General features: G+C 70.8%; 52 protein-coding genes and 2 pseudogenes (1 of these 54 cut by a window edge). 24 read left to right on the forward strand and 30 right to left on the reverse strand.

All coding sequences use genetic code 11. From position 1 onward, the window contains the following. The 4 genes from ITP53_RS15605 to ITP53_RS15620 all read right to left on the reverse strand — a co-directional run. A partial coding sequence (locus ITP53_RS15605) for an HAD family hydrolase (RefSeq protein WP_195896108.1) occupies window positions 1-690 on the reverse strand: 690 nt, incomplete at its 3' end. A 99-nt stretch (window positions 691-789) separates the two neighbouring features. Further along, window positions 790-1,797, reverse strand: coding sequence for a hypothetical protein (locus ITP53_RS15610; protein WP_195896109.1), 1,008 nt, complete (start codon window positions 1,795-1,797; stop codon window positions 790-792). A gap of 90 nt (window positions 1,798-1,887) precedes the next feature. Next, entirely contained in the window at window positions 1,888-2,316 is a 429-nt protein-coding gene (locus ITP53_RS15615; protein ID WP_195896110.1) for an anthrone oxygenase family protein, read from the reverse strand. A gap of 74 nt (window positions 2,317-2,390) precedes the next feature. Next, window positions 2,391-2,852 (reverse strand): PPOX class F420-dependent oxidoreductase, encoded by a 462-nt coding sequence (locus ITP53_RS15620; protein WP_195896111.1) that lies wholly within the window; start codon window positions 2,850-2,852, stop codon window positions 2,391-2,393. Window positions 2,853-2,965: 113 nt separating this feature from the next. On the opposite strand from ITP53_RS15620, the gene ITP53_RS15625 reads away from it, so the two are divergent. After that, on the forward strand, window positions 2,966-4,000 hold the full coding sequence (locus ITP53_RS15625; RefSeq protein WP_195896112.1) for an NAD(P)-dependent alcohol dehydrogenase: 1,035 nt from the start codon (window positions 2,966-2,968) through the stop codon (window positions 3,998-4,000). Between the two features lie 36 nt (window positions 4,001-4,036). Here the strand turns inward: ITP53_RS15625 and ITP53_RS15630 are convergent, their stop codons facing one another. From ITP53_RS15630 to ITP53_RS15645, 4 genes are all read right to left on the reverse strand, one after another. Further along, window positions 4,037-4,804: a MauE/DoxX family redox-associated membrane protein gene (locus ITP53_RS15630; protein WP_195896113.1), complete on the reverse strand. Its 768-nt coding sequence runs from the start codon at window positions 4,802-4,804 to the stop codon at window positions 4,037-4,039. 9 nt (window positions 4,805-4,813) lie between these two features. Next, window positions 4,814-5,410 (reverse strand): cell wall protein, encoded by a 597-nt coding sequence (locus ITP53_RS15635; protein ID WP_195896114.1) that lies wholly within the window; start codon window positions 5,408-5,410, stop codon window positions 4,814-4,816. Between the two features lie 10 nt (window positions 5,411-5,420). Then, window positions 5,421-5,870 (reverse strand): RlpA-like double-psi beta-barrel domain-containing protein, encoded by a 450-nt coding sequence (locus ITP53_RS15640; protein ID WP_195896115.1) that lies wholly within the window; start codon window positions 5,868-5,870, stop codon window positions 5,421-5,423. A gap of 145 nt (window positions 5,871-6,015) precedes the next feature. Further along, complete coding sequence (locus tag ITP53_RS15645) at window positions 6,016-6,909, reverse strand: class I SAM-dependent methyltransferase (RefSeq protein WP_195896116.1); 894 nt, start codon at window positions 6,907-6,909, stop codon at window positions 6,016-6,018. A 161-nt stretch (window positions 6,910-7,070) separates the two neighbouring features. Between ITP53_RS15645 and ITP53_RS15650 the strand changes: the two genes are divergently transcribed. From ITP53_RS15650 to ITP53_RS15660, 4 genes are all read left to right on the forward strand, one after another. Continuing rightward, window positions 7,071-7,739: a hypothetical protein gene (locus ITP53_RS15650; protein ID WP_195896117.1), complete on the forward strand. Its 669-nt coding sequence runs from the start codon at window positions 7,071-7,073 to the stop codon at window positions 7,737-7,739. A gap of 27 nt (window positions 7,740-7,766) precedes the next feature. After that, the gene (locus ITP53_RS15655; RefSeq protein ID WP_195896118.1) at window positions 7,767-12,098 is read left to right on the forward strand and encodes a cation-translocating P-type ATPase; all 4,332 of its coding nucleotides are present in this window, start codon (window positions 7,767-7,769) and stop codon (window positions 12,096-12,098) included. A gap of 101 nt (window positions 12,099-12,199) precedes the next feature. After that, window positions 12,200-12,325, forward strand: a complete 126-nt coding sequence (locus ITP53_RS59250) for a hypothetical protein (RefSeq protein WP_268961051.1) — start codon at window positions 12,200-12,202, stop codon at window positions 12,323-12,325. A 78-nt stretch (window positions 12,326-12,403) separates the two neighbouring features. Beyond that, window positions 12,404-13,345, forward strand: a complete 942-nt coding sequence (locus ITP53_RS15660; RefSeq protein ID WP_195896119.1) for a metallophosphoesterase — start codon at window positions 12,404-12,406, stop codon at window positions 13,343-13,345. Window positions 13,346-13,481: 136 nt separating this feature from the next. Here the strand turns inward: ITP53_RS15660 and ITP53_RS15665 are convergent, their stop codons facing one another. Next, the gene (locus ITP53_RS15665) at window positions 13,482-14,468 is read right to left on the reverse strand and encodes a phosphotransferase enzyme family protein (RefSeq protein WP_195896120.1); all 987 of its coding nucleotides are present in this window, start codon (window positions 14,466-14,468) and stop codon (window positions 13,482-13,484) included. A 90-nt stretch (window positions 14,469-14,558) separates the two neighbouring features. Here ITP53_RS15665 and ITP53_RS59255 point away from each other — a divergent pair, with 90 nt between their 5' ends. Beyond that, window positions 14,559-14,687, forward strand: a complete 129-nt coding sequence (locus ITP53_RS59255; protein WP_268961052.1) for a hypothetical protein — start codon at window positions 14,559-14,561, stop codon at window positions 14,685-14,687. A 2-nt stretch (window positions 14,688-14,689) separates the two neighbouring features. Here ITP53_RS59255 and ITP53_RS15670 read toward each other — a convergent pair whose 3' ends face one another. Together ITP53_RS15670 and ITP53_RS15675 are read right to left on the reverse strand one after the other, a co-directional pair. Beyond that, complete coding sequence (locus ITP53_RS15670; protein ID WP_195896121.1) at window positions 14,690-15,340, reverse strand: response regulator; 651 nt, start codon at window positions 15,338-15,340, stop codon at window positions 14,690-14,692. Further along, window positions 15,337-16,446 carry a sensor histidine kinase gene (locus tag ITP53_RS15675; protein WP_195896122.1) on the reverse strand — a complete coding sequence of 370 codons (1,110 nt, stop codon included), beginning with the start codon at window positions 16,444-16,446 and terminating at the stop codon, window positions 15,337-15,339. The genes ITP53_RS15670 and ITP53_RS15675 overlap by 4 nt, the downstream gene beginning before the upstream one ends. 132 nt (window positions 16,447-16,578) lie before the next feature. On the opposite strand from ITP53_RS15675, the gene ITP53_RS15680 reads away from it, so the two are divergent. Genes ITP53_RS15680 through ITP53_RS57460 form a run of 3 tightly spaced genes read left to right on the forward strand, consistent with a single transcriptional unit; the run spans window position 16,579 to window position 19,068 of the window. Then, window positions 16,579-17,175, forward strand: a complete 597-nt coding sequence (locus ITP53_RS15680; protein WP_195896123.1) for a hypothetical protein — start codon at window positions 16,579-16,581, stop codon at window positions 17,173-17,175. 16 nt (window positions 17,176-17,191) lie between these two features. Continuing rightward, window positions 17,192-17,896 (forward strand): ThuA domain-containing protein, encoded by a 705-nt coding sequence (locus ITP53_RS57450; protein ID WP_236050847.1) that lies wholly within the window; start codon window positions 17,192-17,194, stop codon window positions 17,894-17,896. Then, the gene (locus tag ITP53_RS57460) at window positions 17,881-19,068 is read left to right on the forward strand and encodes a Gfo/Idh/MocA family protein (RefSeq protein WP_195896125.1); all 1,188 of its coding nucleotides are present in this window, start codon (window positions 17,881-17,883) and stop codon (window positions 19,066-19,068) included. Before ITP53_RS57450 ends, ITP53_RS57460 begins: the two co-directional genes overlap by 16 nt. Before the next feature lie 102 nt (window positions 19,069-19,170). On the opposite strand, the gene ITP53_RS15695 is transcribed toward ITP53_RS57460, so the two are convergent. Then, on the reverse strand, window positions 19,171-19,377 hold the full coding sequence (locus ITP53_RS15695; protein WP_195896126.1) for a cold-shock protein: 207 nt from the start codon (window positions 19,375-19,377) through the stop codon (window positions 19,171-19,173). 213 nt (window positions 19,378-19,590) lie between these two features. After that, a complete protein-coding gene (locus ITP53_RS15700) occupies window positions 19,591-19,980 on the reverse strand; it encodes a hypothetical protein (RefSeq protein ID WP_195896127.1) in 390 nt (129 codons plus the stop codon). A gap of 182 nt (window positions 19,981-20,162) precedes the next feature. Here ITP53_RS15700 and ITP53_RS15705 point away from each other — a divergent pair, with 182 nt between their 5' ends. Then, entirely contained in the window at window positions 20,163-21,020 is an 858-nt protein-coding gene (locus ITP53_RS15705; protein WP_195896128.1) for an LLM class flavin-dependent oxidoreductase, read from the forward strand. 6 nt (window positions 21,021-21,026) lie between these two features. Here the strand turns inward: ITP53_RS15705 and ITP53_RS15710 are convergent, their stop codons facing one another. Both ITP53_RS15710 and ITP53_RS15715 read right to left on the reverse strand, forming a co-directional pair. Beyond that, entirely contained in the window at window positions 21,027-22,586 is a 1,560-nt protein-coding gene (locus tag ITP53_RS15710; protein ID WP_195896129.1) for a thiamine pyrophosphate-dependent enzyme, read from the reverse strand. Further along, entirely contained in the window at window positions 22,583-22,849 is a 267-nt protein-coding gene (locus ITP53_RS15715; RefSeq protein ID WP_195896130.1) for a hypothetical protein, read from the reverse strand. Before ITP53_RS15715 ends, ITP53_RS15710 begins: the two co-directional genes overlap by 4 nt. 422 nt (window positions 22,850-23,271) lie before the next feature. On the opposite strand from ITP53_RS15715, the gene ITP53_RS60270 reads away from it, so the two are divergent. Next, entirely contained in the window at window positions 23,272-24,894 is a 1,623-nt protein-coding gene (locus tag ITP53_RS60270; RefSeq protein ID WP_328814624.1) for an alpha/beta hydrolase family protein, read from the forward strand. On the opposite strand, the gene ITP53_RS15725 is transcribed toward ITP53_RS60270, so the two are convergent. The 3 genes from ITP53_RS15725 to ITP53_RS56055 form a co-directional block, all read right to left on the reverse strand. Further along, window positions 24,876-26,177: a family 43 glycosylhydrolase gene (locus ITP53_RS15725; RefSeq protein WP_195896131.1), complete on the reverse strand. Its 1,302-nt coding sequence runs from the start codon at window positions 26,175-26,177 to the stop codon at window positions 24,876-24,878. The genes ITP53_RS60270 and ITP53_RS15725 overlap by 19 nt on opposite strands. Before the next feature lie 89 nt (window positions 26,178-26,266). After that, window positions 26,267-27,451, reverse strand: coding sequence for an ABC transporter permease (locus tag ITP53_RS15730; protein ID WP_195896132.1), 1,185 nt, complete (start codon window positions 27,449-27,451; stop codon window positions 26,267-26,269). Further along, window positions 27,448-27,714: a hypothetical protein gene (locus ITP53_RS56055; protein ID WP_207756004.1), complete on the reverse strand. Its 267-nt coding sequence runs from the start codon at window positions 27,712-27,714 to the stop codon at window positions 27,448-27,450. The genes ITP53_RS15730 and ITP53_RS56055 overlap by 4 nt, the downstream gene beginning before the upstream one ends. Before the next feature lie 2 nt (window positions 27,715-27,716). Here ITP53_RS56055 and ITP53_RS15740 point away from each other — a divergent pair, with 2 nt between their 5' ends. Continuing rightward, window positions 27,717-28,040 (forward strand): phosphotransferase, encoded by a 324-nt coding sequence (locus ITP53_RS15740; protein ID WP_328814629.1) that lies wholly within the window; start codon window positions 27,717-27,719, stop codon window positions 28,038-28,040. A gap of 84 nt (window positions 28,041-28,124) precedes the next feature. On the opposite strand, the pseudogene ITP53_RS15745 reads toward ITP53_RS15740, so the two are convergent. Beyond that, window positions 28,125-28,733: pseudogene (locus tag ITP53_RS15745) on the reverse strand (SDR family NAD(P)-dependent oxidoreductase); the annotation flags it as partial. Between the two features lie 73 nt (window positions 28,734-28,806). On the opposite strand from ITP53_RS15745, the gene ITP53_RS15750 reads away from it, so the two are divergent. From ITP53_RS15750 to ITP53_RS15770, 5 genes are all read left to right on the forward strand, one after another. Beyond that, window positions 28,807-29,229: a TetR family transcriptional regulator C-terminal domain-containing protein gene (locus tag ITP53_RS15750; RefSeq protein ID WP_195896134.1), complete on the forward strand. Its 423-nt coding sequence runs from the start codon at window positions 28,807-28,809 to the stop codon at window positions 29,227-29,229. Window positions 29,230-29,369: 140 nt separating this feature from the next. Next, a complete protein-coding gene (locus ITP53_RS15755) occupies window positions 29,370-29,693 on the forward strand; it encodes a hypothetical protein (protein WP_195896135.1) in 324 nt (107 codons plus the stop codon). 196 nt (window positions 29,694-29,889) lie between these two features. Beyond that, the gene (locus ITP53_RS15760) at window positions 29,890-31,398 is read left to right on the forward strand and encodes a CehA/McbA family metallohydrolase domain-containing protein (RefSeq protein ID WP_195896136.1); all 1,509 of its coding nucleotides are present in this window, start codon (window positions 29,890-29,892) and stop codon (window positions 31,396-31,398) included. A 110-nt stretch (window positions 31,399-31,508) separates the two neighbouring features. Further along, complete coding sequence (locus ITP53_RS15765) at window positions 31,509-31,781, forward strand: helix-turn-helix domain-containing protein (protein ID WP_195896157.1); 273 nt, start codon at window positions 31,509-31,511, stop codon at window positions 31,779-31,781. A gap of 463 nt (window positions 31,782-32,244) precedes the next feature. Then, a complete protein-coding gene (locus tag ITP53_RS15770) occupies window positions 32,245-34,686 on the forward strand; it encodes a PEP/pyruvate-binding domain-containing protein (RefSeq protein ID WP_195896137.1) in 2,442 nt (813 codons plus the stop codon). A 106-nt stretch (window positions 34,687-34,792) separates the two neighbouring features. Here the strand turns inward: ITP53_RS15770 and ITP53_RS15775 are convergent, their stop codons facing one another. Next, on the reverse strand, window positions 34,793-36,334 hold the full coding sequence (locus ITP53_RS15775; protein WP_207756005.1) for an FAD-dependent monooxygenase: 1,542 nt from the start codon (window positions 36,332-36,334) through the stop codon (window positions 34,793-34,795). A 111-nt stretch (window positions 36,335-36,445) separates the two neighbouring features. On the opposite strand from ITP53_RS15775, the gene ITP53_RS15780 reads away from it, so the two are divergent. Both ITP53_RS15780 and ITP53_RS15785 read left to right on the forward strand, forming a co-directional pair. Beyond that, window positions 36,446-37,057, forward strand: coding sequence for a TetR/AcrR family transcriptional regulator (locus ITP53_RS15780; RefSeq protein ID WP_195896138.1), 612 nt, complete (start codon window positions 36,446-36,448; stop codon window positions 37,055-37,057). Between the two features lie 199 nt (window positions 37,058-37,256). After that, the gene (locus ITP53_RS15785; protein WP_195896139.1) at window positions 37,257-39,461 is read left to right on the forward strand and encodes an exo-alpha-sialidase; all 2,205 of its coding nucleotides are present in this window, start codon (window positions 37,257-37,259) and stop codon (window positions 39,459-39,461) included. A 105-nt stretch (window positions 39,462-39,566) separates the two neighbouring features. On the opposite strand, the gene ITP53_RS15790 is transcribed toward ITP53_RS15785, so the two are convergent. Both ITP53_RS15790 and ITP53_RS15795 read right to left on the reverse strand, forming a co-directional pair. Continuing rightward, entirely contained in the window at window positions 39,567-40,373 is an 807-nt protein-coding gene (locus ITP53_RS15790) for an endonuclease/exonuclease/phosphatase family protein (protein ID WP_195896140.1), read from the reverse strand. 474 nt (window positions 40,374-40,847) lie between these two features. Next, window positions 40,848-41,435, reverse strand: a complete 588-nt coding sequence (locus ITP53_RS15795; protein WP_195896141.1) for a class I SAM-dependent methyltransferase — start codon at window positions 41,433-41,435, stop codon at window positions 40,848-40,850. A gap of 118 nt (window positions 41,436-41,553) precedes the next feature. Between ITP53_RS15795 and ITP53_RS15800 the strand changes: the two genes are divergently transcribed. Continuing rightward, complete coding sequence (locus ITP53_RS15800; protein ID WP_195896142.1) at window positions 41,554-41,964, forward strand: MarR family winged helix-turn-helix transcriptional regulator; 411 nt, start codon at window positions 41,554-41,556, stop codon at window positions 41,962-41,964. A 272-nt stretch (window positions 41,965-42,236) separates the two neighbouring features. On the opposite strand, the gene ITP53_RS15805 is transcribed toward ITP53_RS15800, so the two are convergent. Both ITP53_RS15805 and ITP53_RS15810 read right to left on the reverse strand, forming a co-directional pair. Continuing rightward, window positions 42,237-44,645, reverse strand: a complete 2,409-nt coding sequence (locus tag ITP53_RS15805) for a glycoside hydrolase family 95 protein (RefSeq protein WP_195896143.1) — start codon at window positions 44,643-44,645, stop codon at window positions 42,237-42,239. A 44-nt stretch (window positions 44,646-44,689) separates the two neighbouring features. Next, window positions 44,690-46,576 carry a glycoside hydrolase family 97 protein gene (locus ITP53_RS15810; RefSeq protein ID WP_195896144.1) on the reverse strand — a complete coding sequence of 629 codons (1,887 nt, stop codon included), beginning with the start codon at window positions 46,574-46,576 and terminating at the stop codon, window positions 44,690-44,692. Window positions 46,577-46,640: 64 nt separating this feature from the next. On the opposite strand from ITP53_RS15810, the gene ITP53_RS15815 reads away from it, so the two are divergent. The 4 genes and pseudogenes from ITP53_RS15815 to ITP53_RS15830 form a co-directional block, all read left to right on the forward strand. After that, on the forward strand, window positions 46,641-46,829 hold the full coding sequence (locus ITP53_RS15815; protein ID WP_195896145.1) for a hypothetical protein: 189 nt from the start codon (window positions 46,641-46,643) through the stop codon (window positions 46,827-46,829). A 215-nt stretch (window positions 46,830-47,044) separates the two neighbouring features. Continuing rightward, window positions 47,045-47,629, forward strand: a complete 585-nt coding sequence (locus ITP53_RS15820) for a hypothetical protein (protein WP_195896146.1) — start codon at window positions 47,045-47,047, stop codon at window positions 47,627-47,629. A 5-nt stretch (window positions 47,630-47,634) separates the two neighbouring features. Further along, a complete protein-coding gene (locus ITP53_RS15825) occupies window positions 47,635-48,312 on the forward strand; it encodes a fibronectin type III domain-containing protein (protein ID WP_195896147.1) in 678 nt (225 codons plus the stop codon). Between the two features lie 186 nt (window positions 48,313-48,498). Then, window positions 48,499-48,730: pseudogene (locus ITP53_RS15830) on the forward strand (IS5/IS1182 family transposase); the annotation flags it as partial. A gap of 317 nt (window positions 48,731-49,047) precedes the next feature. Here the strand turns inward: ITP53_RS15830 and ITP53_RS15835 are convergent. The 6 genes from ITP53_RS15835 to ITP53_RS15860 form a co-directional block, all read right to left on the reverse strand. After that, window positions 49,048-50,991: a carbohydrate-binding protein gene (locus tag ITP53_RS15835; RefSeq protein ID WP_195896149.1), complete on the reverse strand. Its 1,944-nt coding sequence runs from the start codon at window positions 50,989-50,991 to the stop codon at window positions 49,048-49,050. A 70-nt stretch (window positions 50,992-51,061) separates the two neighbouring features. Then, entirely contained in the window at window positions 51,062-52,054 is a 993-nt protein-coding gene (locus ITP53_RS15840; protein WP_195896150.1) for a LacI family DNA-binding transcriptional regulator, read from the reverse strand. Continuing rightward, entirely contained in the window at window positions 52,051-53,787 is a 1,737-nt protein-coding gene (locus ITP53_RS15845) for a glycoside hydrolase family 36 protein (protein WP_195896151.1), read from the reverse strand. Before ITP53_RS15845 ends, ITP53_RS15840 begins: the two co-directional genes overlap by 4 nt. Then, window positions 53,784-54,596, reverse strand: a complete 813-nt coding sequence (locus ITP53_RS15850) for a carbohydrate ABC transporter permease (protein WP_195896152.1) — start codon at window positions 54,594-54,596, stop codon at window positions 53,784-53,786. Before ITP53_RS15850 ends, ITP53_RS15845 begins: the two co-directional genes overlap by 4 nt. Beyond that, on the reverse strand, window positions 54,593-55,513 hold the full coding sequence (locus tag ITP53_RS15855) for a carbohydrate ABC transporter permease (RefSeq protein WP_195896153.1): 921 nt from the start codon (window positions 55,511-55,513) through the stop codon (window positions 54,593-54,595). The genes ITP53_RS15850 and ITP53_RS15855 overlap by 4 nt, the downstream gene beginning before the upstream one ends. Beyond that, window positions 55,510-56,461, reverse strand: partial view of an ABC transporter substrate-binding protein gene (locus ITP53_RS15860; protein WP_207756006.1) — the 3' portion only. It continues 332 nt past the right edge of the window; the window shows 952 of its 1,284 coding nt (coding positions 333-1,284); the start codon falls outside the window, past its right edge; it ends in the stop codon at window positions 55,510-55,512. Before ITP53_RS15860 ends, ITP53_RS15855 begins: the two co-directional genes overlap by 4 nt.

Raw genomic sequence — 56,461 nt, forward strand, 5'->3', positions numbered from 1 at the left:
GGGTTCGGTTTCGTCCGCGGTGGGGGCCGGGGCCAGTGATGTGCTCCTGTCCAGCCCGATGACCAGGCCGAAACCGCCCCGGCGGCCGGCCTCCACGCCCGGGATGGCGTCCTCCACGATCGCCACGTCGGCGGCGGGCGACCCCAGGCGGCGGGCCGCCTCCAGGTACAGTCCGGGATCGGGCTTGCCAGGCAGCCCCAGCTCGGCCGCGTCGTTGCCGTCCACCAGCACGTCGAACAGGCGCATCACACCCGCCGACGACACGACGGCCCGGCAGTGCCTGCTGGCGGAGACGACCGCCGTACGACAACCGCGCCGGCGCAACTCGTGCAGCAGGTCCACCGTGGAGGGAAAGGCGGCCACCCCGTGCGCCTCGATCTGTTTGACGAACAGCGCGTCCTTGGCGAGCCCCAGCCCGTGTACGGTCGCCGCTCCCGGCTCGTCGTCCGGGCCGCCCTCGGGCAGGGTGATGCCGCGCGAGGCCAGGAACGCGCGTACGCCGTCCAGCCGTGGCAGCCCATCCACATAGCGCAGATAGTCGGACCGGATGTCGAACGGCGCAGAGCGCCCGCGCAGGAAACGATCGAACACGTGTTTCCAGGCGGCGGCGTGCACGCGGGCCGTGTCGGTGACCACGCCGTCGGTGTCGAAGACGACCGCTCGCAGCTTGGACAGGTCGAAGGTGGCCATGTCCAGGACGCTACCCGCGCACGCGCCGCCCAGCCCTCCTGACCGGCCTTTCCGGGCCTGTGCCCACGACGAATGCCATGGGCCGGTGGGCCGGGCGGGTCAAGAGCCGGTGATGCTGATGCCGGTGAACCACTCCGTGGGGACGCGGACCAGGCCCGGCGATCGCGGTACGACGGCGAGGTAGATCCCGGCGGTCTTCTGGACGGTTTTCCGCTTGAACCGCTCGCCGTGGCTCAGCGCGGCACCGTTGCGGTCACTGAAGTGCAGTCTGCTGGTGGCGCCTGGACGAGCGGTCATGGTGTTCTGCTGTGTGATGCCGTACCAGACGAGCGCGCCGCCGGCGGCGGTCCTGAGCGCGTAGATCTCCGGCGCCGGCTCGGAGCGGATGGTCAGCGTCCACTCGCCGTTGGCCTGCACCGTCTTGCGCTCGGTGCGGGCGAGCCTGGCCCGCTCCCTCGCGTACGAATCGGCCAGGAAGAGCCGGCCGGCGCCCCGGTTCTCGCCGAAGGTGTTCTGGAGGCGTGCGTGCGCCTGGACGATGCCCTGCGGGGAGGCGATGAGCCCGGTACGGTCGTCGGCCGCCAGCACTGTGGCGAGGCCGTTCTTGTCCCGCGCGGCGGCGGGCGGGCGGGACTTGGCCGGGGTGACGGACATGGCGACCATGCGCCAGCCGGCGGGCGTCTTCTTGAAGATCCCCTGGTGCCAGTTCTTGGTGCCCTTGCGGTTGTACTCGGCCATGAACCACGGTTCTCCGGCGACCTTTCCCGGTATGGCGAAGCGCGGCTTGACGATGGCCTTCGCAGGGGTGTCCACGCTCTCGCCGATCGTCGTGAGCAGTTTGCTCTCGGCCGTGCTGATCTGCGCGGCCAGCCCGGCGTCCGCCGCGCTCCAGTCCGTGCCGCCCTGCCGCCGGGCCTCCTTCGTAGCCTTGTCCCACTGGTCGAGGATCGCCCTGGCCTCGGTCGCCGACACGACGCCACGTGGTTCGGCGGGGGCCGCCGAGGACGGGCCGCCGAAGGCGGAGGAGGTGGCCTGCCCGCCGGTGCTGCAGGCGGTGGCGGACAGGGCGAGCGCGAGGAGCGCGACAGGTAACGGGCGGATGGTCATGGCGGTTCTCCAGAAGGTCGAGTCTCCCGGAGTACGCAGCCGCCGGCCGCCGGGGTTCAGGCCCGCCCGCCGCCATAACCAGAGGGTTGGTCACAGGCCGGTCAGCCCGATCCCGACCAGCACGAGCGAGGCGAACGAGGCGACGGCGCGCAGCGTGTTCCAGCCCGTCCACCTGGGCGAATAGTCCTTCCACGGCATCGTGCCCGCGTTGATCGCGTTGTTCATCGGCACGTTGACGGCCACGGTGACCAGGAACGAACCGGCGAAGTTCACGCCGGCGGCGGCGTAGAACCAGACATTCCCCGTGAGGAGCCCGGCCGCCAGCGCCGCGAGCGGAGCGCCGAGGAAGGCGACGTAGAGCCAGGGGTTGAGGATCTTCCTGTTGACGCTCCGCATCGCCGCCTCGGCCTGGGCGGGCTCGACGGCGTTCAGACCCGGCATCACGGACATGGAGAAGGCGTAGAAGAGGCCCGCGAGGGCGCCGTGCAGCACGAGCGTGACCAGAGGGAGTACCACCATGGGCTCATCCTGACGCCCGCGGGATGAGACGGTCCATCGCTCATACGCTCAATCCCATACGCGTGCCGCCACGGTCAGGCCAGGCGGGCGGGGAAGCCGCCGGTCGCGATCGGGCCCCAGCGGTCGATGTGCAGGCGGATCAGCGACTTGTCCTGGCGGCGCATGGCGGCGCGGTATTCGTCCCAGTCGGGGTGTTCGCCGGCGATGCAACGGTAGTAGTCCACCAGCGCGTCCAGGGCGTCCGGCATGTCGAGCACCTCGGCGTGCCCGTCGATCTGGACGTACGGGCCGTTCCAGTCGTCGGACAACACGCAGATCGACGTACGCTCGTCGCGGCGGGCGTTGCGGGCCTTGGCGCGCTCGGGGTAGGTGGAGACCACGATCCGGCCGCCCTCGTCCAGCCCGCAGGAGACGGGTGACAGTTGCGGCCGCCCGTCCGTACGGGTGGTCGCCAGCAGGCCGTGGTGCCTGGTGCGGACGAAGGCCAGCAGTTCGGGAAGTTCGACGTGGCGTGCGGTCGCGATGTTCGGAGCCATCTCGGAGTGCCTTTCGGTCGTAGTGCGATACTGATCCTTTCACCTTGGAGGTTTCTCCAGGTTTTGGGGTTTCGGGCGTTGACCGCAGCCCGGCGCCGACCAAAGATCGAAAGATGAGAGCAGTACGCGTACACGAGTACAACAAGCCTCCGGTCGTCGAGGACGTGCCGGAGCCGCAGGTCAGCGGGCCGCTGGACGTGCTGGTCGAGGTGGGCGGCGCCGGGTTGTGCCGTACGGACCTGCACATCGTCGAAGGGCAGTGGGCCGAGAAGTCCGGCGTGGCGCTGCCGTACACGATCGGGCACGAGAACGCCGGCTGGGTGCGGGAGGTCGGCTCGGCCGTGACGGACGTCCGGCCGGGGGACGCGGTGATCCTGCATCCGCTGGTCACGTGCGGGCTGTGCCGGGCCTGCCGGGCGGGCGACGATGTGCACTGCGAACGGTCGAGGTTCCCCGGCATCGACACCGACGGCGGCATGGCCGAACTGCTGCTCACCAACGTCAGGTCCGTGGTCAAGCTGGATCCCGCGCTGCGGCCGGTGGACGTCGCCGCGCTCGCCGACGCCGGCTTGACCGCCTACCACGCGGTGCGCAAGGCGGTTCCGCTGCTCTATCCGGGCTCGTACGTCGTCTCGATCGGCGTCGGCGGGCTCGGCCACATCGGCGTGCAGTGTCTGGCCGCCATGACGCCCGCCGAGATCATCGTCGTGGACCGGTCGCCGGCCGCGCTGGAGCTGGCCAGGGGGCTGGGCGCCACGCACACGGTCCTGGCCGACGGCCGGCAGGTCGAGGTGGTCGCCGAGCTCACCGGCGGGCAGGGGGCGCACGTGGTGCTGGACTTCGTCGGCGAAGGCGGCACCGAGGCCCAGGGGGTGGCGATGCTGCGGCGGGCGGGCTCGTACTTCGTGATCGGGTACGGAGGCCGCGTCGACATCCCGACGATCGACATCATCTCCAGCGAGATCAACGTGATCGGGAACCTCGTCGGCTCTTACAACGACCTGGACGAGCTGATGGCCCTCGCCGCGCAGGGCAAGGTCAGCCTGCACACCCGCACGTATCCCCTCGAAGCGGTCAACGACGCCATCGGCGACCTGGAGAGCGGACGCCTCCAGGGCCGCGGAATCCTCGTGCCGGCTTCCCGCTAGATCGGGCCCGCGCCGGTTGAGGCGAGGGTGTCCCGGTCAGGCGAGGGCGGCTTCGTCGACGAGGGCGACTCTGACGGCCGTGGGGTCGTCGGTGGAGAGGGGGATGGCGAAGATCGCCGACTGGTCGCGGGCGCCGTAGACCACGTAACGTGTCCCGTCCTCGTCCCACGTCTCGCGTACGTCCGAGGTGAGCCGGCCGGAGGCCGAGCAGTACGCGGGGCTGCGGCGGAGCAGGTGCAGCGAGGTCTCCAGCGGGACGTCGGCCGGCGTGGGAACGGCGAGGGGGCGGCGCAGGCGTACCAGGAGGCGGCGGGCCGGGGTGAGCCAGTAGCGGTCCAGCTCCGACGACAGGGCCAGCAGGGCCACGACCTCCAGTACGACGAGAGCCGGCAGCGGCGGGTACGCGCCCGCGCCGATCGCCGGCAGCGCGGCGGCGAGCAGGAGGCCCGCGCGGGCGAAGGCGCGCAGGTCCACAGGACGGGAGTGGGTGCCCAGGCAGCCGCACGACGCCGTGGGGGCGGCGACGTGGGCGTAGGCGAGGTAGGCGAGGAAACCGGCCGCGAGCAGCGCGGCGGCCACCCCGTCCAAGGGGTGGGCCGGCGGCAGCAGCAACGCGCCGGCCACCGCGAGTTCGGCCAGGCCGACGAAGCGGAGCGCCGGGACCGCGCGCGCCGGGCCGGTCAGCCGGGCCAGGGCGGTCTGCCCGGCCTGTGCCCGCATCCGCCGGCTGAGCAGCTTCATCAGGCCCGCCCAGAGGAGGAAGAAGGCGATCACGTACGGCTGCGACGCGGCGATCCCGTGCATCTGCGGCTCCTAGTGCGGGGAGAAGACGGTGGCGATGTCGACCTCGTTCGTGTCGGGCCGCCAGGCGCCCAGGATCTGCACGTGCTGGCTCACCTTCAGCAGCGACAGGTCCGAGGTGGGCGGCGACTCGGAGTGGATGGCGACCGACTTGCCGGGCACCACGTGGCACAGCACCTCGTGCCCGTTGTGGTCCAGGTGCAGCGTCTGGTCCTTGATGTTCTTGATGTGGCCCTTGATGTTGACGATGTTCAGCCACACCGACTCGGCGGCGAGCATCCCGTCGGGCATCCGCACGCCCCTGGCGTACAGGCCGTCACCGGGCCTGGCCTGGTCGAAACCGACCGGTCCCAGCTTCCACAGGCTCGTGCCGTCGACGACCCTGATGTTGTGGAACACCATGTTCGAGCCCAGGACGAGCAGCGTGTTGTCCTTGATCGAGCGGATCCGGCCCTCGGCGAAGTTGGGGTCGGGGGCGCCGGGCTCGATCGTGGGGCCCGTGGTGGCGAAGGCCGCCTCCGCGCCGAGCGAGCCCAGCGCGGTCGCGGCGACGACGCCGGCACCCCCGCCGAGCACGGCGGACTTGAGCACATCCCTTCTGCTGCGCATCGTTCGCCTCCTACGGCGTCGAGATCTCGCACGGCCGCAGGCCGCTGGAGAGGCTGGCGATCGCGCTGTACGCGGCCGGGGTCAGGTCGATCAGCCGGTTGTTCGCGCAGGTCGCGCCGCAGCAGCTGCGCTCGCCGCAGAACAGGTCCGTCTGCGGGCCGCAGTCGGCGATGGCGGTGACGATGCTGGTGCCGCTGCACAACGCCGTGGTGCGGTGGCGGAAACCGCAGGTCCGGCGCGACAGGCTGACGCCGCACCGGTCGGGGCGGGTGATCGCCAGGCAGTTGTCGGAGGCGTTGGGCCAGGCGTGCTGCATGCTTCCTGAGTTGCAGGTGCCGCAGGCTCCCTTACCGGTGCTGCTGCACGGCCCCCAGGCCGTGCCGCAGCAGAACCAGGAGACCTCTCCTTGGACGGGGCCGAGTAAGTCGGCGGGCGGGTCGGGGGATTTGCTACGCGCCATGCGCGTCCTCCTTGGGTGAGCTCTGGACGATCTCAGCGAGGTTTGAAGCTTTCCGACTCGATCCATGAGTATCATGTAAGAATTTTTCGTCAATGTCTTGATTTTTCGGGCGCACGCGGTTTTACTCCGGTTGTTTACTCGCGGTTTACGACAGCTGGAAGTGCCAGACGACTATCGCCGGCACGTCCGCTATGGCGGCCTTCGCCGCGTCCGGCGCCAGGGCGACCAGAGACCACGGCCACAGCTCCCAGGGGCCCGGCGTGGCGGGCTCGCGCGGCGGGTCCTGAGGCTGCGGGCGGCCGACGGCCGGCGTCCTCGGCTCGTCGCAGCGGCGTACGTGCAGGCCGGCTCGCAGTGCGGCGCGTACGTAGTCACCGATCCTGTGGTGGTACGTGGCCACCCGGCCCGGCCGCCCGTCCGGCAGGCGTACGGGCGGGATGATGCCCCGCGCCACGCCTTCGGGATGGATGTCCGAGATCACCAGGTGCCCGCCCGGCCGCAGCACCCTGGCGAACTCGGCGAGCACCGGCTCCAGCGACGGCACGTGCGCCAGCGCCAGGGAGCAGACGACCAGGTCCACGGCGTCATCGGGCACCGGCAGGCGGTTCAGGTCACCGAGGCGGAACTCGCCGTCCGGCACCCGCTTCCCGGCCCGCGCCAGCATGTCGGGCGAGCTGTCCACGCCGAGGATCCGGTGGCCGCGCTCGGCCAGGGCCGCCGCCAACCGCCCTGTCCCGCACGCGGCGTCCAGGGCGACGCCCACCGGCAGCGCGTCGACGATCTCGGTCACGATGGGCTCGTCGAAGTCGAACGCGGAATTGGGGCCGTCGTACGTCTCCGACCAGATGCGGTAACCCTCGACTGTGTCCACACGGGCGACCTCCACGCCCGCGTCCGCCAGCGACTCGTCGGCCAGCAGGCCGCGGATCTCGGCGAGGCGCGCTTCGACGAACGCGCGGTCGTGCTCTCCGGTGAACGAACGTAGCAAGGCGAGGCCCTCGAGACCGAGGACATAGGCCAGCGGATGCTCATAGATCACCGGCGTCAGCCAACCACGCGACCGGCGCGGGTGCCACCGGTTTTCGCGTCCGATCTGGGCTTACAGAAACCCTCAAATCTTGCCTGTCCGGAATAACGCGACCGGTGGTGGATAGGAGGTCAACGAGGGCTTTTCCTGTCCAGGAGGAGGAGGAGGGGATCATGGCCGTCACACAGCCGCGAGGGCGTGCCACCGCCGCATCCGACGGGAAGCCGCCCAAACGGCTCTCGCTGGACCTGCCGATGATCAGCATCCAGGTCAGCAGGCCGGACGTGCGGTTGCCGCACGTGGAGATGCCGCACGTCCAGATGCCGCAGGTGACGATGCCGCACGTCCAGATGCCGCGGATCAGCAGGCAGGAGATGGGTCACTACGTCGACGTGGCCCGGACGTTCCTCCCGCCGCCCGAGCGTGTGGCGTACTACGGGGCGCTCGGCGCGCTCGCGGCCTTCGGAGTCGTCGACTGGCCGATCGCGGCCGCCATCGGCGCGGGTACGATCCTCGCCCAGCGGGGACGGCGGCAGGAGGCGGCCGAGGCCGGTGCCGGCGGGCCGCGTGCGACGCCGGCACAGGAGGCCGCGCCGGGCAGGGCGGCCACCACCGCCACGACCGCCCCGAGCCGTAGAACGACCCGAGCGACCACGACCCGCAAGGCCGAGCCCGGTAAGGCAGAGGCCCGCAAGGCCGAGCCTGCCAAGGCCGAGCCCCGCAAGACAGCGGCTCGCAAGACCGAGCCCCGTAAGACAGAGGCCCGTAAGACCGAGGCGGCGTCCGAGAGGCGCAGGACTTCGGGGACGACGAGACGGAAGAGCACCTCGCCGAGCAGGTGAGCGACGACGCCGTAGACGGGAGGCCACATGGCGTTGTCCGGCCTGCTCACCGCTGACACGCTGCTCAACATGCTCCCCGAACCTGTGCGGAGCATCCTCCCGCGCCCCCGCCGGGTACGACCGTGCCCCGGCGGAGTCCGCATCGAACTGCGGAACATCGGCGGGCCGCGTACGGAGCGGCGCGCCCGCGCCCTCGAGGAGCGGCTGCTCACGATGGGCGTCCCGCGCGCCGAGGTGAACGGGGCGCTCGGTTGCGTGTTCGTGGCGTGCGACGAGCAGACGGCTGACCTGGACAAGCTCGTGGCCGTCGTGGAAGAGAACGACGAAGGTGACGGGGGCGCGGAGCCCGGCGTGCGCGACGGTGTGGAGCAGCAGGCCCGCGCCGCGGTCAGCCTCGCGGCGCACGTGGCCGGCACCGCGCTGGCCACGGCCGGCCTGCTGGCCCGCGTACCGAGACTGCCTGCGGCGGTCCCCGCCTTCCTGGCGCTGGCCGAGCACACCCCGCGCGTCCGCAGGGAGCTGGAGCGGCGGGTCGGCAAGCCGGCCATGGACGCGGTGCTGGCGACCACCAGGATCGTCACGACCACCTTGTCCATGCGGCCCACGTCGCTGGTCATCGACTCCGTCGCCGCGGCGGGACGCTACGTCGACGCGCGTGCCGGGCGGCGGGCGTGGGCGCGGCGCGAGGAGGAGTTCGCCGTCGAGGAGGGGTCGTACCGGCACACCAGGACCGCCACGGCGGCGCGCCCGGTCCCGCTGCCCCGGGGACCCGTCGAACGGTACGCCGACGCGGCCGGCTCCGCGGCGCTGGCCGCGCACGTACTGACCACGGTCGTCAGCCGCAGCCACCAGCGGGGCCTGTCCCTGCTGATCGCGGGGATCCCCAAGGCGGCCTGCCTCGGCAGGGACGCCTTCACCAGCGCTGCCGCCCGCGTTCTCGCCGGCCGCGGCGCGATCGTGCTCAACCGCGAGGCCCTGCATCGCATGGACCGCATCGACACCGTGGTCCTGGACGCCGCCGTGCTCACCACGGACGCGTGGACCCTCGACAGCGTCGTCCCCCTCGTCCCGGACGTGGATCTGGACGATCTGCACGCCCGGCTGTACACGCTGCTCGACCTCACCGACCCGGCGGCCCGGCGCGAACGCGACGGCTGGAGCGTGGCGCCTCACCCGAGCGTGGAGTTTCACCCGAGCGCCCACACGGAGGACGTGCCCGAGCAGTGGCGTGCGCAGGGGATCCGGGTGGTCGCGGTGGCGCGGGAAGGGAGCCCGGTCGCCCTGGCCGGCCTGGCCCGCGAGCTGCATCCGCTCGCCGAGGCCCTGGTCGCCGCGCCGCGGGAGAGGTGCGCGGTGGTGCTGGCCGGCGGGGAGCCCGCGCTCGCCAGGCGGCTGGGCGTGGAGCGTACCGTCGAGGGCGGCGCCCGGCTGGGCGCGTCGGTGCGGGCGCTGCAGGCCGAGGGACACGCCGTCGCCGTGGTGTCACGGGGACGGCGCGGATTGCGGCAGGCGGACCTGGGCGCCGGCGTGCTCGGCGCGGCGGGGCGGGTGCCGTGGGACGCCGACGTGCTGGGCGAGCTCGACGGCGTGCACCTGCTGCTCCGGTGCCTCGCCTCGGCCAGGACGGCGAGCGTGCGGGGCGTCTTCGTGGCGGCGGCAGGCGTGGTCGCCGGGACGGGGCTGTCGCTCCTCGGCCCGCCCTCGGCCGCGGTCTCACGCGCCGCACTGGTACGTGACGGCACGTCCCTCGCCGCCCTCGTGACGGGGGAGTGGGCCGGGCGGGGCGTGGGACGGGAGGCTCCGCCGATCCACGCGGACCACACACCCTGGCACGCCATGGCTGCCCGCGACGTCCTGGACCGGCTCAGGACCTCGCCGAGCGGGCTGACCGAGGAGGAGGCCGGCCGCCGCAGAGCCGCCCTGCCCCGCCCGGCGGCCGAGGGCCCGGAGACCCTGACCGGCGCGTCCCTCGACGAGCTCGCGAACCCGCTGACCCCGATCCTGGCCGCGGGCGCGGGCCTGTCGGCCGCGTTCGGCTCGGTCCTCGACGCCGCGCTGATCGGCACAGTGACCGTGGCCGGCGCCCTGCTCGGCGGCGCCCAGCGGCAGGGCGCCGGCCGGGCGCTGCACCGCCTCACCGAGACCACCGCCATCCGGGTACGGCTGCGCCGCCCCACCGGCGGGCTGGTCTGCTACCCCGACGTCCTGGTGCGGGGAGACGTGATCGAGCTGCGGGCCGGCGACGCCGTACCGGCCGACGGGAGACTGATCCAGGCGGCAGGGCTCGAGGTCGACGAGTCCACCCTCACCGGCGAGTCGCAGCTCGTCCCCAAGACCGCCGTGCCGACCGCGGCGCCCGCCATCGCGGACCGGGCCTCCATGGTGTACGAGGGCACGACCGTCGCCGCGGGCCACGGGCTCGCCGTGGTCGTGGCCACGGGCGAGGCGACGGAGGCGGGCAGGACCGCCAAGCTGGCTCAGCGGCGGCCACCGCTGAGCGGGGTGGAGCTGCGGCTGCGCGCGCTGAGCCGGCGGATCCTGCCCGCCTCGATGGGCGCGGGCCTGATGCTGATGGTCGTGGAGCTGTTCCGCGGCTCGCCGCTGTCCCAGGCGGTCGCCCCCGCGGTGAGCCTGATGGTGGCGGCGGTCCCGGAAGGGCTGCCGTTCGTCGCCACCGTGGCCGAGCTCGCCTCCGCCAAGCGGCTGTCCACCCGCAACACGCTGGTCCGCAACCCGTCCACGATCGAGGCGCTCGGCCGGGTGGACGTGCTCTGCTTCGACAAGACGGGAACGCTCACAGAAGGCCACATCAGCCTGCGCCGCGTGTCGGACGGCCGGGTCGACCACGCGGTCGACGAGGCGCCGCCAGAGCTGCGGGCGATCGTCGGCGCGGCGCTGCGCGCGGGGCCACGGTTCGAGGGCGGGCGCGCCATCCCGCACCCCACGGACCGCGCTGTCGTGGAGGGCGCCGGGCGGATCGGCATCACCCCGGGCGACGGGTTGCGGACGTGGCAGCGCGTGGACGAGCTGCCCTTCGAACCGGCCCGCGGCTACCACGCCGTGCTCGGCCGGTCGGAGTCGGGGCAACTGCTCAGTGTCAAGGGCGCACCCGAGATCGTGCTCACCCGGTCCACGAGCATCGTCGTCGACGGCAGGACCGTCCCGCTGACCGGGAAGATCAGGCGGGAGTTGGAGCGGGAGGTGGACCGGCTCGCCCTGCGCGGCTACCGCGTACTCGCCGTCGCGGAGCGGCCCGCGTCCAGCCGCGCCGACCTCGACGAGTCCCGCATCGAGAACCTGCGGTTCCGCGGGTTCATCGGCCTGGCCGATCCGGTACGCCCGACGGCCAAGCGCAGCGTGGAGCAGCTCATGGGGGCCGGCGTACGCGTCGTCATGCTCACGGGCGACCATCCGAGCACGGCCGAGGCCATCGCGGCCGAGATCGGTGCGCTGAACGGCATGCGCGTGATGACCGGCCCCGAGCTGGAGGAGCTCGACGACGCGGCCCTGACCGAGACGCTGCCCGGAGTGTCGGTCTTCGCCCGGGTCACGCCCGAGCACAAGGCGCGGATCGTCACCAGCCTGCGGGAGGCGGGGAAGGTCGTGGCCGTGACCGGCGACGGCGCGAACGACGTGCCCGCGATCCGGCTCGCCGACGTGGGCGTGGCGATCGGGTCGCACGCCGCCCCCGCCACCAGGGCCGCCGCCGACATCGTCATGGCCGACGACCGCATCGAGACGATCATCGACGCGATCGTCGAGGGCCGGGGCATGTGGGCCTCCGTCCGCGACGCGCTGGGCATCCTGCTCGGCGGAAACATCGGCGAGATCGTCTTCACCGTCGGGTCCAGTCTCCTGACCGGCCACAGCGCGCTGAACGCCCGCCAGCTCCTCCTGGTCAACCTGCTCACCGACATGCTCCCGGCGATGGCGGTGGCCAGCCGCCGGCCCAGCGCCACCAGCCCTGAGCGGCTGCTCGCCGAGGGCCCGGAGGCGTCCCTGGGCGCCGCCCTAACCAGGGACATCTACCTGCGTGCCGTCACCACGGCCGCCGCGGCGGCGGTCGCGTGGCTGCTCGCGCGGGTCACCGGCACGCGCGGGCGGGCGGACACGGTCGGGCTCATCGGCCTGGTGGCGGCGCAGCTCCTGCAGACCCTGGCGCTGAGCGGGCGGGATCGCCTGGTGGTGCTCGCCGCGCTCTCGTCCCTGGCGGCGCTGTTCGTGATCGTCTCGGTGCCCGGACTCAGCAGGCTCTTCGGCTGCCGCCCGGTCGGCCCGTTCGGGTGGGGGATCGGCATGGGGTGCGCGGCGCTGGCGGCGGTGCTGGCCGCGGCGGTCGAACGGCCGCGTCCGGAGTAGTCATCGGTCGTTCACCGGATGGACACGCGGTTCATACCCATATATACATCTATGTGCCGAAATATGGTGTTAACCGTTGTTCTGACCTGTGAGGTAGAGAGTTGTCCGAGTTCCTGGCCTCGCTGCTCGCCAAGGCCGCCATGATGCTGCTCGAAGCGCTGATCATGCGCTTCGTCCAGAGCCTCGCCACGTCGATCGTCAGCCCCGGCGGTATCCGGCTGGCCTGAGCACTCGTCCGTCAGGGTTCGCCGGAGCGTCGGCCGCGTGTCACCGGCTGGTGTCCGGCGGTTGCTAGAGATTCGCGCATGCGTAAATCTCTATTCCTGGCCGCCCTCATCGCCGCGACCGTGGCCGTGCCGTCCGGCCCCGCGTACGCGGATCCCGCCGTCACCTTCGCCCTGATCGGCGACACCCCGTACGGCGACGCCCAGCAGGCCGCGTTTCCCAGCCTGGTGGAGTCGATCGACGCCGACGCGGGCGTACGTTTCGTGCTGCATGCGGGGGACGTCAAGAACGGCTCCACCACCTGCGACGACGCCCGTTTCAGCACCCTCGCGGGGCTGTTCGGCACCTTCGACGACCCGTTCGTGCTGACCCCCGGCGACAACGAGTGGACCGACTGCCACCGCGCCGCCGCAGGCGGCTACCTGCCCACCGAGCGCCTGGACGCGATCCGCCGGATCTTCTACCCGGTCGCGGGGCGTACGCTCGGCGGGCACCCGATGGGTGTGCGGACCCAGGCCCGCGATCCGCGCCATCGCGACTACCGGGAGAACGTGCTGTTCACCCGGGCGGGCGTGGTCTTCGCCACCGTGCACGTGGTCGGCAGCGACAACGACCTGGCGCCCTGGAGCGAACTGCCCGGTGGCGACCGGCCGGCGGAGCGGACGGCGGAGTTCGAGGCGCGCCAGTCCGCCGCGCTGGACTGGATCGACAACGCCTTCGACGTCGCCGGGCGTACCCACGCGCCGGGCGTGCTGCTGATGATGCAGGCCGAGCCCGTGGAGACGTCCGGATTCGCCGAGATCAGGGCCCGCGTCGTGGAACGGGCCCGCGCCTTCGGCAAGCCGGTCCTGCTCACGCACGGCGACGAGCACGTGTACGAGGTGGAGCGCGGCTACGCGGGGGTGGCGAACCTGACCCGCCTGGAGACGTACGGCGACACGGCCGCGCACTGGCTGCGCGTCACCGCCGACCCCAAGGCGCCCGCCGTCTTCTCCTGGCAGTCGCGCACAGTCGAGTCGTGAAAAAGTGACACGAAAGCCCCGGCCGTCGGCGACGGCCGGGGCTTCGGACGTTGGCGCTCCAGTCGTTTCGCCGACTGGAGCGATGTCGAGATTAGGGCATTTAATCCTGTTTGTATAGATTCCGTTGTGAGATTTATTACCCACCCGGGCGATCGCGGGTCAGCTCCAGTACGTCCGCCAACAGCCCTGGCGTCGGCAGGATACGCAGGCCCTCGTCGATCTCGCGTTCCGCCCACTCGCGGTGGCGCGCCTCAGCCTGAAGGTCGAGCGCGACGCGGGCCTGGACCAGCAGGAAGTTCAGCCGGGTGGACAGCAGCATGGAGAAGTCCGCCGGTCGGCTGACGCGTCCTGGGCCGCCGTCGCGCACGTACGCGTCGTACATGCCGCGCATGGCGTCGAGGTCGGCGCCAGGGCCGTCGCAGAACCAGTCGAACAACGCCTGGGCCAGCTCCCGGCCCGGCGTGGCCGGCCCCACGTTGTCCCAGTCGACGACCACCAGCGCGCCGGACGGGCCGGCGAGGACGTTTTCCGGGTGCAGGTCGCGATGGCAGACGACCAGCTCGGCGGGGTCAGGCGGCGTGATCGCCGCGCACAGCTCGGGCAGCGTGGACAGCCGGTCGGCCAGCCGCGCCGCCCACGTCGCGCCCGACGCGCACAACCGGGTCCATTCGCGCGGGTCGGGAGCGCGGTGGAACCAGGGGGCGGGCGGTTCACCGCCCGCCTCGGCCGCCATGGGCGGGGCGCACCGGTGCAGCCGGGCGAGCAGCGCCCCCAGCTCGCCAGGGGTGCCCGGGGCCGTCAGCTCGACCGGCCGCAGCTCCACCCAGTCGTACAGGCGCAGCCACGCCCCGCCGGGCGTCCTGAGCAGGTGGCGGCCCGCGCGGTCGGGGTGGCTCGTGGGGAGCCGCACGCCCGCCGCGGTGGCCCGCCCCGCGAACGCCTGCTCCACCTCGATGAACGCCTCCGAGGGCGGCTCGGCGAAGATCTCCTTGAGCGCGTAGCGCGCCGGGCCGACCTCGAGCCGCCAGATCTGCCCCAGCGCGCCACGGGGCCCCTGGGCCACCACGACGTCCTCATCCCACCCGAACGTCTCCCGCGCGTACGCGACCAGCTCCTCGATCACACGACCCAGTATGGACCGGCGTCAGGCATTCTCCGCCTCCTTTTTGAGGCGGTCCAGCCAGGCGGCCAGGAGGCGTCGAGCGCGGCCCGCATGCCCTCGACGTCGGCGCGGACCGGCTCGCCGTCCCAGGACTCCTCCGTGTGGGACGCGCACCACGCCGTCCTCCTCGCCGAACGTCCACTGGTGTACGCCGTCGATGCCGTGCGCAGGATGGAATGAGCTCAGCCGCCCGGCTGGATCAGGCCGGACTCGTACGCGGCGATGACCGCGTGCACCCGATCCCTGGCCCCCAGTTTGGCGAACACGTTGCTGACGTGGGTCTTCACCGTGTGCTCGCTGATGAAGAACACCGCGGCGATCTCGGCGTTCGACAACCCCCGGCCCACCAGCGTGAGCGTCTCCCGCTCCCGCCCGGTGAGGAGGTCGAGCCCGGAGGGCGGCTTCCTGGGCCGCCTGGCCACCATGTCGTCGATCAGCCGCCGGGTCACGGCGGGCGCGAGCAGCGACTCCCCGGCCGCCACGACCTGGACGGCGCGTACCAGGTCGTCCCTGCGCACGTCCTTCAGCAGGAAGCCGCTCGCGCCCGCGCGGAGGGCGTCGTACACGTAGTCGTCCTGGTCGAACGTGGTCAGCATGAGGACGCGGGTGTCCGTTTCGCCGCACACCACCCGGGCGGCGTCGATGCCATCCATTCCCGGCATCCGGATGTCGAGGAGCAGCACCTGGGGCCGGTGCGCGCGGACGGCCTCGATCGCCTCGAAGCCGTCGCCCGCCTCGGCGACCACGGAGATGTCCGGCTGCGTGTCCAGGATCAGCGCGAATCCGCTGCGTACCAGCTCCTGGTCGTCGGCGACCACGACGGTGACGGTCATCCGGTCACCGGCAGGCGTACCGAGACCTGGAATCCCCGGCCGGAAGGGACGGGACCGAAGGAGGCGCTGCCGCCGCACGCGGCGGCCCGCTCCCTGATGCCGATCAGCCCCTGGCCGCGGCCAGGAACAGGTACGCGCCCGCGGCCGTCGTCCGTCACGGTGAGCCGCAGCGCGTCCCGCTCCCAGGCCAGCCTGACCTCCGCCGACCGGGCGGCGGCGTGCTTGACGATGTTCGTGAGGGACTCCTGGACGATGCGGTAGGCGGCGACCTCGGTGTCATGTGACAGTTCGAGCCGGGTTCCCGTCTCGACGAGGGTCGCCTGGGCGACCCGGTCCACCAGTTCGGGGAGGCGCTCCAGCGTGGGTTGCGGGGCGAGCGAGCCCTCCGTCTCCTTGAGCAGCCCGAGCATCCTGCGCAACTGCCCCATGGCCTCCCTGCCGCTGGCGGCGATCGCGTCGAAAGCCGCCTCGGCCCGCTCCGGCCGGGTGCGTACGGTGAGCGGACCGGCCTCCGCCTGGACCACCATGATGCTGACCGCGTGGGCGAGTATGTCGTGCATGTCCCTGGCGATCCGCGCCCGCTCCTGCTGCGCCGCCCGCTCGGCGGCCAGCTCACGCTCGCGTTCGAGCCGCATCGCGCGCTCCCGTAACGCGTGCGACTGCTCCCTGGTCAGGAGCGCCACCCGGCCCAGGGCGTAGGCCGCCACCCACATCGCCATCGTCCGCACGAACGTCTCGACCGACCCGGCGAACAACAGCGTCCCTGCCACCGTGACCACGATCGCCACCAGCCGGTGCGCCGGTGGCGACCGGTGGGCGACGGTGTGGACGGCGACCAGCCATCCGTACCAGATCGGCTGGTTCGGACCGCCGCCGAGCAGGTCGTAGCAGGGGATAGCGATCAGGATGGCGAACATCGCCGCGAGCGGGAACCGGCGCCGCAGCAGGAGCGGCAGCGAGGCCGCCAGCACGGGCAGCAGGAGCGCGCCCGGCCACCCCCGGCCCGCCGACGTGAACGGCGCGAGCTGCGCGGCCAGCACACCGGCCGTCAACACGAGGTCGACCAGGGCGGGCGGCAGCGCACGGAGTCTGTCCAGAAGCGCCATGAGGACAAGTAACCACAGCCGCCGCCCCAGCACATCACCGGCGAGAGGGACTTCCCTCCCTCCCGGGGGCGAGCGGCAGGATCGCCCCGGCCGGTGATCACATTTCCCCGCCGGGGGCGGACCGTGGTCGGCATGAACCTCACAGCGAAGTCCTTCGTCCTCGCCCCGCTTCTCGCCCTGGTCTACGGCGTGGTCAACCTCCTCGACGGGCTCGACGGCTCGCACGGCCCCGGGGTCGCGTGGACGGCCGGGCACCTCGCCTTCCTCGCCGCACTGGCGCTGTTCGTACCGCTCGTCCTCGAACTCGCCCGCGGGGCGGGGAACCGGCGGGCGGCGGTCGCGGTCGCGGTGTTCAGCCTGGCCGGGATCGCCGCCGCCGTGGTCCAGTTCGCCATCGACCTGGTCATCGGGCTCGTCGCGGCGGACCGGACGGAGATGGGCGCGCTCTTCGACCAGGTCCAGCAGGTGCCCGGGGTGGAGCTCGCGGTCTATGTCGCCGGGCCGATGCTCTTCTACGCCGGTCTCGTCGCGCTGGTCGGCATGCGGAGCGGCTGGTGGCGCGCGGCGCTCATCGCGGCCGGCGTCGGCGCCGTGGTCGTCAGCAGGGATCTCCTCCCGCTCAGCGCCCTGCTCAACCTCGCCGTGCTCGCCCCGCTCGGGCGCCCGAGGGCGGCCCGCTTTAGACCAAATCAGTATGAGATGCGACGATCAGAGCCGATTGACCACTGAGCGATTGGCGAATGCATTGACAGTCGAACACGGCCGCAAGGCCCTCGTGGTGCGGGGTGGCTGGGAAGGGCACGCCCCGCACGAGGCCACCGACCTCTTCGTCCCCTTCCTCGAAAAGCAGGGGTACGAGGTGACCCGTGCGGATTCCCCGGCACCGTACGCGGACGCCGCCTTCATGGCCGGTGTCGACCTCGTCGTGCAGTGCCACACCATGGGCACGATCGAGCCCGCCGAGCTCAAGGGCCTGGAGGCCGCGATCAACGCGGGCACCGGAATGGCCGGCTGGCACGGCGGCATCGCCGACTCCTTCCGCAACTCCTCCGACTACCTGCACCTCATCGGCGGTCAGTTCGCCTGCCACCCGGGCAAGGATCCGGCCGAGCGGGAGGGGTCGCAGGCCGACAACTACGTCCCGTACACCGTGAACATGCTGCCCGAGGCCGGCACCCACCCCATCACCGAGGGCATCGCGGACTTCGACCTCGTCACCGAGCAGTACTGGGTCCTGACGGACGACTACATCGACGTGCTGGCGACGACGACACAGAAGGTCCGCTCGTGGGACCCCTGGCACCGGGAGGTCACCTCGCCCGCGATCTGGACCCGCCGGTGGGGGAACGGCCGGATCTTCGTCACGACTCCCGGGCACAGCGTCGACGTGCTGCTGCACGACAGCGTGCGGACCATCATCGAGAGGGGCATGCTGTGGGCCAGCCGGTGAACGTCGGCGTCGTCGGCTGCGGCGCCATCTCGGCGCAGTACTTCCAGACCATCGAACGGCTGCCGCAGTTGCGCCTGGTGGCCGTCGCCGACCTGGACCTCGACCGGGCCAGGGAAGCGGTGCGGACCTACGCGGGCGTCGACGTGACGACCGTGGTGGAGCTGGTGGCGGATCCGCGGATCGACATCGTGCTCAATCTCACCATTCCGGCCGCCCACGCCGAGATCGCGCTCCAGGCGATCGCGGCGGGCAAGGAGGTCTACTGCGAGAAGCCCCTCGCCGTGACCGCGGCCGACGCCGGGCGCATCCTGGAGGCGGCCGGCGCCGCCGGGCTCCGCGTGGGGTGCGCGCCTGACACGGTGCTGGGCACGGGTACGCAGACGGCCCGCAAGGCGATCGACGACGGGCTGATCGGCAGGCCGGTGGCGGCGACCGCGACGATGGTGACGCCCGGTCACGAGCGCTGGCACCCGAACCCCGACTTCTACTACCTGCCCGGTGGCGGCCCGCTCCTGGACATGGGCCCGTACTACGTCACGAGCCTGGTGACGTTGCTCGGGCCGGTGTCGACGGTCATCGGCGCGGCCTCCCGTACGCGGGCCAAGCGGACGATCGGCTCGGGTCCCCGTCGCGGCGAGGAGATCCCGGTCACCGTCGACACCCACGTCACCGGGGTGCTCGTACACGCATCGGGGGCGCTGTCCACCCTGGTGATGAGCTTCGACGCGGCGGCGACGAAGGCGCCCAACATCGAGGTGCACGGTGAGCGGGGCTCGCTCGTCGTGCCCGACCCGAACCGTTTCGACGGGCCGGTCATGGTGTCGGGGGTGGGGGAGGAAGGCTGGCGTACCCTTCCCGTGGCGGCCGGCTACCTCGACGCCGGGCGCGGCGTGGGCCTGGCCGACTTCGCGGCGACCCCTCCGGGCGAGGAGCCTCGCGCCGGCGGGTCGCTGGCCTACCACGTGCTCGACATCATGGAGTCGTTACTGGCCTCGGCCCACTCCGGCGCGGCGGTGACCATCGAGAGCACCTGCGAACGCCCCCGCCCCGTCGCCCTGCTCCCGCCGAGGGCACGGCACAACCCTGATCCCGGGACCCCGGCGCCTCAACGGCGCCGGGGCCCCGGTCCCGCCGCCTCAACGGCGCCGGGGCCCCGGTCCCGCCGCCGCTGAGCGTCTCCGGCGGCACATCACCGTCATCCCGCCTGCCTGCGGAAAGCGGTCGGGGCCCGCACCCCGAGAGGTGCGGGCCCCGACGTGTGGGCTTGTGCCGTGTCAGGCGGGAACGATGTTCTCCGCCTGCGGGCCCTTCTGGCCCTGGACGACGTCGAAGGACACCTTCTGGCCCTCGAACAGCTCACGGTAGCCACCGTTGGCGACGATGTTGGAGTAGTGGGCGAAGACGTCGGCGCCGCCGCCGTCCTGGGCGATGAAGCCGAAGCCCTTTTCCGAGTTGAACCACTTCACGGTGCCGGTTGCCATATCGAATCTCCTCGTTGACTGGCAGGGGAGACGGAATCCGCACTTTACGAACCCCGTGTCGCTTGGATGAACCCCGCCGGAGATGACCGGCCAAACAAAAACGCACCTGATTACATTCGTCAGGTGCGCACAAGTCTTATGGGTACCACAACTGCAACATCTCCAGACTAGCAGTCCGATTCGCCCGATGCAAACGTCGCACCGTGTCGCACTTCAGGAGTGGATGGCGCGGATCTCCGTCACGACGAACTCGTCCACGATGTGCTGGTTCTGCACCAGGTATCCGACCACGCCCGCCACCGCCTCCACACCCAGGGCGGCGCGTGCCTGCCCGCTCAGGACGTAGACCAGGGGAGTGGACGGCTGGTCGATCGCGAACTGGCGGCCGTGCCGGTGCACGTCGTGCAGGGCCTTGATCGGGATCGGCCGCGCCGAGGTGAACCACACCGCGACGTCCCACAACGGCAGCGCCGGATCGGCTTCGCCCGACGCGTGGTAGCACATCACGCAGCCGTGCCCGGCATGCTGCCCGTGCGGACAGGTCCATCGGGCGATGTCGGCCCGGCTCTGGTCGTGGTTGCTCAGGATCGCGGCCTCGGTCACGCGGCGGCGCGCTGATCGTGACGCCTGTTCGGGCGGACGGGGGTTGTCGCTGACGATGATGTGATCCTTTCCTTCCCACGCTCCGTTACCGACCTTAGTCCCGGACGCGAGCCCCGCATACTGCTGGGGGACGCGCGGCGGGAAGGGTTGCCGTCGTCTGGTGCTGCCGGGAGCATGGCGGGATGCACTACTCGATCAACATCCCGAATTTCGGTGACTTCGCCGACGCCAGGACCGTCGCCTCGGTGGCCGTGGCGGCGGAGCAGGCGGGCTGGGACGCGCTGTTCGTCTGGGATCACGTCGTACACGTCGAAAGCCGCCGCCGCGTCTTCGGCGATCCCTGGATGCTGCTCACGGCGGCGGCCCTGGCGACCAGCAGGATCAGGCTCGGCACCCTGGTCACGCCGGTCGCGCGGCGGCGGCCGCAGCAGCTCGCCCGCCAGGTCGCCACGCTCGACGCGATCAGCGGCGGGCGGGTGATCTTCGGCGCGGGGCTGGGCGGGCCGATCGAGGACGAGTACGGCAGATTCGGCGAGCCGACCGATCCCGTCGTCCTGGCGGAGCGGCTCGACGAGGGCCTGGATCTGCTCGCCCGCTACTGGGCCGGCGAGACGGTGACCCATCACGGCCGCCACTACCAGGTGGACGGCGTGAGATTGCTGCCAGAGACGGTGCAACGCCCTCGCCCGCCGGTCTGGGTAGCCGGGTTCTGGCCGAACCGGCGGCCGATGCGCAGGGCCGCCCGGTGGGACGGCGCGGTTCCGCTGTTCGGGCCGGGCTCGCACGGGTACGGTCCCCCCGCCGACGAGGTACGCGAGCTGGCCGCGTACGTCAACCGGCACCGCCAGGACGACGGGCCCTTCGAGCTCGTCGTCGGCGGCGTCAGCCCTGTGGCCCCCGCCAAGGCGCGCGACCTGCTCGGACCCCTGATGGAGGCCGGCGCCACGTGGTGGGACGAGCGGCAGCCGATCGACGGCCCGGACCTCGACCGCCTCACGCCGGTGCTGCGCCGCGTCGAGCACGGCCCGCCGAGCGTCTAGCGGGGACTACAGCCTGCGGTCGGGCGTGATCTGCGCGGGGTCGGTACGGATCTCGACGACGGCGGGACCGCGATGCGCCCGCGCCGCCGCGAACGCGTCCGCGAACTGACCGGTCTCCTCCACCACCCAGGCCGGCGCGCCGAACGACCTGGCGTAATCCGCGAAGTCGGGGTTGCGCAGGTCGGTGGCGATGACGCGGCCAGGGTAGTGGTTCTCCTGGTGCATCCGGATCGTGCCCAGCATGCGGTTGTTCACGACGATCACGACGAGGTCGAGCTCCTGCTGCACGGCCGTCGCCAGCTCGCTGCCGCTCATGAGGAAGCAGCCGTCGCCCGCGAAGGCGACCACCGGGGTCCCGGGGCGGACGGCGGCGGCGGCGAGCGCCGCGGGGAAGCCGTAGCCCATGGCGCCGTTGTGCGGCGCGATCTGCGTGCCCGGCCGGCGGAACTCGAAGAAGCGCTGCAGCCACACGGTGTAGTTGCCGGCCCCGTTGGTGACCACCGCGTCGTCGGGGAGCACGGACCTGACATGCCGGACGATCCGCCCGAGATCAACCGCGCCGCCGGCCGCCGGCGGCTCGGAGAACCGCTCGTGACTCGCCCGCAGCGCCCCCAGCCACTTCTCCCGCGAGCCCGAAGCCCCGGCGGAGCGCGCGGCAGGCGCCCCGGCGGCCCCGGCCCCGCCCCCGGCCTCCGTCTCGGACGCGGTCTCGATGGAGCGTTCCGCCAGCAGCCGGGCCAGGGGTTCGAGGGAGCAGATGAGGACACCGTCCGGTATCAGCGCACGGCACGCCTCGTCCGGGTCGTCGCTCACCGTGATCACCCGCCGGCCGGGCTCGGGCCGCTCGGTCAGCGCGAACCCGTCGGTCGTCGGGTCGTCGAGTCGCGGCCCGAACGCGACGATCAGCAACGGCCGCTCGGCCGCGGCCAGCGCCGCCATCAGGCGATCGGCCGCGGCGGCGGCTGGTGGCACCGGCTCGGTGACCGGCGCGGGGATCGGCTCCGCGGCCGAGACGTCGGAGAGTACGTCCTCCGGGATCGCCAGGACCACCGGACCAGGACGGCCGGAGGTGGCGAGGTAGACCGCACGGGCCACGTGCTCGGGGATCCGGCCGGCGTCGGTGATCTCGACCACCGACTTGGCGGTGGAGCCGAACACGGCGGAGTAGTCCATCTCCTGGAACGCCTCGCGGCCCCGCGCCGAGCGGGCCACCTGGCCCACTACCAGCAGCATCGGCGTGCCGTCCTGGTAGGCGGTGTGCACGGCGATGCTCGCGTGCATGGCCCCTGGCCCCCGGGTGACGAGGCACGCGGCCACCCGGCCGGTGAGCTTGCCCGCGGCCTCGGCCATGTTCGCGGCGGCCGCCTCGTGCCGGGTCGTCACCAGCCTCGGCCCGCCGGTCCCGGTCCCTGCCACGTCGTACAGGGCGTCCAGGATGGGCAGGAAGCTCTCTCCCGGTACGCATGTCATGAAGTCGACCCCGTTGCTGACCAGGGAATCGACGAACAGCCGGCCACCGGTACGCACTCCGATCGGCCCTCCTCGCGTGTCGTAACTGTCGTTCATGGAGTCTCGGCGGGCGTCTTGGCCGCCACCGGCGCGCGCCGGGCCTTGAGCACGATCACGACGATGACCGCGATGGCGAGCACGGACCCGGAGATGGGCCTGGTGAAGAAGACCAGCGGGTTACCGTCCGTCAGGACCAGGCTCTGCCTGAAGGCCGCTTCGAGCCGGTCGCCCAGGACGAAGGCGAGCACGATCGGCGGCAGCGGGAACCGCAGCAGCTTCAGCAGGCAGCCGATCACCGAGAACAGCGCCAGCAGCAGCACGTCCGAGATGCTGTCGCCGTTCGCCGAGGCGCACGTGCGTGAGGCATGATCGCAGCACACCTGTCGCTGGGAAGGAAGAGGTCGATGAACGACGTCACACCACAGCTGGTCGTCGACGGTGCCGTGCCGCTGCGACCGGTGATCTCCCCGGACGGCCGCTGGGTCGCCTACACGGTCGCCGCGGCCGATCGGGGCAGCGCGATCTGGCTCGCCGCCGCCGACGCCGGCTCCTCACCAAGAAAGCTGACCGAGGGTACGGCCCCGCGGTGGGCGTGGGATTCGGCGTCGCTCTTCTTCGAGTCGGATCGCGTGAAGCGGGGCACCGTACAGCTGCATCGGATATCGCTGGACGGCGGCAGGGCCGAAGCCTTGACCACCTGGAAGAGCGGGATCCGCGACCATTTCCGCTGGCCGGCGGGCGAGTGGTCGCGGTCGTCGCCACGGACGAACCGGTCGACGAACGCGGCGATGCCAAGGTGTGGGGGGAGCAGGAGCGCTGCGGCCGGTTACGGCTGCTCGATCTCGACACCGGTGCGTTCCGCGTGGTGCACGGGCTCGGCGACAGGCATGTCGTCGAAGTGGCGCAGCGCCCGGACGGCGGCCCGCTCGCGGTGCTCAGCTGGGCCACCCCGGATATCGATCCGGTCGACTTCGTCTCCGAGCTGCATGTGGTCGACCCGGAGAGCGGAAAGGTCCAGCACCTCGGCCGGACCGCGTTGGAGGCGTCCTCGCCGGCCTGGTGGATCATCGGCTCCACCTGGCATCTGTCCTACCTGGCGGTGACCGGGCCCGGCCCGGTCGGTGGCCGCGCCGTCTTCGACGTCACCGTGCCCGCGACGGGCGCCGCGGTGGAGCATCGCAACCTCACCATCGGCATGACCGTCTGCCCGTCCGGCCTGGCGCAGGTTCCGCACGATCAGCCGCTGGCGCTGTTCGCCGAAGGGCTCGACACCGCGATCTACCGGCTCGATCCAGAAGCGCGCTTCCGGCGGATGTCCTCCGTGCGGGGCATGGCCCACTCACTCAGCGCGAGTCACTCGGGCGAGGTCGTCGCTGTGCTGGTGAGCACGTCGTACGAGCCGATGAACGTCCACGCCGGACCGCCGGCCGGCCGGCTCGTCCAGCTCAGCGACACCAGACCTGAGCTGCGCGGGATCAGGTGGGGCGGGCAGGAACGCCTGTCATACCAGGCGTCCGACGGGCTCGAGCTCGACGGCCTGCTGATCCTGCCGGCCGGGAAGAGCCGCCGCGACGGCCCGTTCCCGCTCATCACGCTGGTGCACGGCGGCCCGTACGCCAGGTACGCCGATCAGTTCATGCTCGGCGTGGTGCCGTCAGGACAGTGGCTGGCGACCGCCGGATACGCGGTCTTCCTGCCGAATCCACGGGGCGGCGAGGGACACGGACACGACTTCGCGGCGAGCGTCGCGGGGGCGGTCGGCATGGACGAATGGACGGACATCATCAGCGGGATCGACACGCTGATCGCCGACGGCGTCGCGGATCCGGATCGGCTGGGGATCGGCGGATGGAGTCACGGCGGATTCATGGCGGCCTGGGCAGTCGGGCAGACCGGCCGGTTCAAGGCCGCATTGATGGGTGCCGGCATCAGCGACTGGGGCATGCTCGTCGCGACCGGCGAAGCAGGGATCCTGGAGGCGGGGCTCGGCGGTAGCTGCGGCTGGGAGGGCACCGGCCCGCACCCGCACGACCGGGTCAGCCCCATCTCGTACGCCTCGACGATTCGCACCCCGGTGCTGATCCTGCACGGCGAGGACGACACGAACGTCCCGGTCGGCCAGGCGGTGTTCTTCCACCGCGCCCTGCGGCGGTTCGGAGTCGAGCACGAGTTCGTCGTCTATCCGAGAGAAGGCCACTCGATCCGCGAGCGCGACCACCAGCTCGACGTGCTGCGGCGCACCCGCGCGTGGTTCGACCGCTGGCTCGCCGGCCCCGCGCCGGATCCCGGCGCCCGTCCGGGTCGCCGTGCCGGGGCGGCGGGTGAGGCCGTGCGGGGCGGTCGTGGTCAGGCGATCTCGATGTAGTCCAGTTCGGCCCAGCGGGTGTGGTGCTGGAAGCGCAGGGTGTTCTGGCCGGCGGCCAGGGTGATCTGGGCCGGTACCTGCGTCCAGTTGTCCCAGCCGCGGTCAGGGTAGTCGAGCACGAACTGCGCCGAGCCGTTCACCGTCACCCGGTGCTGGGCGGCGCCGTAGCCGGCGGCGTAGGAGACGTACGCCGTGTAGGCGCCGGCGACCGGCGCGAACACCGTGACGTCGACCCAGCTGTCGGCGTAGTCGACCTTGGCGACGACGGCGCCCTGGGACGCGCCCGCCGCGCCGGTGCGGACCACGGCGTGGTTGAGCGAGCCACGCTCGGCCTCGTAACGGACCCGGCTGCCGCGGACCACCGGGTAGTCGTTGGACCAGCCCAGCTCCGCGGTGTACATCCAGCGCGCGCCGTCCACCCAGCCGTGGAAGTAGGCGCGGTTGCCGAGCACGTCGGTCCCGCCCGGCCCCTGCACGGCCCCGTCGAAGGTGCCCGTCGTCATCAGCGGCCGGTACGCCTTGGTGTACGGCCCGGTGAGCGAGCGGGACACGGCGTAACCGGTGAAGTAGCTGTTGCCCGTGTAGGAGCCGCCCGAATAGAACAGGACGTACTGGGACGGCCGTTTGATCAGCACGGGAGCCTCGATCACCCCGGCCTCCTCAGGCCGGTCGTTGCGGATGAGCTCGGTCCGGCCGCCGATGAAGGTGACGCCGTCCGCGGCGACCTGCTGCAGCCACAGGATCGTGGGCCGGCCGACGGCGTTGCCGTCGTTCTTGTAGACAAGGTATCTCCTGCCGTCGGTGTCGACGAAGCTCGACGGGTCGATGTCGCCGCCCTCGCTCGCGTCGCAGACGAGCGGCCCCGTGCCCACGGGCTGGAAGGGGCCGAGGGGGTCGGCCGAGGTCGCGGCGCCGATGCACATCCGTCCGGTCGCGGTGCTCGGGCCGGTGAAGTACATCAGGTAGCGGCCGTCGGCGCGGCGCGAGACGTCGGGCGCCCAGAAGCCGCCGTTGCCCGCCCAGGACGGCTTGCCTGGGAGCGCGTCCCCGCGCACGGTCCACGGACCGGTCGCGGAGGGCGCGCTGGCGACCTGGATGCGCCCGGCCCGGCTGCTCGTGGAATAGGCGTAGAACGTGGAGCCGGCCTGGATGACGTCCGGGTCGGGGAAGTCGGCGCGGATGACGGCCGGCGGGGCCACGGCGGCCCCCGCCGCGCCCGCCGACGCCGGCAGCCAGACCGCGGCGGTGGTCAGCACCAGGGTGAGACGGCCCAGCAGCCGCATGGAGACCTCCCGATCATCTGTACTCCATGGGTATAGACCAATCCCGCGCGGCGGGAAAGGGGTTTCCTTCCGAATTGTCAGAACAGCTGTCAGCCGATGGGCATGTCACGCCGCCTCAGACCGGCCAGCCCGACCGCGATGAGGGCCGCCGAGCCGACCGTCATGACGATCGGCGACAGGGCCGCCATCTGCCCGAACCCGGCGCAGACCACCCCCAGCACGGTCATCATCGGATTGAGGAACTGGTCGACCAGCGTGCCGGGACCGCCGATCCGGGCGAGCGCCTCCCGCGCCGCGGGACCGCTGTCGTCCATCAGCGCGCCGAGGCTCTGGGACATGCCGCCGACCGCGATCCCGATCAGGGCCAGGCCCGCCGTCCTGGCGGCGAGCGGCCCACGGTGCAGCCGCCAGGCCAGCGCCAGCGGGCTGCGCAGGCCGGGTGCGGCGCCGGCCGGGCCTAGGCGGGCCTGGAACATGCCGTTGCCGAGATCCCGCCGCGCCGACAACGCCACCGCCAGCCAAGTGAGCAGGGCGACCGCGACGAGCGCGAGGACCCACCACCGTTCGCCGCCGTACGGCCGCAGCCTCTCGGCCCAGCCGAGCGGGGTCAGCCACGACACCCACGCCGGCCCGTCGCCGGACTGCACCGCGACGTCGCCGACTCCGCGTAGCACGATCGCCAGGCCGAGCACGGAGATCCCGATCGCGCGTGCGCCGCCCGCACCGGTCGTGAACTGCGCGGCCACGGCCCCGATCGCGGCGAACACGCAGCCGGCGGTCGCCAGCCCGAAGCCGTGCGCCAGCGAGCCGGCGACGGGCAGGCCCTGACCGATCAGCCCCAGAGCCGACATCATGCCCAGGACGAGACTGGCCGTGCAGGTGACGATCAGGGCGGCGGCCAGCTCCGCGTGCCGCGACACCGTGGTGGCGCCGATCAGCTCACGCCGCCCGGCCTCCTCCTCCGTGCGCGTGTGCCGGATGACCGTCAACAGGGCGAAGAGCGCCACCGTCCAGATGACCGCTCCCGACCGCCACGCGACCAGCTCGCCCAGGCTCGGCCCGTTCAGCGCGCCGTAGGCGACGGTGAAGGCCCTGGTGTGGACGCTGGTCTCGTAGTAGGCCTGGCGGGCCGCCTCCGTGGGGTAGGCGCCGGTGAAGGCGGCGACGAACGCCAGCGGGACCATGGAGCCGAAGAGCATCCAGACCGGCAACAGCCCGCGATCGCGCCGCAGCACCAGGCGGATCAGCCTTCCGGTGCCCGTGAACGCGTTCATCGTGCCACCTTCGCCTGCTCGCTTCCGGCGCCGGTGCTCGCGGTGCTGCCGGCGCTCTCGGTGCTCGCGGCCGAGCGGTCGTAGTGGCGCAGGAACAGCTCCTCCAGCGTCGGCGGCCGGCTGACCAGGCTGCGCACGCCCGCCTCGGTGAGGCGGCGCAGCGCCGCGTCCAGCGCGGCGGCCTCGACGCTGAACCGCACCCGGCCGCCGTCGGCGCGCAGAGCGTGCACGCCGGGCAGCGGCCGCCGAGTGGCACGGAACACCCGTGTGGTTCCACGGTGACATCGCCGAGGGCAACCTGCTGGTCGCGGACGGCGAACTCGTGGCCGTCATCGACTTCGGCACCTCGGGCGCCGGCGATCCTGCCTGCGATCTGGTGATCGCGTGGGGGATGTTCTCTGGCGAAAGCCGGGAGGCGTTCCGGCGCACGATCGGCGAGGACGCCGGCATGTGGGCGCGGGCCCGGGGCTGGGCGCTGTGGAAGGCCCTGCTGGTCCTGTCCCAGTGCGTCGACGGCGATCAGGAACAGGCCGCCGCCAACCGGCGCGTGATCGACGAGGTCCTCGCGGACCACGACCGTCACGCCTGAGCCGTCCCTCGGCACGCCCGATCCGGCGGACCCGCGGTCGCCGAGGTCGCACCCGGCGCCGGCAGAACGAATGCGCCGTTCCGCTCAGATGCTGCGGTAGGTGCTGACGGCGGCCCGGCGTTCGGCCAGCGTCGGCGCGAGCGTGGCATCGAGGGCGAGCGGATCGCGCGCGTTGAGCTCCTCCATCTCGCGGCGTTCCGGCAGCTGGGTGTTGATGTCGATGCGACGGGCCTCAAGGCCGGCCATGATCTCGGCGACCACGTCGCCGACGGGACGCAGGCCGTAGCCCAGGTCCGCTCCGGCGTGGGTCGTCGCCATCATGGGCGTGTCGACCGGCCCGGGGTAGACGGTGGCGACGTGGACGCCGCTGCCGATCAGCTCCCGGCGCATCGCCTCGTCGAACCGGGTCAGGCCGGCCTTGGTCGCCCCGTACACGGCGTAGAAGGGCATGCCGACCAGGCCGCTGGCCGAGGCGATGCCGACCAGGGCGGCGTTCGCGTGCTGGGCGCCCGCGGCGCGCAGATGCGGCAGTGCGGCCCTGGTCGCGAGCGCGGGGGCGAGCAGGTTGAGCCGGATCATGGCTTCGATGTCGGCGACGTCGATCTCTTCGAGTGGCGCCGCGCGTACGTTGCCCGCGTTGTTGACGAGGACGTCGAGACCGCCGAGGACGGCGACGGCCTGCGTCACGACGCGTTCAGGTTCCCCGTCCGCGGCCTCAGGCGTCCAGCGCGGTTCGCTCTACAACGCCTACCGCGACAAGGAGTCCTTGTTCCTCCGCGCCTATGAGAGCTACGCCGCGGACATGCGCGCCGAAGCGGCCCAGGCGCTGGCCCACCCTGACGCCGCTCGCGCCCTCCGCGACTACTTCGACCACGCGATCAGGTCGATGACCACGGGAGTTCCCACCCGTGGCTGCCTGACGACGAAGACGGCCATCGACACCAAGGCCGGGGGAGAGGCGATCCGCGCCGCCCTGCGAAGGCTGATCGACGATCTGGAGCGGCTCCTGAGGGAGCGCCTTTCCACCGGCGAGGCGCGGGCACGCCTGGCCATCCCCCCGGCGGAGGCGGCCCGCGTCCTGATCACCATGACCCGCGGCATCGTCGTCATGGAACGCGTCTACCAGGACCCCGGCCGTCTCCGGGCCACGGCTTCGTCCTTGATCGACGCCCTGCTTCCCCCGGCCTAGGTCGAAGCTCCACGACCGTGCCGGGCCGGCGGCCGGGGACGTCCGGTCGCAGGCGGAGGCTGCGTGCCGTCATGCTTTCCGCGGCGCTGAATTTCCTCTTCTCGGTGCCGTGGTCCCATGGGCCGATCATCATGGGATCCATGTTCGTTATCGGCATCGTGATGGGCCCGGGAAACGACCGTTACGAGGTCACGGCGATGGAGTTCACCTCGCACCAGGTGCGTCTGGTGACCAGGGCCGGCGTTCGTACGTTGGAGGTGGCGGACGTGATCCGAGTGACGGTGACGCACTCCGGCCTCACCGATGAAGGCTACAAACGGACATCGCTGGAGGTGACTTGGTGCGATGGGAAGGAGAGCATCGACAGCGTCCACGACGTCACGCTCGCCCCATCGCTCAGCCGGCTCCTCCCGCCGGGCGTCGAGGTCCGGGACGCGTGGGAGAGCCCGGAGAGCTCACCGTGAAGAACGCCCGGCCGGCGACGTCACGGTGAGCGCACCGCCGCTCGTCGCCAGGCCAAGGCTCGGCTGAAGATCGCGGGCTTGGCCGATGCGTGTTGCGGTATGGCCAGATTTGTTCTTGATCGCCCCTATTGCCGTTCATGCTGCGTTCAATGCCGACTTAGACACTCGTCGGTTGGCACTCCCGATCCCGTGCAGCATGAAAGGCATCACTGTGAAGAACAAGAAGGCCGAGGAGGCCGAGCTCTCCGGGCTTTCACGGCGCAGGCTGGTCAAGTACGCCGGTGTCGGCGCGACGCTGGCCGCCGCCGCCCCTCTGGTGGGCGGCACCCCGGCGCAGGCGGACGACGAGCGCAGGTTTGGCAACGGCGGCAACAACGGGCGCATGTGGCGTGCCGGTGACCACCACATCCATTCGGAGTACAGCGGTGAGTTCGACACCAAGACCAACCCGCCGACCTTCCACAAGGGCGCGGACGCGGTCTACCCGATCGTCACCAACGCGATCATGGCGAAGTACTTCGGTCTGACCTGGGCGATGTGCACCGACCATGGCGGCCCGACGCACTCCAAGGTGAACCTGGAGCTGGCCTATCCCGACCTGCTGCGCTCGCGCGTGCTGGTGCCGGAGGTCCTGCAGTTCTGGGGGATGGAGTTCGACGCGCCCGCGCTCGACCACCACACCCTGATGATCCCGCACCACGACGGGGAGGCGCAGCAGCTGTTCGAGTTGGAGAGCCGTTTCGCCAAGAACGACCCCTTCCCCGCCGACCCGGGCCGCGACACCGAGGCCAAGATGGTGGAGTTCCTCAAGGCCGCCCGCGACATGCGGCAGAAGCCGCTGGTGATCGCGCACCACGCGGCCCGGTCGGCGACCGGCCTGGGCGTGTGGGGCCAGGACACCCCCAAGGAGTTCCGCAACGGCAACAACACCGCGCCCGACATCTACGTCGGTTTCGAGGGCGCCCCTGGCCACCAGGCCGGTCCGCTGAACGGCGGCGCCCGCGGCGGGTACGGCAACCACCCGACCTACGGCGGCTTCGACCAGATGACCGCGCGGGTCGGCGGCCTGTGGGACTCGCTGCTCGGCGAGGGCCGGCACTGGTGGATCACCGCCACCTCCGACTCGCACGTGCACTGGACGCGCGGCGGCTCGGACTTCTGGCCGGGCGAGTACAGCAAGACCTACGTGGCGGCGCGGCAGGACTACGGCGATGTCATGGACGCCCTGCGCAACGGCCGGATCTTCGTCACCACCGGTGACCTGGTCACCGCACTCGACGTCACCGCGAGCAACCGGGGCCGCCAGGCCACGGTGAGCGAGACGCTCGTCGTCGAGCGCCGCGACCGCACGGACGTCGAGGTCGAGATCCGGTTCAGGCCGCTCGACGGGAAGAACGCCAACGGCGACCGTCCCGAGGTGCGGCGGGTCGACTTGATCGTCGGTCAGGTCACCGGCGTGAGCTCGGACCTCGACGCCGACACCAACCCCACCACCAAGGTCGTGGCCCGGTTCGGCCCGAACGACTGGCGCAGGCAGGGCAAGGACTGCGTCATCAGGTACACCCTGCGCGACGTGGGCCAGGACAGCTACCTGCGGGTGCGCGGCACCGGCACCGACGAGATGGAGCCGCAGGCCGACGGCCTGGAGAGCCCGTGGGAAGACCTGTGGTTCTACTCCAACCCCATCTTCGTCCGCGTCCGCTAGACGACCCCCGGCCTCGTCCATGAGGCCGCAGCCGTGAGAACGGGCTGGTGACCGGCGCGGTCACCAGCCCACTTCGTTCCTCCCTGACCCGGACCGGCGCGGGCACCGTCATGCCTTCTCCCGCCGCTGTGTCACATGATGCTCACGTGACGAACTCTGTCCCGTATCCCATTGAGTCGGTCGACAACGCGTTACGCCTGATCCACCTGTTGCGGGCCCGTGGCGAAGTCGGGGTTACCGCGGCGGCCAAGGCCCTCGGCGTGGCCCCGTCCACGGCCCATCGGCTGCTCGCCATGCTGGTCTTCCGGGGACGCCGAGCAGAACGCCCGCCGGGTCTACGTCCCCGTCCAGCCAGGCCCGGATGTGCTGGTGGAGCGGCCTGAGCCGGATACGGCGCGTCTTCGAACTCAGCCGTCTCCTGACCTTCCACACCATCGCGGCAGGCGTCTGGACGATCCTTTTCGTGGCCTGGCCGTATCAGCTGACCCGCCTGGACGACGGCGCTCCGTACCTCTTCGGCTGGTTCTTCGGTGGCTTCATCGTCATGCTGGCCTACGTCAATGTCGTCTTTCGCCGCCTCCGCCGAGAAGGCCGGCTACAGCTACCTCCCCACCACCATGACGGCCCCAGCCCGGGGTGTCACGGAGCCGAAAGGTGACCGTATGAGCAAGACCGACAAGGGGTGGTCCTCCACACCGACCACCTCATCTTCTTGCGATTATCTCGGTACGAGCTAAAGTCCGTGTATTGACCGAGGACACGCCTTTGGGTGCGTGCTGGTGGAGAGCCGGGAAGTCTGGTCGGCCCGTGACGTTCGCCGTCGCGGAGAAGGAGGACGACTTCCCGATGACCTCTCATACAATCCATCTCTCAGAGATCGATTCCTCCATGATCGACCTGGTGGGCGGCAAGGCCGCAGGGCTCGGCGAGATGATCAGCGCGGGTGAGCGCGTTCCTGACGGCTTCTGCCTGACCGTCGAGTCCTACACGTCCCGGCGGCTACCTGAGAAGGAACTGGCCGACGCGTACGAGCTCCTCGGCGGCGGGCGTGTGGCGGTACGTTCCAGCGCCACCGCCGAGGACCTGCCGGACGCCAGCTTCGCCGGTCAGCAGGACACCTACCTCAACGTCGAAGGCGCCGGCCCGCTCATCGACGCGGTCCGCCGGTGCTGGGACTCCCTGCACACCGAACGCGCGGTGGCCTACCGCGCGACGGCGGGCATCGACGACGCCGCCATGGCCGTGGTGGTCCAGCGCATGATCGACCCCGCGGTAGCCGGTGTCCTGTTCACCGCCAACCCCATCACCGGCTGCCGCACCGAGATGGTCGTCGACGCCGCCCCCGGACTGGGCACCGCGATCGTCGAGGGCACCGTCGTCCCCGACCACTACGTCATCGGCCGGGCGCAGGCCGTACCGGACGGCGACGGGTGCCTGCGCAAGGAGCAGCTCCAAGCACTGCGGGACGCCGGGCTGCGGCTGCAGGAGCACTTCGGCTCGCCACAGGACATCGAGTGGGCCATCGATGCGGACGGCGCGCTGTGGCTGCTGCAGTCCCGGCCGATCACCACCCTGTTCCCGGCCCCGCCTGACACCGGCGACATGCGGCTCTACCTCGAGTTCGGTCACATCCAAGGGATGCTCCGACCGACGACGCCGATGGGGGTGTCGTTGCTCAAGGCCGGCGCGGGCCTGTGGTTCAAGGCGGCGGGTGCCACGATCGATCCGCGCGATCCGCTGCCTCGGCTGGTTCCCATCGGCGGGCGGCTCTACTTCGACCTGACCGATTTCGTGCGCAACAAGACCATGCGCAAGCGGCTGGGGACGTCGCTGGAGGTGTACGGGCCGCGGGTACAGGGCGCCGTCGAGCGCATGCTGGACGATCCGCGGTTCGCTCCGCGGCCCGGCCTGCCGTTCCGCCTCGGTAGTGCCGTGAAGATGACGCTGCGGCTGACGGCACCCGCGATCTTCGGCGTGGTCCGGAGCCTGGCCAGGCCGGACGCCGCCCGGGTCAGGGCCTATCGGGCCGTGGAGGAGATCAAGCGCCAGATCACGCCGCCTGCCGAGCCCGCCACGCCGGCCGAGCGGCTCCGGTGGGTGATCGAGGACTCCCACAGGGCGGTCATGAGCGCCGACATGATGGGACTGGTGTGGCCGCTGATGGCCGGGATCCTCGTCGGCGTGGCGCCGTCCGGACTGCTCAAGGGCGTCGCCACCGACGACGAACTGGACGTCGTCCTCGGCGGTATGCCGTACAACGTGACCACGGAGATGGACCTCGCGCTCTGGAGCATCGCGGTGAACGCGCGCGAGCACCGCGACCTGTTCCTCACCACGCCGCCCCAGGAACTCGCCGCGAAGTATCGCGCGGGGCAACTGCCCGGCATCGGGATGGAGGCCTTCCTCGACAGGTACGGCATGCGCGCGGCCGCCGAGATCGACGTCGGCATGCCGCGCTGGGCGGAGGACCCGGGCCCGCTGTTCGCCACGATCGCCAACTATCTGCGCGTCGACGATTCCGGGCAGGCACCCGACCGGCGGTTCGAGCAGGCCGCGCAGAAGGCGGAGAAGATGATCGGAACGCTGTCGCGGCGGGTGCGGCGCCAGAGGCCGGTACGCGGCCGGCTCGCGACGTTCCTCATGCGCCGCTCGCGCAAGCTCACCGGGCTGCGGGAGATCGGGAAGTTCGCCTGGTTGCCGGCGCTGCAGGCGGCGCGCGGTCAACTGCTGCTGATAGGGAACGATCTGGTCTCCCGGGGTCTGCTGGAGCGCGCCGACGACGTCATGTTCCTCGATCTGTTCGAGGCCCGGGCCGCCGTACACGATGGAGCCGACCATCGGGAACCGGCAGCGGCGCGCCGTGCCGCGTACGAGCGGGAGTCGCGGCGGCCGGCCGTCCCCGGCGCCCTGTTGTCCGACGGGACCGATGTGGAGGCGCTCGCGCCCCAGGGACCCGTGGAGGACGGGGTGTTGATCGGGATGGCGGGGGCGGCCGGCCGGGCGACCGGCCGGGCCCGGGTGATCCGCGACCCGTCCGGCGCGCACATCGAACCGGGTGAGATCCTCGTGGCCCCCACCACGGACCCCGGCTGGACCCCGTTGTTCATGACGACGGCAGGGCTGGTGACCGAGACCGGGTCGCCGGTGGCGCACGGCCCGACGGTCGCCAGGGAGTACGGCATCCCAGCCGTCATCTGCGTACGTAACGCCACACACGAGATCAGGACCGGGCAGCTGATCACGATCGACGGGAGCGCGGGCACGGTGCGGATAGAGGAGGACGACTGAGGGCTCAGGCCCACGCACGTGGCCGGCCGCACTTCGGGCTGCCGCTGGGCCACATGAGCCGTTCACGTGGCACGGTCTCGTCCCGCTCCTGAGCGTCGCGGCAACGTCATGGCCGGGCTTTTCCCTGCTGCAGGGCATTGTCCAGCCACTCCCCAAGGAGTGCGGGAGCGGTCCGGCCCCGCCAGGCCAGGTGCGCGTCCGGGCGGATCAGCCATACGTCATGCTGCGGGCCGGGATCGCGGGTCAGTGTCATGACGGTGTCCCCGAGCCGGTTCCGTGCCTCGGCGAGATGCGCGTGCGCGCCCCCGGCCGGGGTCAGCAGTGCCCACCGCCGGCCGAGTTCGGCGTGCAGCCGGGTCTGGCTGCCGTCGGGGCGTAGACATGCCAGGTCCGCGACACGGTCGCCGGGCCGTGGCCGCCGTCCCAGCAGGGACGTGGTGCCTCTGGCCAGCGGGCCGCGTCGGTAGCTCACCCAGAGCTGGGACGCCAGCCGACCGGCCTGTCGTTGTACCGACGCCAAGTTGCCGATCGGCACGAGCACCCGTGTGCGCAGGAACCGCATGAGCGGGCTGTCACCAACCTGCAGCCGGGTCGCGGTGGTGGTCCGTCGCAGCACCTCGGTCGCCAGGGGCCGGCGTTCGGCCTCGTAGGTGTCGAGCAGCGCGGCGGCGGCCTGCCCGCGAACGACCAGGGCGAGCTTCCACGCGAGATTCTCCGCGTCGCCTATCCCGGTGACCACGCCCTGCCCGCCGAACGGGCTGTGGATGTGGGCCGCGTCACCGGCCAGGAAGATCCGGCCCTGGCGGTACGTGTCGGCCAGCCGTCGGTGGACGCGGAAGATCGACGTCCAGACCGCGTCCTTGATGCGAATGTCGGTGCGTCCGGTTCGCTCAGGCACGAGTTCGCGGAAGCGGTTGAGAATCTCCTGCTCGCCCGACGCACTGTCATCACCGGCCGGGTCGTAGGCCATCAGCCGCCACAGATCGTCCGCGCGCCCCACCTCACGCATCGGTACGGCGAAGAACGGGCCGTCCTGATGCGGCCAGCCGTGCCCACCGGCGCGATCGACGGGCCAGTCGGCGTGCACGTCGGCCAGCAAGAACCGCTCGGTGAGGCGGACGCCGGTGAAACCGATCCCGGCGAGTTCCCGTACGGTGCTGTGCGCGCCGTCGCAGCCGGTCACCCATGCGCACCTCAACGGTGTCCCGTCATGGCCGAGCACGGCGGTGGCGCCGTCGGCGTCCTGGGTGAGATCGACCAGCGCGGTGTCCCAGCGGATGTCGACGCCCAGGTCGGTCAACCGGCGCCGTAGTCCGGCCTCGATATCGGCCTGAGAGACGTACAGCGCCGGCCGTGCGGTGCCCAGGCCCAGGTCGCCGAACCGGACCGTGATCGCAGGCCGCCCATCCAGGTACTGCGTGATGGTGAGCGCGGTGAGCGAGTGTTGCGGCAGGTCGCCGAGGGCGCCCAGCCGATCGAGCACCTCCACGCCCCGCGCGTGCAGGATGTTCGCCCGTGAGGTGGCGGCCGGCCCGGATGCCGCGTCCACCACCTGGACCGAGACGCCATGCATGCGCAGCGCGCAGGCCAGCGCCAGACCGGCCGGGCCGGCACCGACCACCAGTACCTCAGCGTCATATCCGCTCAACGCTCGCTCCCAAGCCCAGAAACGCCGGAACGGTTCCGTTCCATGATGACATCGAAGCTATGCGCTCGAGCGTCGGAACGCAACCGATCCGTTCCGTATTACGGTGGTGTCATGGAGACCCACGGACGTCGAGTGGCAGGGGCGGCGCTCCTGCGCGAGCGTGTCACCGAAGTGATCACAGCGGCAGTTCTCGACGAGCTCGCCGACACCGGATACGCCCGCATGTCGATGGAGGCGGTCGCCCGGCGGGCCGGCGTCGGCAAGGCCGCCCTCTATCGCCGCTGGCCATCCAAGGAGGTCATGGTCCAGCAGATCGTGGACACCCTCGCGGGGAACGCCGTCCCCATCCCCGACACCGGGAACCTGCGCGAAGACGTCAGCGGCTACGTCGCACACGCCGCCGCGCTCAGGAACGACCTGCGCACCACCCGCATCATCGCCGATCTCAGCGCGGAAGCCATCCGCAATCCGCAGCTCGCACAGTCCTTCTCCGCCGCGCTACGCGAACCCCGCCGCGCCGCAGGCACCACAATGCTGCACCACGCGATGGAACGCGGAGAGTTGCCCGCCGATCTCGACACCGACCTGGCCTTGGACTGCTTGGTCGCGCTCACCCACGCGCGCCCGCAAACCCTGACGGCTTCCGGAGAACTCGCCGCCCCATACAGCCACGACCGGCTCGTGGAGGTCATCCTCGTCGCGCTGGCAGCCTGCCGCCGATAAGACCGTTCATGTACGTTCACGACGACACGGTGAGCGAGGTGGTCATGACCACTCCGCCCCGGGTGCTCATCATTGCGGGTGCTGGGCCGGCGGGGATCGCGGGACGCGGTCCTCACCCCTTACTTGGCGAACGGAGAGCGAACGGGTGAAAAGAATGATCCAAGGAAGAAGCCGGTTACATCGCGCCGCCTTCCGCGGAATGGTCACGGTGCTGATGGTCGCGGCGTTATCGGTGTCGGCGGCGCCGTTCACCGCGGTGGCCGCCAGGATCCCCGGTGGGCACGTGGAGGTGTTCGCCAACGGGGAGCGGGAGGCCGGCGCCGCGGCCGCGTACGTCTGCTTCCGAGCCCCCACCGTGGTGAAGGCCGGTGATGGAGGTCTGCTGGCCTTCGCTGGGGCGCACCTCGAGACATGCGGCGACTCCGGCCCTGGCGACATCGTGCTGAAGCGGTCTTCCGACGGTGGCAGGACCTGGGGCGCGCTGCGGGTGCTCGCCAGACACAGCGCGACGCCGCGGGTGTTCGCGCACAACCCCGTGCCGATCGTGGACACGACGACAGACCCGCAGCGGGTCGTGCTGCTGTACACCGAGAACCATGACCGGGTCTATGTCCGTACGAGCGATGACCACGGCGCCACGTGGGGCGAGCGGAAGGCGATCACCAGGGACATCTGGAAGCCCGCTTGGGGCGCCTGGCAGCCGGGGATGGAGGAATCCCCGGGACAGGTCGGTACGGGCCCCGCGCACGGCATCCAGCTCACCAGGGGTGACTACGCCGGCCGCCTGGTGGCGGGCGTGACGGTTCGTCTCGCCCCAGGGATCTACCGGGAGTCCCCGCTCGGTGGAGCGCTGATCTACAGCGACGACCACGGCGCCACGTGGCAGGCGGGTGCGTCCTCGCATGGTGCCGAGCCCGCGATCGGAGCGCAGGAGCTCAGCCTTTTCGAGCGGAGTGACGGCAGCGTGTTCGTGGTGGCACGCAACGAGGAGGGCACCGCGGAGACGGTGGACAGGGCGGCGTACGCGGTCTCTCGTGACCAGGGCGAGACGTTCGAGGTCGACTTCTCGTTGCTACCGCCGCTGGGGCTGCCCGCCAGGGGCGTGCAAGCGTCGGCCCTGGCACTCAGGGCCAAGGACCGCGACGGCTACGACCGGGCGCTGCTGGCCGCTCCGGCAGGCTCCGAGCGGGTGAACCTCACCATCCGTTCCTCCTTCGACGGAGGCCGCACCTGGCAGGCGCCCCAGGACGGAGCCCTGGTGCGGGACGGCATCTCCGCGTACTCAGACATGATCGACTTAGGCGGCGGAAAGTACGGCATCATCTACGAGGGCGGAATCGACGATCAGCACGAGTTCGTCAGGTTCGCCACCTTCACCGAGGCCGACCTCGACATGCCGGACAACCCGACCAGCCTGACGGCCGACCAGTACACCGGCGCGCTGGCCACCACGACCCCGAATCAGCTACACCTGTTCGCCCCGACACCCGATGGCGGCCTCGGCCACTGGTTCGAGGAGGCCGACGGCACGGTCAAGCGCGGGACCTGGGGCACGGCCGTCGCCGGTGAAACGGTCGCCTACGTCGCCGGCGCCCAGCAGCACGCCCTGGTGCGCGGCACTGATGGGAGCCTGCGGCACCGCTTCTGGGACGCGGGCCGCGGCGGGTTGATTCAGGAGACCTGGCTCCCCTCCGGCACCGTGTCAGGGGCGCCCGCGGCCATCACGAGGCCCGGCCAGCAGCACGCCTTCGTCCGTACGCCGGACGGCCGGTTGCTGCATACCTGGTGGGACTCCGGTACGAACTCTCGCAGGGAACAGACCTGGGCGGCGGCGGGCACCCTGGCCGGTGATCCGGTCGCGGTGGTCTTCGGCGACCAGCAGCATGTCTGGGCCACGGGAACCGATGGCCGGCTGCACCACTGGTGGTGGACCAAGGGGCCTGGCATCCGGCATGAGATCTGGACGGGGACCGCGCACGGCACCCCGGCGGCGTTCGTGCACCGCGGTCAGCTTCACGTGTTCGCCGCCGACGCGCAGCGCCTGCTGTCGCACTGGTGGTGGGACTCCGGCACCCAGGTGGTCAGGCAGCAGACGTGGGACAGCCCGGTCCCGCTGGGCGGACGCCCTTCCGCGTTCGTGTACGGCTCCCAGCAGCACGTCTTCGCCCGTACGACCGGCGACACCCTGGCGCACTGGTGGTGGGATCCCGCCTATGACGAGCCCCGTCACGCCGTGTGGTCCGGGGCGCTGCGCTCCGATCCGGTGACGAAGGCGGCCGGTGAAGCGCAGCACGTCTTCGGGGCGTCCGCCGACGGAGGGGTCACCCACTGGTGGTGGGACCGTACCGATGGGGTCCAGCGGGAGGACTGGGGCGGCCAGATCGCCTCCACCCCGCGCTGGTGACCTGACACCATGGTCACTCGGCAGGGCGGAGCCGTACGGGTCCGCCTCCGCGGAAGGCCATGGGGCGGGTGGTCCGTGGGCCGGCGCCCCGGACCACCCGTCAGGTCACTTCGGCAACCCGGCGCGGACCACGAGCGCGTCGTGGTCGGTGTACGTGGCCGGCTCGAGTTCCAGAGTCGGAGCCGCGAGGTTCCCGTAGACGTGCTGGATGCCGGGAGCCTGGGTGGCGGCCGCGTCGGTCAGCGTCCACTGGCCCTCCGGGGCGCACGAGGAGCGGCGGTTGACGTCACCGGCGAAGATGGCCGGCCGGCCACGGGAGGCGAGCAGCCGGGCGAGCTCGGCGCACTGGATCGAGTTGGTGGTGCCTGGGGCCTCGCCGTCGGTGGACAGGTGGCTGGTGCACACGTCCACGCCGCGGGCGGTCGTCGCACAGAGCCAGCGTCGCTGCTCCGTTCCGCTGAACACGGAGTACGGCGCGTCCTCTGACGCGCGGATCGCCTCCTTGGTCAGCACGGCGTTGCCGAACTCGCCTCGCCCGTCCGGCGTCTTGCAGGCCAGCGGGGCGCCGTTGTAGATCACCGTGGCGAACCGGTAGTGGTAGCCGGTGCGCTCGGCGATCTCGGCCACGTCGCCGCTGCACGCTTCGTTGAGGGTGACCGCGTTGACGTCGTTCGCCTGGATGCGCTCCACGACCTCGTCAACGATCTTCGGGTACTGGGTCCGGGCGTAGCAGCCGGCGTAACCGCTGGAACAGACGTTCATCTGGAGCAGCGAGTACGGCGGACGCGCCTCCTGCGACGGTGCCCGCGTCATGGTGGAGGCCCCGGCAACGCCGGAGGACGACAGCAGACCGGCGGCCGTCAGGCAGCCGATCACGAGGGTACGCAGAGGTGTCAGGGAGATTGAGATCACCGCGCAATTGTGCTGGCGCGATCGTCGAACCCGACAGGGTGCTCGAAAGAAGTTCACCGCTCTCTCACGCAGCCGTCACCCCCCGCAGCAAGAGGCGGCCCCGCCTCCTTCCGGCTTCCGGTGGAGTGCGGGGCGCCTCAAGCTCATGCAGGGATCCATCGGCCATCACGGGCTGCATGCCGAGAGTTTCCGGTAGCCCGCGTACAGCGTGCCGCTGGCGTTGAGGCTGACGGTCTGGCCGACCGGCTGTGGCGTGCCGCACACTGGCGAGCACGTTCACGAACGCCCTGAAGGGCCCGATGGGCAGCTGAGTTACCGGCTGGCCGGCGAGTGCCCTCTGGCGTGGATCGGTGAGGGCCTGCGTGAGGTGGCTCGTCCCGGGCAGCCCGCTGACGGCAGACCAGCACGGGTGAGGGGGATAGATGGGTGCGGATGAACGGCCACATCTCGGCAAGCCGGTGAGCGGGTGGCCCGTCAGTCGCGCTGAGCGAGGGGCTGCTTTCGTTCATGCGGCCTGGCAGTGAGTCGGCCGATGAGGGCGCTGATGCCGTCGCGGCGCAGAGTGTACTCGGGGAACGCGGCCCGCAGGGCGGTCTCGGCGCGGCGCTGAAAGAACCGGAACTCGTAGATCCACACCTGTCCGGTCGCGCGCAGCACCCTGCGCAGTTCGCGTGCCCCCGCGGCGCGGTCGGCCCAGTGGTGCAGGCTCATGGTGGCGATGACCAGGTCGAAGCTGTCGTCCGGGTACGGCAGGCGGGCGACGTCGGCGCAGGTGAAACGGATCTCGCTGGCTGGTCCGGCCGCCTGCCTGGCGTGCGCGATCATCTCGGGCGACAGGTCAGCGCCTTCGATGCTCAGGTCGGGACGGCGGCGGGCGAGTTGGATGGGCACCTGGCCGGGTCCGGTGCCCACGTCCAGGACCCGTGAACCGGTCGGCAGTCCGGCGCCCGCGACGTCGGCCGCGGCGCGCGTGTACAGGGATCGGAAGCCCAGCAGCCGGTTCATCCGGTCGTAGAGGGCGGGCTGGTGGAAGAGTCCGAAGTGGTGGGCGTGCTCGCTCATGACGCTCCCCTATAGTTGCTTGATACAACTCTCTTGGAGGAAGGATAGGGCCGGACAGTTGCATGACACAACTCAAGCGGGCGGATTTCCACACGACGATCTCCGCCAGCTTTTCCGCATGCTCGTACGGCTGGGCCGGGTCCTGGAGCCCGGCGCCCACGAAGGGCTGCGGGTCTCCTTCTCCGAGCTGTGCGCCCTCGGCGAGCTGGACGAGGCCGGCACACTGTCCCAGCAGGACCTGGCCGCCCGGCTGGGGCTGGAAAAGAGCACCGTCAGCCGCCTGGCCGCGGGGCTGGAGAACAAGGGCTGGATCGGGCGCGACCGCGACCCCGCCAACCGCCGCTACCACCGCCTGACCCTCACTCCGGCGGGACGGGCCGCGACCGAGCAGATCGGCCGCACCTTCAGCGACACGCACGCCACGCTGTTCGACGCGCTCACCCCCGCCGAACGCGCCGGACTCGACCTAGGCCTGACCGGCCTCATCCGCGCCCTGCACACCCATGCGAAGGACCCCGGTCACTCCTGAGCGGCATCAGGGCGGCGTGGGTCGAGGTGTCGATCCGCGGCGAACTAATTGCGAAGATCTTCGCCGACCAGTACAAGGAGACGATGATCTCGGACTTTGCCATCGACCCGTGACACGTCAGGCCACGCTACGCATCCGGTGCGCCACCGCTGCCGTGCATGCTCTCTCTGGTTGGGTTGTACCCGCGCCGCCGGCGGCTGGCCCGGATCGAGGTTCGCCGGGACGCCGCCTATCGCGAGGTGTGGCGGCGCCCCAAGCGGCCGGTGGGGGCTTCAGGTGATCCGGTAGTTCTCATCTGCCTTGGCGGAGAACGTCAGGGTGTCGCCGTCGACGCGGTGGGTGACGGGGCGTCCGCGGCCGTCGATGACGCGGGCCCCGTCGCGGAACGTGTCGTTGCGCAACCTGACCGTGCCGCGCTCGTCCGGGGTCAGCCCCACCTCGGACAGTCGGCCGGACCGCCACACCAGGTCGAGCGTGCAGGCACCGCGGGCGCGCAGACCTTCCACCCGGCCGTCCGGCCAGGCACCGGGCAGGGCGGGCAGCAGGTCGATCACGCCGAGGTGGCTCTGCAGCAGCAGCTCGGTCATGCCCGACGTGGCGCCGAAGTTGCCGTCGATCTGAAACGGCGGGTGCGTGTCCCAGAGGTTGGCCAGCGTGCTGGTCGTGAGCTGGTCGGCCAGCAGTTTGTGTGCGCGGTCGCCGTCGAGCAGCCGGGCCCAGAAGTTGATCTTCCAGGCTTTGCTCCAGCCGGTGCCAACGTCGGTGCGGGCGTTGAGCGACACCTTGGCCGCCTCGGCCAACTCCGGCGTGGTGCGCGGCGAGATCTGCCGCCCGGGATGCACCGAGAACAGGTGGGAGACGTGCCGGTGGGTCTCGGCCGGGTCGTCGATGTCCTCCTTCCACTCCTGGAGCTGCCCCCAGTCGCCGACGCGTAGCCCGGGGTCGAGCCGGTCCAGGACGGCCGCGGCCGCACCGGCCTCCTTCCGGTCGCCGAGCAGGGTGGCGGCCTCGCGCAGGTCGGTGAACAGGTGCCAGAGGATCTGCTGCGACATCGACGCGCCCGCGGTGGCCGGGCCGAGCTCGGGTGAGCGGCTGGGCACGGCGACGAGCGTGCCGTCACGAGGATCGGCCTCCAGGAAGTCGCGCCAGAACCGCGCGGTCTCCTTCATGATCGGGTACGCGGTCCGCTTCAGGAAGCCCTTGTCGAGGGTGAAGCGGTAGTGGTCGTAGAGCTGGTCGGCCAGCCAGGCGCCCGACTCCGGGAAGAAGTAGGCGGGATGGTCCCATGCCCCGGTCTGGCCGAAGATGTTGGAGGCGTGGTGGGCGACCCAGCCGCCCGTGTCGTACATCTGCCTGGCGGTGACCCTGCCGGGCTCGCGCAGCCGGTCGACGTAGGTGTGGAGAGGCTCGGCCAGCTCAGCCAGGTTGGTCATCTCGGCCGGCCAGTAGTTCATCTGCAAGTTGATGTTGAGGTGGTAGTCCGACTGCCAGGGCGGGGCCTCCAGGACATTCCAGACGCCCTGGAGGTTGGCGGGCAGTGATCCGGGGCGGGAGGAGGCTATCAGCAGGTAGCGTCCGTACTGGTAGAAGAGTTGCTCCAGGGCCCGGTCGGCGCCCGCGTCGCCGGTCCCGTACGCGGCGAGCAGGTCGTCGGTGGGGACCGAGGGCATGACGCCGCCGAGGTCCAGCCTGACCCGGCCGAACAGCTCGCGGTGGTCGGCCTGGTGCGCGGCCAGCAGCTTCGCGTAGCCCTTGGCGGCGGCCGCGTCAACGCGGTCGGTGAGCCGGGCGTGCGGGTCCTTGCCCTTGTACGTGGGGTAGTCGTGAGCGTAGTCGGTGCCGGTGCCGAGAATGAGGACGGCCGAGTCGGCGCCGGACACCGTGACGGTCCCGTCGGGGTTGTCCGTCCTGGTACCGCCCTGGTTGAGGATCTGGAGCTGGGCCTCGTACGCCATGCCGTTGTTCGAGAGGTTGCCCTTGACGGTGAGCCGGCCGCCCTCGGCGGTGGCGGTGGCCGAGCGGTTGGCCGGTACGGCGATTCGGGCCGTGAAGCCGACGCCGCCGGGGCGGTCGGCGCCGAGCCTGGCCACGGTCACGCCCGCGGGGGCAGAGGCGAAGTAATCTCGGGTGTGGCGCACGTCCCCAGCCCTGAAGGACACGCTCGCCACGCCGCGTGTGACGTCCAGCTCCCTGCGGTAGTCGGCCGCCCGTTCCGGCAGGTCGGGGAAGGCGAGACGCACGTCGCCGAAGCTCTGGTACGCGCCGAACCGGCGGTGGCGCGGCGTGTCGGACTTCAGGCCCAGGGCGGCCAGGACGTCCTCGGCAGGGATGCCGCCCTCCTTCCAGATCCGCTCCCTGACGCCCTCCAGTGCACCCGGCCGGGGGGCGTCCCAGTTGCCGAAGGCGTAGTCGGGCACCCCCGGGCCGCCCGTCCACAGGGTCTTGTCGTTGAACTGCAACCGCTCGGCCGCGACACCACCGAACACGGTGGCGCCCATGGCGCCGTTGCCGATCGGCAACGACCGGGTCTCCCAGCCCTCGTCCGTGTCGGGCGCCGGCTCGTCGTACCACAGCGTGTACGGCTCACCCGGCTCAGCCGCGACAGCGGGAATGTCGGGGGCCACGGCGAGCGCCGCGCCGAGGAGCATGATGATCGAGCCTGCCAGTAACCGTCGGTTCATTTCGATGCACCTATACATGTATCGGCAGTGAGGAGGTCGGAGGTTTACCGGTCGCACGTCGTGATCCCTGGACGCCAGCGGCAGGCGATCGCCGCGTACCCGCCCTCGGCGGGCACCGGCACCGAGAGCCGACCGCGGGGTCCGTCGACCAGGTGGCGCTCGCGTACCAGTCCGGTCGGACCGTCGCGTACCACCTCGACCAGCCACCGGCCCCGCAGCATGGTCAACGGGACGTCGAGCGTGCGCGCCGCGCCGGACACTCCGGCGCCCACGAACCACCGGTCGCCGTCGCGCCTGGTCAGCACCACCTGGTCGCCCGGGCGTCCGGACAGCAGCCGCGTCTCGTCCCAGGCGGCCGGCACCTGTTCGAGGAAGCGTTCCGCCTCCGGCCTGGCCCGGTAGGACTCCACGGTGCCCGCCAGGTCCTGCAGCCCAGACTCGTACGTCACCGCCAAGCCCAGCTCGTGTGCGTCGGAGGTGGGCCGGCCCTCCCGGTGGAACGCCATCGGCGTGTAGTCCATGGAGCCGACGATGTTCCTGGTGAAGGGCAGGGTGGTCAGATGCTGCGTGGTGAGGGTGCGCTTCTCACCGCCGTGCACGCCCTCCATGGTCAGAACGTGCGGCCAGGTGCGCTGGATGCCCTTCGGGATGGTCGAGCCGTGGAAGTTGACCATCAGCCGGTTCTCGGCGGTGGCGGGGAGGATCTCGTCGTACCATTGCAGCCGTTCCTGCGACTCCGCGTCCATGAAATCGATCTTGACGCCGCGCACACCCCACCGGTGCAGGGTGGGCAGCCACCGGGCGCGCTCCTCAGCCGTGTCCAAGTCGCGGAAGTGGACCCAGACCATGATCTCGACGCCCTTGCCGCGCGCGTACTCGACGAGTCGGGGGATCCAGCTCGTGGTCGGCCAGTCCGGGTCGGTGACGTCCCACTGGTCCTTCAGGAAGTACCACCCCGCGTCCACCTTCACGTACGGCCAGCCGCGGGCCGCGGCGTAGTCCACGAACTCCTTCTGCCTGTCCAGGCTCTGCCCGGCCTCCCTGCCGCCCGCGAGCCAGGTCCACAGCACAGGGCCGGGGTCGATCCAGGAGGTGTCGCGGACCTTCGAGTCCTGGGCGAGGTCGTCCACGAGCGTCGACTCGGTGACCGTGGCCAGGTCCCCCGCGATCATCACCCGCCACGGTGTGGCCAGCGGCCCGGAGACCTGGACTCGCTCGTCCCACAGCAGCAGGCGGTAGTCGCCGGTGCCCCGCTCGTGCGCCAGCCTGGGACCCGAATAGCGGCCGTCCAGGTCGGACTCGGCGATCAGGAGGTAGCCGCCGCCGGTCTCGAACAGCGCGGGCACCATGTACTCGGCCGTGGGCGCGCTCGCGGCTGAGTGCCGCTCGAACGGGTTCTCGTAGTCGCGGCGGTGGCGCGCCAGCCAGGCTGCCGCGTCCTGCTCGACGGTGAACGCAGAGGTCTCGCGCAGCACGGCGCCGTAGTCCTCGGGCAGCCGGTAGCGGTAGGCCACGCCGTCTTTTGAGACCCTGACGATCAGCTCCAGCCGGGCGCCCGCGGCGTTCGTGAAGGAGAGAGTGGTCTCCCGCATCACGGAGCTCCGCTCCAGGCGCTTGCCCGCCGCAGTGGTGTAGCGCTCGGTCACCGCGCGGTCGCGGCGCTGCGAGAAGTGCAGTTTATGTGACAGGTCGGCTTGTTCCGTGACGATGCCGACCGGGCTTGGGGCCAGCACCTGGGCGCCGCGACGGCTCACCGCGAGCGTGAGGGCGCCGTTTCCGGCATCGAGGACGAGCTCCGCCGCGGGGCCGCCGGGGAAGCCGGAGATCTTCCAGCTTCCCGCGGCGGCCTGCGCGGGCAGGGCCGGGAGGGCTGGGATGCAGAGGACCAGGAGCAGTAAGGCGCTCAGTCGGATCACGGCAGCGGTCGGCATGAGACGCTCCTGCAGGGCCACATACATCGGATGTGTTTCCGGATCGTAACCCGCAAATTTCCGAATGACCAGTGTCCACATCGGATCTCATGCGGCGCTTGTGCTCAACATCGGCGCCGTGGAGACCGACCACCACCTGGTCGGGGTGCGCGTGGACACGTGCGTGTTCATGAACGTCGTCGGTCCGGACAAGATCGCGTTCACCGACGGGTTGAGCCGGCGGAAGGTCCTCGTGAGCGGGGCGGAGCAATAATGCGGCTCATTTGATCAACGCCCCCCTGCTGTTCGCTGTGTGAGTGCTGCGCCAGTGCCTGCGCGGGCCGCTGTGGAGTCAAGGTCTCTGCAGGCATCCGATGAATACGGCCCATGGGTCCGTCTCTACGGGCAATTTCACTGCCTCTCTTGACGCGTCGTGAAGGGAATGATCCTATGAATATCAATAGGAAAGTTTCCTAAACAGGAGGACGGATGCGATTACTTCCAGCAGGTGCGGCGGCCATCGGGCTGCTCGTGCCGGCGCTGCCCGCCTCGGCCGATCCCGTGGAATCCGGCCCGTGGACGTCGTACTCGCCGTCGTTCGACGTGCAGGAGCGCGGCTGCGGCGACGTCAGCGACCTGACGTTCAGGCTGACCTGCTCCACCGGCAGCGGTGACCAGCGGGCCGAGCGGCGCTACGCCACTTACTCCAGCGGCACCCGTCAGTTCGAGGGCTACTTCAAGATCAGCAGCTTGGCGGGCTCCCGCATCAGCCTGAAGCAGACGTTCAAGACGACGGGCCCGTTCTTCATGCTCGCCGTCGAGCGCGGCGGCCGGCTGTACGCCGTACACGGCGGCACCACGATCGCCACCGGTGCGACGGTCGGCACCACGGTCCGGGTCAACACCGTGCACGTGGTCGGCAGCACGCACCGGACCTACATCAACGGCTCGCTGAAGCATACCGTCGCCAGCGAGAGCGGCAGTTTCTACGACAAGTTCGGCGCCTACCGGACCGACAGCGGCCAGGGGCCCGCCACGGTCCAGTGGAGCGGCATCCGGTTCTGGCGGAAGTAGGTGCGATGCGGGCTCTGGTGGCGTTCCTCCTGGTCCTGACGGGCGCCTGCGCGGCTCCTCACCAGCAGGAGCCGGTACGTCTGTCGGCCGACCTCGTCTCACCGACCGACGTCACGTTGCGCTGGGACGGCCGCGATCCGGCCGCCGCCGGGCACGTGATCGAGTTCGCCACCGAGCCCGGGGGCCCGTACACGATCCTGGGCTTCCTCCCGCTGGAGCAGACCTCCTACACCCACCCCGATCTCATCCCGCACACGACCTTCCACTACCGTCTGCGGCCCTACTATGGCCAGGCCTCCGCGCCGGTGGACGTGACGCTCGGCGGCGGACCGTACCCGGAGCAGGAGCCCGACTGGTCACAGCCGCGCACGATCCCGGGCGGGCCGCGGGGCACGCTGCCCACCGGGAGCGGCGAGGCGGCGCCGGCCGACCTGAAGGTGAGCATCGCGCAGGCCGACGGCGTCGCCTTCAGCTGGACCGACCGCACGGGCGACGAGGAGGGCTTCCTCCTGGAGAACCGGCCGGCGGGCCGGCCGGACTTCCACGTGGTCGCCGCCCTCGACCCCGACATCAACGCCGTTGGCCTGATCACCCTGCCCGAAGAGCGGCACGCCGCCTACCGCGTACGCGCCTTCCGCTACGGGCCACCGTCGAACGTCGTCAACAGGACAACGGGCGAATGAGTCGTCCCATCTTTGGGCGTCGCGCATCGCGACCCTCGAAGAACTCATACCCGACCAGTGATCGGATGTCATCCGCCCGAAGGCAGTAACAACAGGCCATGCGAATTCACGCGGATGACCTTCAGGAGCGCGCAAGTACAGCACGCGGCTTGACTCAGAAGACCGCAGCTCACTCAGAGCCAGAATCTGCACGATGAACGCCGCCGACGCGGCACCCGCCGTGGCCGCCGCGTGCTTGGCTGCTTCGCCCAGGCCCTTTATTTTGCGCTGGTTCTGCGACGGCACCCGCCTCAGGCAACTGGCCACCGACCACGGCAACGGCCGCAAGACCGCCTACCGCTATCTCCACGAGGGCGATGTGCTCGCCGCACAAGCGCCCGACCTGCACCAAGCCCTGGACACAGCCAGGAACGCGGGCCTGACAGAAGCTGTCGAGGTGGTCGCAGGCGATCTCACCGACGCCGGCACCCCGGACCGGGCCTTCGACGGCGTGACCGCCGCACCTGATCAACTTTGGCGGTGAGTACCGGCCGCTGCGTAACGGGCAGCAGGTGGTGGACCTCGCCGTGGCCGACGCCTGGAGTCGGCGAGGCGGACCTGGTGGAGATCCTGCTCCGGATGTACGGCACGCCCAGTGACTTCGCCACGACCGTGACCGGCGTCGTGGTGGAGGTCACCGGCCGCCCGCCGCGTACATTCGCGCAGTGGGCGGCCGAGCACGCCGATCGTTGCCGGTCAGCGGGCGACCTGGACCGTGGCGGTCTGACCGGCGCGCACGGGCACCACGGCGACCGTGTAGGTCACGCCGTCGATCACCTTGCGCAGGCCGGGGGCGCGGTGGCCGTTGAGCTCCAGCCACCGGTGCTCGCCAGGGAACCGAGCCTCCCAGAAGCGCAGCCCGCCCGACCCGTTGGTGAAGACCGAGGATGTCTGCCCGTCGTGCCGTACCGTCACGGTGCCGTCGCCGACGGGCACGTCGGCGACCTGCAGCCAGGCGATGTCGGCGGGCAGCCGTGACTGGGTGGCGACGGTCCGCCTCGGCGCGTCGGGCTGGATGCCCATGAGCCCCTCGACAGTCTGGCTGACCAGTGTGAACGGCACCTCCGGGTAGTCGCCGTTGAGCCCCTGGCGGCTGTTGGCGTGGTTGGTCTCGCGCTGGTCGTAGACGTGCCGCATCCACTTCCACGCGGTCTCGTTGCGGTTGTGCCTGAAGAACGTGTCGGGCAGGTACGTGATCGCCTCGATGTTGCGCGGACGCCCGGCCCCCGTCGCCTCGGCGTCTATGAAGTCGAGGTAGGCGTCGTTGCGCGGTCCCGCGTCGATGATGCCCTTCATCGGCATGAACCAGCTGTTCTCCTTGCCGAAGCCGGTCAGCGGCGTGCCGTCGACCGTGTAGGCCCGGACGAACTCGCCGGTGCCTGGTTTCACGCTCCAAGTCTGGTTGAAGTAGCTCTTCAGGTCGCGAGCCTGCTTGGCCGCCCGCAGCGACGTCTTCATGTCGTGCTTGTCGCGAGCGAGATCGGCCAGGGCCAGGTACGCCTGGTACTGTGCGCCGATGGCGTCGCCCGCCTCGGCCAGCGGTTCGCCGCTGACCTCGTTGTAGCTGGCCGCGCCCTGGAAGATGCCCTTGCCCGTGCCCTCGGCGACCTTGACGGAGCCGTTGGGGATCTGACCGTCGTGCAGGGTGACGAAGTCGTTCGTAGCGCGCTGGTAGTAGTTCCAGAACACCGGGTCGTCGAGGTAAGCGCGGTCACCGGTCCACCTGAACGCCTGGTCGGCCTTCTCCACGAGCTCGAACGTGGCGGGCACCTCGCGGACGAAGTTGGTCGGCGAGCGGTAGTCGATGGTCAGGTAGGTCGTGGCATCGAAGTTCAGCGCCCAGACCGGGTAGAACTTGTGCTCCTCGGTCGCCGAGGCGGCGAAGGAGCGCAGCATGTTCTTGTTCTCCTGATCCAGTCCCAGGATGTGCGCCCCGGCCAGTTGATGGGCGAAGTCGCGCGAGTAGTAGCCGGTGCGGTGGGCGTATCCAGCCCAATAGGAGGAGGCGTAGACGCCCTCACCGGTGCCCGCCGGATTCCGCTCGTCCACGTTGAGCAGGCCCGGGACGCCGTCCTGGTGCGCCCAGCCGCCCGCCTTGGCCTTGGCCCAGTCGAACAGCTCGACGATCTGGGCGTTGGACGAGGTGACGCGCGGGTCGGCTTTGGCTCCCGGCGAGACCATCACGTCGTCGGCGTTGACCCAGCCGGCGCCGGAGCCGAAGACGATCTCAAGGCGGTCGCCCTCACCCAGCTCCACGTTGGAGTGGGTATACCTGCTGTACGTAGAGCGGGAGGGCAGGGTGATCGTGCCCGCGTCGGTGCCGTTGCGCCGGATGGTGAAGGTGCCGCCCGTGCCGCCGGTGGCGATCCAGGCCGAGATCGTGTAGCGGCCGGCCGCGGGGGCGGTGATCGCCTGGCTGACGCTCTTGCCTTCGCCGGAGTCGAGGTAGATGAGCTTGGCGCCGCCATGCGGCTTGTTGGTGGCCACGCCCGTGCCGGCGGTGAACCTCCAGCCCTCGGCGTCCAGCTCGAACCCGGGGTTGACGACGACCAGCGGCCCGACGGCGGCTCGCGCTGGGGTCAGGGCCGTGGCAGCCAGCAGCGAGGAACTGATGAGGACGGGTAATGTCTTCCACTTCATAAAATTCTCCCGATGATAGGATGATCTATCCGGCCACAAAGAGATGAAATATCGGGACTAGCGGCGAAGCTCAGCGCGGCGGCGGCGCCGTGGACCCCCGTACCACCAGCTCTGGGCTGAACAGCAACTCGCCCTTGGGTACCTCGCGGTTGCCCACCAGCGCGATGACACTGCGCGCCACCTCCTTGGCCAGCCGGTCGAGCGGCTGGCGCACGGTGGTCAGCGGCGGATCCACGAACTCCATGATCATCGATCCGTCATGCCCCACGATGGAGACGTCGCCGGGCACGGTGAGCCCCGCCCTGCGCACCGCCCTGATCGCGCCGAGCGCCATGAAGTCGCTGGCCGCCACCACCGCGGTCGCGTCGTGCCGGAGCAACTCGGCGGTCGCGGACTGGCCGCCCTCGATCGTGTAGTGCTGCCTGACCACCAGCGAGCCGGTGTCGGTCACGCCCCTGCGCGCCATCGCGGCCCTGAACCCCTTGGCCCGCCGGTCCGCAGGCCGGTTGCCCGCGGGCCCCGAGGCCAGCCCGATCCTGCGGTGGCCCAGCGACCAGAGGTGGTCGACGGCCAGTTCGGCCGACAGGTGGTCGTCGGTGGACAACACCGGCATGTCGTGCCCCTCGAACCCGCCGTTGACCCCGACGAACGGGATCCGGCGCGCGGCCAGCACGTTGTAGGTCGCGGGATCGGCGTCGTCGAGCGTGTTGCTGGCCGACAGGAACACCACCGCAGCCACGCCGTGCTCGGCGAGCGCGGTCACGAACTCGCGCTCCTGGATGCCGCCCTGGAGCGCCGGGCAGAGCACGCCCTTGAGGCCGTGGGGCGCCAGCGCGGCCTCGATGAGCTCGGCCACGTCGGCGAAGAACGGGTTGGACAACCACGGCGTGATCACCGCGACGAGGTGGCCGCGGGTGGAGCGCTCGTAGCCGAGCTCGGCCATGGCACGCTCCACGGCGTCGCGGGTCTTGGCCGACACCCCGGCGCGCCGGTTGACGACCCGGCTGACCGTGGCCTCGCTCACCTCGGCCCTGGCCGCTACCTCTGTGATGCCGATCTTCACTGCGCAACCTCCAGCTCGGCCAGCCCCGACGGCGGAACGCCCAGCACGCACAAACCGGGCCCCAGCCGCCGGTCCGACGGCTCGATCCTAGATCCGTCCGCGCGGAAAACCCGCTCCACGCTGACTCTCGCGCCGCCGACCTCCAGCACGAGCCGGTCCGACGCGGTGCCGTTGGCGACGGTCACCTTCCGGTACCGGGCGTCGATCGGGACCACGCGGTCGGCGGTCACGCTGATCACGCACTCCTCGCCGAGCGCGGCGCGTACTACGGGGTAGAGCTCGTCCGGGCGGCCGGGCTCCACCTCGCCGTCCAGCAGCACCGCCCGCAACTTGCGCCAGCGTGCCAACCAGAACGCCACCATGCGCCGGTGCTCGCCGGACAACTCGCCCAGCCGCGCCGAGATCTGCGGCACCGAGTGCAGCGCGCCGATCAGCTGCCTGGCAGCGGTGCGCGCGGGAGCCCCCGGATCCCACATGAGCATGTCGGCGTGTACGGCCCCGGCCACGGCCAGGAATCCGATGTCGATGGTCCGCACGCGGTTGGCGACCGCGTCGGCCGGGCAGTCGGTGGCGCGCAACATGTTGCCGAAGGGCGTCATGCCCGGCCCCACGTACGGCTGGCGGAACTCGATCAGCGCACCCGGCCGAATCGCCTCGATCTCCGCGATGAGTTCGGCCAGCAGCGCCCGCATGGCCGTGCCCACGTCGGCGATGTCCCCAGGCGAGGGCGTGCCCGCGTGGACCATCGCCTGGTCCAGGAAGTCGATCTTCAGCCCGTCGAGCCCGTAGTCGCTGACGAGTCTGGCGCAGGTCGCCACCACGTGTGCCCGCACCTGCGGGATCCGCGGATCGAGCACGTGCGCGCCGGGCACGGCACACGCCTCCGAGGCGTACGCGGACAGGGCGGGGAAACATTCGGCCTCCCGGCCGAGCAACAACGGGGCCACCCAGACGACGTACTCAAGCCCCATGTCCCGAACTCGGGCGACATGCCCAGCAAAATCAGGAAATTTCGATGCATCGGGTCGCCAGTCCCCTACGCCCTGGTAGCCGCGGCCGTTGCCCAACTCCTGCCAGCCATCGTCCAGGATGATCGTCCCGCACCCGAGCCCGGCCGCCAGCGCCGCCTCCGCCTCCACGGCGGACGCCTCGACCGCCTGACTGAAGCCGTACCAGGTGGAGTAGACCGGCACTCGCGCACCCTCCGGCGCTCCCGGCCCCTCCACCAGCGCGCCGCGCAGCGCGCGCATCGCGCTCGCGACGCTCGGCGAGGTGCGGGCGAAGGCCATCCGGTACGGCGAGCCACCCGCGGGCACACGCAGGTGCGCCACGAAGGTCTTGTTCTCCTCGGAGACGCCGTACCGCATGGTTGTCTCGGGCACCGGGTCCAGCGCGGCGAAGGCCATCATGGAGGCGCCGCTGCTGTCGTACAGGCAGGCGGCCACCGCGCCGCTCACCAGCGAGACGCTCGCCAGCCCCGCCCAGTCGGCGACGATCGTGCGGGTCCACTGGGCGTCAGGGTGCCAGAAGCCGGCCGCGTCGCCGAGCGGGATCGACAACCTGATCTCCAGCTCCCCGGTGGAGTGGATCTCCAGGAGCTCGGTGCCGCCGGGCTGGGCGGTCAGCTCCCAGCCGACGGTGGCGCCGGGGGTGTGCGTCAGGACGGCCAGCCGTACATCGTCGAGCAGGTGCTCGGTGGGCGCGGGCGCGAGCCCGGCGGTCGTGACGCTCACTCTTTCACAGCTCCCGCGAGAAGTCCGGAGACGAAATGTCGTTGCAGCAGAAGGAACAGGATCGCCATCGGGATGGCGGCGACGGCCGTGCCCGCGAGGATCGCGCCGTAGTCGGTGTCGTTGGCGCCCTGCAGGGAGGCGATGGCCAGCGGGATCGTGTAGGCGTCACGCGTGCGCAGCGCGATGAGCGGCCAGACGAAGTCGTTCCACTGGTAGAGGAAGAGGTAGATGCCGAGCGCCGCGAGCGCCGGCCGCATCGGCGGCAGCACCACGCGCCAGAACAGCCGCAACTCGCCGCAACCGTCCACGCGCCCGGCCGACAGCAGCTCGTCGGGGAGCGCGGACATCGACTGCCGCATCAGGAAGATCCCGAACGGCAGCGCCAGGTTCGGCAGCACGATCGCCTGGTAGGTGTTGAGCCAGTCGAGCGCCAGCATCATCTTGAACAGCGGCACCAGCGTCACCTGGCTCGGGATGACCAGGCCCAGCATCAGCAGCCCGAACATCAACTCCTTGCCGCGGAAGGTGTATTTCGCGAAGCCGTACCCGGCCATCGTGCACACCAGCCCGGCGAGCAGCGTGTAGATCGTGGCGATCAGCGTGGAGTTGAGCACGACCCTGCCGAAGCCGACGGCCGACTCAAGCGAGGCCAGGTTGTCCGCCAGGTGCCCGCCGGGCAACAGCGGCGGCGGGCTGCCGAACACCTCGGCCGTGCTGTGCGTGCTGGCGACGACCAGCCAGTAGAACGGCGCCAGCACCACGGTGACCATGATCAGCAGCGACGAGGTGAGCATCACCCGGCGGGTCATGACCGGTCCCCCAGGAAGCGGAACTGCACGATGCCGAGAATCCCGATGATCACGGCGAGGGCGTAGCCGATGGCCGAGGCGTAGCCGAAGTCGAAGAACTTGAAGCCGTTGTTGTACAGGTACAGGCCAAGGGTCATCGTGCTGTTGTCGGGGCCGCCGTTGGTCATGACGTACGGCTCGTCGAAGAGTTGCAGCGTGCCGATCGTGGACATGACCAGCGTGAGCAGGATGACGGGGCGCAGTCCTGGCAGCGTGACGTGCCTGAAGCGGTTCCAGGCGCCGGCACCGTCCACGGCGGCGGCGTCGTAGTGGTCCTGGGGCAGCGCCTGCAGCCTCGACAGGTAGATCACCGCGTTGTAGCCCGTGTAGTGCCAGGTCAGGGCGAGCCCGATGGCGATGCGGGCCCACAGCGTGTCGGTCAGCCACGGGACCGGGGCTGCGCCGGCCAGCCCGAGCACCCAGTTGACCAGGCCGAACTGCGGATTCAGCAACACCGCGAAGAGCAGTCCGTACGCGACCAGACCGGTGACCATGGGCATGAAGAACCCGAGCCTGAAGAAGCCCCTGAACCTCAGCAGTGGGGAGTTGAGCGCCACCGCCAGCCCGATCGCCAGCGCCAGCATGACCGGCACCTGGACCAGCAGGATGACCGCGGTGTTGCGCAGCGCGGTCCAGAACAGCGGGTCGCCGGCCAGGCGCTGGTAGTTCGCCGCCCCGGCGAAGGTCTGCAGCGCGCCGTCGGTCCTGAACAGGCTCAGCCAGAACGACCAGCCGATCGGATACAGTTTGAAGATCGCGAACAGGGCCACCGCGGGGAACACGAACAGGTAGGGGGCGAGCCTCCTGCCCGCCCACCTCGGGGAAGGCGGGCCCGTGTGCGCCGGGGCCGCGGCGACCCGCTCGGTGACGGCGGTCATCGCAGAACCTTGCGGCCCGTCTGCTGGGCGATGAGGTCGGCGGCCTCCTTGAGCACCGCGGCCGGGTCGGCGCCCTTGAGCAGCACCTTGGTCTGGGCGTCTGTGACGGCCTTGAGCGCTCTTGGGTAGTCGGCGGAGTAGTTGGTCACGTAGGAGGGGCTCTTGAGCGCGTCGAGGAAGATCTCGCCCTTCTTCTGGCCGCTGAAGAAGTCGGATGCCTCGTGGAAGATCGGGTCGTCGTATGTCGACATGAGGGCGGGCGCGATGCCCTTGCCCTTGTAGATGGCGACCTGGCTCTCCGGCCGGGTGAGCACGTACTCGGCGAACGCGTAGGCCGCCTCCCTGACCTTGCTGGTGCCCGCCACGGCCAGGTGTGTGGAGTTGACGGTGGCCGACACCTTGCCGCCCGCGGTGACGGCGGGCGGGAGCCGTACCTTCCACTTGCCCTTCTGGTCGGGCGCGCTCTCCTCGATGATGCCGCCGAACCAGGTGGGCATGGACTGGACCGCCACCGAGCCCTTCTTGATCGTGCTGATCATCGTGTTCCAGCCACCCGACATGTCGGCGACCAGGCCGGCGTCATTGAGCTTCTTGATGATCGTCATGGCGGTGACCGCCTGCGGCGTGTCGAGCGTGACGTTGCCCTGCATGTCGAAGTAGAAGCTGTCCTGGAGCTGGATCAGCATCTGGAAGAGGTTCGCGGAGTCGGCCTGCGAGGCCGGCTTGTCGATGGCGAGCAGCTGCACGCCGGTCTTCTCCTTGAGCTCGATCCCGGCCTCGATGACCTCGTCCCAGGTCTGCAGCGCCTCGACGTCGACCCCGGCCTTCTCGAACAGATCGGCCCGGTAGTAGAAGCCGGCCGAGTTCGCTTCCCAGGGCAACGCGTAGACCTTGCCGTCCCTGCTGACGGTCTCCCACATGCCCTGGGCGAACTTGGCCTTGTGCTGG

Source organism: Nonomuraea cypriaca (genome assembly GCF_015645445.1).
GTDB classification, from domain to species: domain Bacteria; phylum Actinomycetota; class Actinomycetes; order Streptosporangiales; family Streptosporangiaceae; genus Nonomuraea; species Nonomuraea cypriaca.

Coding starts and splice junctions, on each gene's coding strand:
- ITP53_RS15610 (WP_195896109.1), bottom strand. CDS start 1,797: ATGACCATCCGCCCGTTACCTGTCGCGCTCCTCGCGCTCGCCCTGTCC.
- ITP53_RS15615 (WP_195896110.1), bottom strand. CDS start 2,316: ATGGTGGTACTCCCTCTGGTCACGCTCGTGCTGCACGGCGCCCTCGCG.
- ITP53_RS15620 (WP_195896111.1), bottom strand. CDS start 2,852: ATGGCTCCGAACATCGCGACCGCACGCCACGTCGAACTTCCCGAACTG.
- ITP53_RS15625 (WP_195896112.1), top strand. CDS start 2,966: ATGAGAGCAGTACGCGTACACGAGTACAACAAGCCTCCGGTCGTCGAG.
- ITP53_RS15630 (WP_195896113.1), bottom strand. CDS start 4,804: ATGCACGGGATCGCCGCGTCGCAGCCGTACGTGATCGCCTTCTTCCTC.
- ITP53_RS15635 (WP_195896114.1), bottom strand. CDS start 5,410: ATGCGCAGCAGAAGGGATGTGCTCAAGTCCGCCGTGCTCGGCGGGGGT.
- ITP53_RS15640 (WP_195896115.1), bottom strand. CDS start 5,870: ATGGCGCGTAGCAAATCCCCCGACCCGCCCGCCGACTTACTCGGCCCC.
- ITP53_RS15650 (WP_195896117.1), top strand. CDS start 7,071: ATGGCCGTCACACAGCCGCGAGGGCGTGCCACCGCCGCATCCGACGGG.
- ITP53_RS15655 (WP_195896118.1), top strand. CDS start 7,767: ATGGCGTTGTCCGGCCTGCTCACCGCTGACACGCTGCTCAACATGCTC.
- ITP53_RS15660 (WP_195896119.1), top strand. CDS start 12,404: ATGCGTAAATCTCTATTCCTGGCCGCCCTCATCGCCGCGACCGTGGCC.
- ITP53_RS59255 (WP_268961052.1), top strand. CDS start 14,559: ATGCCCTCGACGTCGGCGCGGACCGGCTCGCCGTCCCAGGACTCCTCC.
- ITP53_RS15670 (WP_195896121.1), bottom strand. CDS start 15,340: ATGACCGTCACCGTCGTGGTCGCCGACGACCAGGAGCTGGTACGCAGC.
- ITP53_RS15675 (WP_195896122.1), bottom strand. CDS start 16,446: ATGGCGCTTCTGGACAGACTCCGTGCGCTGCCGCCCGCCCTGGTCGAC.
- ITP53_RS15680 (WP_195896123.1), top strand. CDS start 16,579: ATGAACCTCACAGCGAAGTCCTTCGTCCTCGCCCCGCTTCTCGCCCTG.
- ITP53_RS15695 (WP_195896126.1), bottom strand. CDS start 19,377: ATGGCAACCGGCACCGTGAAGTGGTTCAACTCGGAAAAGGGCTTCGGC.
- ITP53_RS15705 (WP_195896128.1), top strand. CDS start 20,163: ATGCACTACTCGATCAACATCCCGAATTTCGGTGACTTCGCCGACGCC.
- ITP53_RS15710 (WP_195896129.1), bottom strand. CDS start 22,586: ATGAACGACAGTTACGACACGCGAGGAGGGCCGATCGGAGTGCGTACC.
- ITP53_RS15725 (WP_195896131.1), bottom strand. CDS start 26,177: ATGCGGCTGCTGGGCCGTCTCACCCTGGTGCTGACCACCGCCGCGGTC.
- ITP53_RS15730 (WP_195896132.1), bottom strand. CDS start 27,451: ATGAACGCGTTCACGGGCACCGGAAGGCTGATCCGCCTGGTGCTGCGG.
- ITP53_RS15755 (WP_195896135.1), top strand. CDS start 29,370: ATGTTCGTTATCGGCATCGTGATGGGCCCGGGAAACGACCGTTACGAG.
- ITP53_RS15760 (WP_195896136.1), top strand. CDS start 29,890: ATGAAAGGCATCACTGTGAAGAACAAGAAGGCCGAGGAGGCCGAGCTC.
- ITP53_RS15765 (WP_195896157.1), top strand. CDS start 31,509: ATGCCTTCTCCCGCCGCTGTGTCACATGATGCTCACGTGACGAACTCT.
- ITP53_RS15770 (WP_195896137.1), top strand. CDS start 32,245: ATGACCTCTCATACAATCCATCTCTCAGAGATCGATTCCTCCATGATC.
- ITP53_RS15780 (WP_195896138.1), top strand. CDS start 36,446: ATGGAGACCCACGGACGTCGAGTGGCAGGGGCGGCGCTCCTGCGCGAG.
- ITP53_RS15785 (WP_195896139.1), top strand. CDS start 37,257: ATGGTCACGGTGCTGATGGTCGCGGCGTTATCGGTGTCGGCGGCGCCG.
- ITP53_RS15795 (WP_195896141.1), bottom strand. CDS start 41,435: ATGAGCGAGCACGCCCACCACTTCGGACTCTTCCACCAGCCCGCCCTC.
- ITP53_RS15800 (WP_195896142.1), top strand. CDS start 41,554: ATGCTCGTACGGCTGGGCCGGGTCCTGGAGCCCGGCGCCCACGAAGGG.
- ITP53_RS15805 (WP_195896143.1), bottom strand. CDS start 44,645: ATGAACCGACGGTTACTGGCAGGCTCGATCATCATGCTCCTCGGCGCG.
- ITP53_RS15810 (WP_195896144.1), bottom strand. CDS start 46,576: ATGCCGACCGCTGCCGTGATCCGACTGAGCGCCTTACTGCTCCTGGTC.
- ITP53_RS15815 (WP_195896145.1), top strand. CDS start 46,641: ATGACCAGTGTCCACATCGGATCTCATGCGGCGCTTGTGCTCAACATC.
- ITP53_RS15820 (WP_195896146.1), top strand. CDS start 47,045: ATGCGATTACTTCCAGCAGGTGCGGCGGCCATCGGGCTGCTCGTGCCG.
- ITP53_RS15825 (WP_195896147.1), top strand. CDS start 47,635: ATGCGGGCTCTGGTGGCGTTCCTCCTGGTCCTGACGGGCGCCTGCGCG.
- ITP53_RS15835 (WP_195896149.1), bottom strand. CDS start 50,991: ATGAAGTGGAAGACATTACCCGTCCTCATCAGTTCCTCGCTGCTGGCT.
- ITP53_RS15850 (WP_195896152.1), bottom strand. CDS start 54,596: ATGACCCGCCGGGTGATGCTCACCTCGTCGCTGCTGATCATGGTCACC.
- ITP53_RS15855 (WP_195896153.1), bottom strand. CDS start 55,513: ATGACCGCCGTCACCGAGCGGGTCGCCGCGGCCCCGGCGCACACGGGC.